Below are 56,020 nucleotides of genomic sequence, written 5' to 3'. Positions count from 1 at the left end.
CACCTTTTTCATTGCTTTATGGGCTGTATTCGCCTTCTACTATTTTAGAGTTTCTCAGGATAAAAAGAGGCCTGCTTCTTTGGCATTTTTAGGAGATGAGACCCATGCCGTACGTGATTTTAAATTTCTGAATCAGGATGGAGATACCATTACTTTGGCTTCTGTAAAAGGCAAGATTTTGGTCGTAGAGTATTTTTTTACAACGTGTAAAGGGATCTGTCCTACTATGAACGAAAATATGGCTGAAGTGTATAACACCTTTAAAAATGATGATGAGGTGATTATCTTATCACATACTGTAGATCCTAAAAGAGATACGGTAGGTGCCATGAAAGAATATGCACAACGCTTCAATGCAGATAGCAAAAAATGGATGTTCCTCACCGGCGATAAAAAAGCCCTGTACGATCAGGCAAGGTACAGTTACCTCGTGACAGCTGCAGACTCCTCAAAGACAGATATAGAATCCGATTTTATCCATACTGAAAACTTTGTATTGGTCGATCGTAATGGAAGGGTAAGGGCACATCAGACAAAAGATGGCAGCAACGTTTCTCCTTATGATGGCACTAAAAAAGAATCTGTAAAACAAATGATGGATGACATCAGGGTGTTAAAAGCCGAACAATAAAACAATATGCCTTCGNNCGAAGGCATATTGTTTTATTGTGGAATGATTAGAAGATTGATTCCATTTGAGGTTATAATTATATAAATAGTTCCGGCTCAAAAGCAACAATCAACACCACAACAAAAAGAGAAAATAAACCGATCACAAAACTATAATCGGCAATACGCTCTAGTGTATTGACACTTCTTTCTTTCTCACTTCTCATTGACAAAAACGACAGAAGGCAGCTACTCATAAACAGTACCGAAGAAACCAGTAAGGTCTCATCTATAATAGTCTGGGCGCTCTTACCGCTTAGCTTCAGAGAGGTAATGATGATAAAACAAAATCCTAAAAGATTGGAAGAGGTATTGAGAATATGTTGGGTGTTCTTTTGACGTTCGGGCATGATCCCTTTCTTAAAAGATAAAAAATGATAAAAGAATAGCCAGAAAATGGGTATCAATGAGACCGTTCCTGGCTAAATCTAATCTTCTAGTAACATTCTACTCTAAAGGTGAAATTGTTATTTCCAGCACTAATAACTCTTAAAAGACAGGGAGTGCCAGCGGTAAGCGGCCTGCCTATAGAAGTATTAGGTGCTGAATTTAAGCTTTGAATTTCACTTGCATTAAGGTATACCGTATGTGTACCTGAGCCAATATTAATATTAAAAGTCAGATCAGTTAAGACTGAGTTGAAATAAAGATTGTTAATGGATTGAGTGGAAAGAGTAGTGGGAAAGTAAAACGATTGTAAGCTGGCAGTAGGAAGGCCAAAAGGAGGATAATTGCTGACTATTGCCTGTACATTCATCGTTATACTATTTGTTGCTCCTAAAGGGGCATGGGTCAACGACTGTGCTTTGCCAGTGGTTGAAAGTAATCCGAAGGACAATAAAATGAATGAAAATCTAAATACTTTTTTCATAAATTAATGATTAAAATGCTTAAAAAGAAAGTTGAATATACCCGGGTATAGTTCTATTTTAATACTATCTTAAAACGAGGTTGTGCTCTTCAATAATTTTTCTCAGGTTAGACAGGCCATAACGCATGCGGCCCAAAGCGGTATTGATGCCTACATTGGTCACTTGAGCAATCTCTTTAAAACTAAGATCGGCATATACGCGCAGCAGGATTACATCCCTTTGTTCCTCGGGAAGGCGGTCTAAAAGGTGTTGTACCTGGTTAGACATCTGTGTATATTCCATTTGTGATTCCGCATTGTTGTAATCAACGCTCAGGTATTCAAACCATTCAAAACTATCTTTAGAGATAACCTTAGTGGCCGACTTATTCTTTCGGAAATAATCGATACAAAGATTGTTGGCGATACGCACCGCCCAGGGTAAAAATTTCCCTTGGTCTGCATATTTCCCCGCAAGAATCGTATTGACGATCTTAATAAAGGTCTCCTGAAAAAGATCTTCGGCAATAAACCGGTCTTTTACTTTGAGTACGATCGTAGTAAAAATGTTTTTTTTGTAGCGGCTGATTAATTCAGCAATGGCTACTTCGGACTTGTTTTCCTGGAAAGCGACAATCAACTCCTGATCCGAGGAAGTTCTTAATTGTTTAGTCATAAATTCTACAAATGCGACAGGCCAAAAACCGTGTCCGTTTTCATGTGGGTGATAAAAATGTAGAAGTATGATCTATACGCAAGAGTTTAATTGATATAGCAAATATATAGTATTTTTCTAATTCAGTTAAAGTGTTTTTATAATTTTGGTAAATTTTTTTTAAAAATCATGTTAATTGGCCATAATCATATCGTTATAAGCGCATATACCGTTATCATAGAATGCCTTTATAGCTTACCATGATATTATTATAACTACATTCAGGTGATTTAACTATTTTTGTACTCCCAAATTACGCGAAACATTATGGAAACAATGACGATACAAGCGCCGGTAACCTTTACTTCCGGTGCCCTTAGAGAACTGAAAAGATTAATGGATGCCCCTGACTTTGATGCCACGAATTTTATAAGAGTAGGTGTTAAGGGTGGAGGATGCTCCGGTTTGAGCTATGTATTGGGTTTTGATAAACAAGAAGCAGACGACGACCTGTTTGAATTTGAAGGCATTCAGGCCATCATGAAGAAAGCACATGGACTATACCTTGCCGGAATGGAAATTGATTTTTCCGAAGGGCTTAATGCCCGTGGCTTCGTGTTTAACAACCCAAATGCGAGCAGCAGCTGTGGTTGCGGTACTTCTTTTGCCGTTTAATATTTTCATTAAGATTATTTGTATAAAATGCTCAATGGGAATTGAGCATTTTCTTTTATATATACCTTAAGGTAAAATCGTTTACAATAACTTATTTTTGCAAAGCATTTTTTAATATTACTATATGTCCGAACTATATATCTATAATTCATACACCAGACAAAAAGAAAAGTTTGAACCCATAACGCCAGGCCATGTAGGCCTATATGTATGTGGACCTACGGTATCGGGAGAGTCTCATCTGGGGCATGCCCGGCCTTATGTAACCTTCGATGTGGCCAACCGCTATTTACAGCATTTGGGTTATAAAGTGCGTTATGTTCGTAATATTACGGATGCCGGTCACTTTGAAGAAGAAGGCCGTGAAGCAGAAGATAAAGTGGGCAAAAAAGCCTTATTGGAAAAACTGGAGCCAATGGAATTGGTACATAAATATACCAGTTTGTTTCATTGGGCTATGAACCGGTTCAACTGTTTGGAACCTTCTATAGAACCTACAGCCACAGGTCATATTATCGAACAGATCTCTATGATCGAAGATATCATTGCCAAAGGCTATGCCTATGAAGTAAATGGTTCCGTATATTTTGATGTGAAAAAATATGCAGAAAGCTATGATTATGGTAAATTATCAGGAAGAGTATTAGACGATCTTTTAGAAACCACACGCCAGCTGGACGGGCAAGAAGAAAAAAGAGACAAGGCTGATTTTGCCCTATGGAAAAAAGCGGCTCCGGAGCATATTATGCGTTGGAAAAGCCCCTGGAGTATTGGTTTCCCGGGATGGCATATCGAATGTTCTGCGATGAGTAGTAAATACCTTGGAGAGCGTTTTGATATACATGGCGGAGGAATGGACCTGCAATTTCCACACCATGAAAGTGAGATCGCACAATCGACCATTGCCCACGGATGTGCCCCGGTAAACTACTGGATGCACAACAATATGATTACCATCAACGGAAAGAAGATGGGTAAAAGCTATAATAACGTCATTAAACTTACCGAGTTGTTTAGTGGTGATCATCCTATATTGGAACAAGCGTACCATCCGATGGTGATTCGCTTTAATATCCTGCAATCACATTACAGAAGCACCTTAGACTTCTCCAACGAAAGTTTACAGGCCTCCGAAAAAGCCCTGAAACGCTTATGGGAAGCCTATGAAGTGTTACAAACGTTACCGGCACAAACGAATCAAGTAGCCGGAGATGCAGATGTGGATACCAAAGTGCAACAATGGATTGTTGAGTGTGCTGAGTTTATGAATGATGATTTAAATACCGCAAAAGTATTGGCCAATTTGTTTGAAATGGCGCCGATCATCAATAGTATCAAGGGAGGTATTATCTCTGCCGATGCATTGAGCGCTGAAACACTGACACAATTAAAAACCACATTTAAAGTCTATCTGGAAGATATTATGGGCCTACAGCCTTTAAAAATAGTCAACGATGATAAGCTGGATGCGGTTATGACCCTTGTTATCGAAATGCGTAAAGAAGCGCGCACCAGAAAAGATTTTGAAACATCCGATAAGATCCGGAACATGCTCGCTTCTGCCGGCATCATGCTCAAAGATGAGAAGGGTGGGGAAATGAGTTATACTATTCAATAAATAACGATACGTGAAGAATATTCCTAAATTATGGCGGTACATCCGTAACGATAAAGGCAAGCTGCTAGTCTATTTTATCTGCAGCTTATTATCTACGGTTTTCGCCCTGTTTTCGTTTACAATGATTGCACCGGTATTGCAAACCATATTTACCGGAAAGCAAACATTACCGGACACCAAAGGCAACATCATTACTACAATAACCTCATTCTTCAATGATGTTATTACAACAGATGGTAAAATGACCGCCTTGACCTATTCGGTGGTATTGGTCGTGTTAGCGACAGTGCTGAAAAATGCTTTCCTATACTTGTCTCTGAGAATACTGAATCCGGTTAAGAATAATGTATTGCGCCGCCTGAGAGAAGACATGTTTAATAAATCGCTTTCCTTACCGATCGGGTATTTTACAGAAGAAAAGAAAGGTGATCTGATTTCTAAAATGACCAATGATATAGGAGAAGTGGAAACGTCTATCATTGGGGTAATCGAAACGATTTTAAGAGAACCGATTACCATCATAGCCGTATTGGTCTATATGTTTACCATGAGTGTTCCGCTCACATTGTTCATGTTCCTGTTTCTTCCGGTTGCCGGGCTCATTATCGGGCGTGTAGGAAAATCATTAAAAAAACCTTCTAATCAGGCGCAAGAGCAATTGGGCGATATGTTAGGAACAATCGACGAGACCCTGGTGGGTATGCGCGTGGTAAAAGCATTTAATGCAGAGACACACCAACGGTCTAAATTCGTACGGTTAAACAATGATTTATTCCGGATCAAAAATAAGATTGCCCTGAGAAGAGATGCGGGCTCGCCCATGTCCGAGACCCTTGGTATTATCGTTGTTTGTATTATTCTTTGGTTTGGGGGCAGGCTTATTTTTAGTGGAGAAGGCAGCCTGACGGGGCCATTCTTTATTGTATATATCGGCCTGTTTTATCAAATCATTAATCCCCTTAAAAATTTATCCAGCGTATTTTACAATATGCAAAAAGGCGCTGCTGCTTTGGATAGGGTAGAATCCTTCTTGTCTACAGAAAATAATATTCTGGAACGTAAAAATCCGGTTCCGGTTAATGGATTCGAAGAGGCCATTGTTTTTGAAAACGTCAGTTTCAGTTATGGGAATAAAGAGATCCTGAAAAACATTAACCTGACCATTCAAAAAGGGAAAACCGTGGCGTTGGTCGGTTCTTCTGGAGCAGGAAAGTCGACTTTGGTAGATCTTATTCCAAGATTTCATGATGTGCAATCAGGAAAGATCACTATTGACGGAGTCGATGTCAGAGACTGTAAGATATTTGATTTGCGGAAGCAAATCGGGGTTGTCTCTCAAGAACCAATTTTATTTAATGATACCATATACAACAATATCACACTAGGTACCGGCGGTGCGCAGCAGGCTGATGTCACGGCAGCAGCCAGGATCGCCAATGCGCAGAAGTTTATAGAACAGAAAACAAATACCTATCAGTCCAATGTAGGAGAACGGGGATCCAAATTAAGCGGGGGAGAGCGCCAACGCGTGACCATTGCAAGAGCGATCTTAAAAAATCCGCCTATTCTGATTTTGGACGAAGCCACCTCAGCCTTAGATACCGAATCAGAAAAAGTAGTGCAGGATGCCATTAACGAATTGATGAAAAACCGGACCAGCATTGTCATCGCACACCGGCTATCCACCATTTATAATGCCGATGAGATCATCGTCATGGAAAAGGGAGAGATTGTCGAGCGGGGTACCCATCAGGAGTTAATTGCCCGATCGGGCACCTACCATAAGCTGGTTTCCATGCAACAATTTAAATAGCCTCTGCAAGGCTATTTTTTTTGCTTTTTTTCGCCAGATTTTACACCTAAAATAATTCCCTATTTGGTTATATATTATTTAAACGAACATTTGTTAAGCATTATAATTCAGATTATAATGATGCAACTGTAATATTTCGGTAATTTTTTTTCTTTATGTGTTAAAATTTTATTAAGTTTGGTATAGACAATAAAAGAATTAATATGAAAAAACTATTACTACCCATCGCGTTAATAGCAATGACCAGTGTGTCTGCTTTTGCGCAAAGTCGCGTGGTTAAGGGGCGCGTATTAGATGAGTCGGGGGAAGCAGTATTAGGGGCTAGTGTAATTATCAAAGGCACACAATCCGGTACCGTTACAGACGATGAAGGAAATTTTACCATTACCGTTCCGGAAGGCAGTAACACCCTGGTGGTTTCTTCCTTAGGTTTAGGTTCGCAGGAAGTAGCGGCAGGTAATGGTACACAAGCAGTAACCGTTTCGTTTAAAAATCAGGGTGGCAAAGAATTACAAGGTGTAATAGTTACCGCCTTAGGTATTAAAAGAAGTGAGAAATCATTAGGATACGCAACACAACAAGTAAGTAAAGAACAATTAGAAAACGCCAGAGCCAATAATGTGGTCGACGCCCTTGCCGGTAAAGTAGCCGGGGTACGGGTAAACGGCCAGTCCGGTGGTGTAGGAGGATCTTCTAAGATTATCATCAGGGGAGCTTCTTCTTTTTCGGGCAGTAGCCAACCTTTATTCGTCATAGATGGGGTGCCTATTAGCAACTCCGGTCAAGGTGGCACCGGAAATGCAGAAGGTGTTGGGGTCGATTACGGTAACAGAGCAAGTGATATTAATCCGGATGATATTGAAACCATGACGGTGTTAAAAGGGCCTGCTGCAACTGCACAATACGGTTCTTTGGCTAAGGATGGTGCCATCATCATCACGACAAAAAGAGGTTCTAAAAACGCAGGCTTGTCGATCAGTGTCAACTCCTCTTATCGTGTAGAGAAAGTGCTGATCAAACCGGAATTGCAAACAGACTATGCACAGGGTAACTATGGTGTATATAATTTAAGGTTTGCCAATGGTTGGGGGCCTAAAATTTCGGATATGGCCAATACGCCGGTTACCGATTATTTAGGCAGAACGGTCACCTTACAGGCACATCCTGATAATATCGATAATTTCTTCCAGACCGGAAGCACAGCAATCAATGATATTGCGGTGTCCGGTGGTAATGATAAAAGTGATTACAGAATCGGTTTTGGTGCTTTGAATAGTAAGGGTATTGTTTTAAACCAAGAATTAAACCGGTATAACCTTAGTGCCAATGTTGGACATAAGTTTAACGATAAATTCTCTTCTCGTTTTACCCTGATGTATACCAACTCTAATTCTAACGGCCGTCCGGTACAAAGTTCCAACAATCCGAATGTACTGGGATCGTCCATATATAGCATTCCGATAACGGTTGATGTAAATGATCTGAAACAAAACTATCAGAATGAATTTGGGGTACAGAATAACCTGACTACAGATAAGACGGGTAATAACCCATTCTGGATCTTAAATAAAAATAAAAACGGGAATAAGTTGAACCGCTTTATGGGTAGTGCCAATCTGGAATATAAGGCTACCGATTGGTTGACCATTGCGAATACCTTTGGTTTTGATGCTTATGAAGAAAATCGTTTAGGCTACGTAAGAGCAGGTACTGCAGGAGATATAAAAGGAAGTTACCTGACTTCTGATATCTTTAATAAGCGCTTTAATAATGACTTTATTGTGACTGCGCAAAAGCAGATCAACAAAGATTGGAATTTGAGAGCAATGGCAGGTGTCAACTTACTGGATCGTAGAATTGATCAAAGTTTTGTGACCGGCTCTAACTTTCTTTTAGATGAAGGAGAAGGCGTATTCAGACCGGGGAATGTAGAAACAGCAATTGCAGATAGAGCATATTCTGGATCGCGATTAATTGGTTTATACGGAGAATTGAGTGCTTCTTACAAAGATTACTTATACTTATCAGTTACCGGTAGAAATGACTGGTCTTCTGCCTTAGTATATACAGGGAACTACTCTTATTTCTACCCATCAGTTTCGGGTTCCTTTGTGTTTAGTGAGTTGATGAATTCTAATAAAGTATTGTCTTATGGTAAATTAAGAGCCAGTTGGGCAAAAGTAGGTTCCGATACTGATCCATATTCAACTTTGTTGACTTATAGTCCTTTAACGACCTTCTTTACGCAATTCTCATTACCGGCTAGTTTTCCTTTCTTAGGTAGAGGAGCCTTCGCATTACCACGTATTTTGCCAAACGAGACCTTGAAGCCGCAATTAGCGACTTCCCGTGAAATTGGTGCGGATTTGAGATTCTTTGGTAATCTTATCGGTTTAGATGTTACCTATTATAATACAGAAACAAAGAACCAGATTATGGATATCACCGTACCGGCATCAACGGGATATTTTGTAAAACAAATTAATGCCGGATCCATTACCAATAAGGGTTTAGAAGCCATGTTGCGTGTGAGTCCTTTTAGTAATAATAGAAATGGATTCCAATGGGATTTCGTAGCGAACTTCTCTCATAACAAACAAGTGGTAAATGAGTTAGATGGTATCCTGCAGGAATACGCGGTACAGTCCGGTTGGAGTGGCTTACAAGTAAAAGCGCCGGTTGGTGGTAGCTTCGCTATCTATGGTTCTAAATGGAAACGTTCTCCGGATGGAGCAATTGTAATCAATAAAAATACCGGCTTAAGAGAAGTGGTGCAAAACCAGTTTATCGGTAAAGTAAATCCTGACTTTATGCTGGGTATCAGCAATAAATTTTCTTATAAAGGGGTGTCTTTAGGCTTCCTGGTGGATATCAGACAAGGTGGCGTGTTTTATTCTGGAACAGTAGCGGCACTAAGAAGCTCTGGTATGGCTAAGGAAACAATGGCCAACAGAGATGCTACGTTTACAGATAAAGGGGTGAATGATAATGGAGATGGTACTTATTCTCCTAATACCACACCGGTACAAAGTATGCAGGATTTCTGGGGCACCTATTCAAGCACGTCTAATACAGAAGGTAATGTGTTTGATGCTTCTTTCGTCAAATTAAGAGAGGTGACGCTTTCCTATGCTTTCCCGGAAAGTTTCAGACCCTTTAAAAAAGCGGTGAAAGGCCTGGAAATAGGGTTTGAAGGAAGAAATTTATGGTTGATCAAATCTTTTGTACCCCATGTAGATCCGGAAATGAGTTATTTCGGTTCAGGCAGTGCAGGAGATGGCGTGGAGTTTAACAGCTTCCCGGCTACAGCAACCTATGGTATTAACTTAAAAGTAAAATTCTAAATTTATGAAGAAGATAATAATAATAGCATTAGGGGTTATTTCACTAGGATCATGTAAGAAATCATTTGAAAAAATAAACATTAATCCAAATGAGCCGAGTTCCGCAACACCGGAACTTTTATTCAGCGGAGCAGCGGTTAACTTAGCCAATACCAGAGTTGGTGGAGATCAGTATGTTTCCTTGGTTTTAGCGGTACAGACCCTTGCCTCCGGAGGAAATTCCGGTTGGGGTGCCGGAGATGTTTACGATGTGAGCCCTTATTCTACCGGTAATATCTGGAGAACAAACTATGTAAGCTCCGGGGCAAATTTAAAGCAAGCGATCAAGTTTGCTGAAGAGTCCAGCCCGGTAAAATACGGTACAATAGGACAATGTCAGGTACTCCTGGCAGAAACCATGTACGAAACAACCATGATGTTTGGTGATATCCCTTATTCCGAAGCATGGAGAAAGGACATTACCTATCCACATTTTGATGGCCAGGAAGCTGTAATGAATGGCTTATTGACGCTTTTAGATGAAGCAATTGGTAATCTGAAGAATACGAATGCATCACAAACAACCATCAAATATGAAGACTTCTTCTATGCAGGAGACGCGGCTAAATGGCTCGCATTAGCCAACTCATTGAAATTTAAAATTTTAATGACGATGGTAGATAAAGATCCTTCTAAAGCAACTGCTCTGGCTACGCTTATGACGGAAGATGCCATGATGAAATCCGCAACAGGTAATATGACCTTCAAGTTTGGAACGGCTACAGGAAATCAAAACCTGAAATTCGCAATATTGAATAAATATGCGGGTGGTACCAATGCGTTTTTCTTTGCCAATAAAACGGTAATAGACCCGATGTTGGCGCAAAACGATCCGAGAATTCCTAAGTATTTCGAAAAAGGCACCGCGGCGACTAATTTTGTTGGTGTGGCTACAGAAGCAACGGGAGACTTTGAGCAGGATGCTATCGTGAGCATGCAGTTATTTGCTGCAGATGCTCCGGAATACCTGATGACCTACCAGGAATTATTATTCTTACAGGCAGAAGCGGCTGCGCGTAACCTGATTCCGGGTGGATTAGCTACTGCAGAAGCGAAATATCAGGAAGCATTAAAAGAAGCTTGTTTATTGTACAAGGTATCTGCTACCGATGCGGCAACATTTGCGAGTTCTAAAACCCTGAGTGCGGCTACTGCAGTTAAGGAAATTCATTTGCAACAATGGATCGATTTAATGGATCGCCCTCTGGAAGCATTTAATAACTGGAGAAGATCCGGTACCAAAGGAAATGAAACGCCTACGTTGACCATACCACCGGGTGCACCGGCAGGAAATCTTATTTACAGGTTATTATGGCCTACTGATAATGAGATTTTGCCTAACGTTAATGCTCCTAAAGGCGTATTCCATTATTACGATCAATTATGGTTTGACCTATAAACTCTGAATTATTATGAAAAATATAAATAAAATTGCATTGCTTGGGTTCGGATCTGTATTATTATTTGCCTCTTGTAAAAAGTATGACGGAGATAGTTATGATTTCTCCAATACGGCAAAAAAATACATTAAACTGCAAGCAGGCCAGACTATTGAAATCAATAGTGAAATGGTCGATTCTACAGAAATAGTCGGTACAGATACAACCGAATACTATTACTATGTCCCAACTCCAGCCGTTCTGAAAACAGAAACCAGAGAAGGGATGCCTAAAGCGGTTAATTATGTAGTAGAATATAAAACGGATAACAAGACTGCAGATTTAAATGGCGTCTTAAATGCCTTTACCGTTTTAAGTAATTTATCGGTATCTACAGATGATAGCGAGTTTGGTACTAATGAAACGATAACAGGTACCCTGACCCTGAAGAGCGCGACAGGTATGGATTTACGCCTTGGCTATCCACAGGCTGGGAACGGACTGAAAGTGAATTTTGTAGCCAATAAACCATATATATTACACGAGAAATAAATGCTCAATTTGTAATATGCAATAAATGCAAAAAGCCTGTATCAAATACGATACAGGCTTTTTGTTGTCATCATAAATATTTTTTGTTTTATAAGACTTCCATCGGATTCAGTACAACTCTTTCTACACAAGCTTGTATACTCAGCTGTGCTGTCTGCCAGATGATATCTGCGACATCTGAGGCCTTCATTAATTTAGTCTCGTCTATACCACTACCTTCCCAACTATGGCTCATGGTAGGGCCGGGACAAATAGCCGTGACCTTTATGCCATGTGGCCTACAAGTAGTACGAATATTGTCCGAAAATCCCAGTAATGCATATTTACTGACACTGTAACTCGTGCCACCGCCATAGGAATGCAAACTCGCGACAGAACAAATATTAATAATATGACCCGATTGCTGTGCTTTCAATCGAGGGAATAAGGCCTTCGTCAGATAATATGCACTCATCAGATTTACATCCATCATCGCTTTCAGCTGATGGTCCTCCTCCTCCAGCATATTGCCCGGCAAAAAAATGCCGGCATTGTTGACCAATACATCAATGGTGGTTAACTGCGTCAGGATATAAGTGGCAAAGTCTTTGACCTCTTGTTCTTTCGAAAAATCGGCCGCAAAAATATAAATGTTTTGTTGCGGGTATTGTTGTGTCCATGCTTGTTGTAAGGTTTCCAGATCCGTTTGACTCCGGGCGCAAATCACAACATCATAGTGTGCAGATAAAAATTTTTCAGCGATGGCTTTACCAATGCCTTTGGTGGCGCCGGTCACCACGATTGTTTTGTTCATGATATTTGGCTTAAACACTTACATTTTTGCGATTAAATAATGCAGTGATTCATCTTTTTCTAATTTGGCTTTTACAAAGGGACAAAGAGGATTGATCTTTAATTCCTTATTTTTTACAAAATCAATTAGGGCGTTAAAAAGAGTAGCGCCCACACCTTTTCCCTCAAAGCCACTTTGGGTTTCAGTGTGTAGGGCACTTAATACTTCGCTGGTTAAAATTTCGTATTCCAGTACCCCAGCCAAAACTTCTCCATCATAAAGCTTAAAAGCTCCTTTGTCATTTCTTTGAATGTGTTTTACTTCCATAAATAAGTTTTGCTTTTGTACAAATCTATAATAAATATGCTAAAAACAAAAGCCTGTATGATCATTACATACAGGCCTTTTGTGAAAATTAAATAAAAGATATTTTTAGTACGCTCTGGCAAACAATACTCTCTGTGTACTTGGATTGCCGGTGAGGATACATTTTCCTTCTTCCTGAGGATTGTCCAAAGGAATACAACGAATCGTCGCTTTGGATAATTCTTTGATTTTTTCCTCGGTTTCCGGTGTGCCATCCCAGTGTGCCGAAATGAAACCCGATTGTTCTTCCAGGGTTTTCATAAAGTCTTCCCAGGTATCGGCCTGACGGATATTACTTTCACGGAAAGCATGTGCCCGGTCAAACATATTTTGTTGGATATCGGCCAACAGATCAATCACTTTTTTCGATAGACCGTCTAATGAATAGTTCTCTTTAGTTTTATTATCTCTGCGCGCGACTTCAACCTGGTTGTTTTCCAGATCCCGTGCACCCATGGTAATTCTTACCGGAACACCTTTCTTCTCATATTCGGCAAACTTCCAACCCGGACGGGCATTGTCGCTGTCATCATATTTTATGCGAATCCCTTTTGCTTTCAGTTCCTGCATTAAAGTATCCACTTTAGCATCAATCATTGCTTTTTGCTCTTCTCCCTTATAGATCGGTACAATCACCACTTGCAAAGGAGCAATGCGTGGGGGTAAAATCAGCCCTTCATCATCACTATGTGCCATCACCAAAGCGCCAATCAGACGGGTAGAAACGCCCCAGCTGGTAGCCCAAACATAATCCAGGGTATTGTTCTTATCGCTGAATTTTACATCAAATGCTTTGGCAAAATTCTGACCTAAGAAATGCGAGGTTCCAGCCTGTAAAGCTTTCCCGTCTTGCATCATCGCTTCAATACAATAAGTGTCTTCTGCACCGGCAAAACGTTCGTTGGCCGATTTGACGCCTTTAATTACGGGTAAGGCCATATAGTTTTCTACAAAATCGGCATATACATGTAACATTTTTACCGCTTCTTCAACCGCTTCATCCTTAGTAGCATGTGCCGTATGCCCTTCCTGCCATAAAAATTCGGCGGTACGTAAAAACAGGCGTGTACGCATTTCCCAGCGAACCACATTGGCCCATTGGTTGATCAAAAGCGGCAAATCACGATAAGACTGGATCCAGCCCTTGTAGGTATTCCAGATAATGGCTTCTGAAGTAGGCCGTACGACCAGTTCTTCTTCCAGTTTCGCCTCAGGGTCTACAATCAACTTCCCTTTATTATCCGGATCTGTTTTCAAACGATAGTGGGTGACCACAGCACATTCTTTCGCAAAACCTTCCGCATTTTTTTCTTCTGCTTCAAATAGACTTTTGGGTACAAACAACGGGAAGTAAGCATTTACGTGTCCGGTATCTTTAAACATCTTGTCCAAAACATCCCTCATATTCTCCCATAAAGCATAGCCATAGGGCTTAATCACCATGCAACCCCTAACCGCAGAATAATCAGCTAATTCACCTTTTATAATCAGATCATTATACCACTGCGAATAATCTTCTGCCCGAGCCGTAATTTCTTTACTCATTGTTTAAACCTTTTTAATTAGTTAAAGTCTATATAATATATTAAAATAATTAACGCAAAAGTAGTATTTTTGAGTGGCATCTAAGTAAGGTTTGATGCATATTTTTGAATAGGGCTTTTGTTTATCAAACAAAATAAATTTTAATGGCCATGAAAAAGTTTTTAGTTACGGGATTAGCTGTAATATTCAGTGGTGGGGCCTTAATGGCTCAATACAATGACGATGCTTATTCGTCAAATAATAACAGAAATAATAATACAGCACCGCAGGGAAATTACCAGCAAAACGGTAATGAAGCGCAATACAGCGATTACGAAAATAGCGACGGGTACATCGATTATGATGATGATTCTTATACCTCCCGTTTTCGCCGGTTTAACAATGTATATACCGGTTACAACTATTGGAGCCCAATGTATAGTCCATATTGGTCAAATCCTTATTATTTAGATCCTTTTTGCTATAGCCCTTATCGTCCCGGGTTCAGCCTTAGTTTTGGTTTCGGCCCTTATTGGTCTTCTTCCTGGGGTATGAGCAATTGGTGGGGATATAATAATTTTGGATATTGGAATAATCCATATGCTTACGGCGGTGGATGGGGCGGTTACCCATACTATGGTGGTGGCGGTTATGGATTTGGCTACGGTGGCGGATATTGGAATAATTATTACAATGGAGACCGTTTCGGCAACCGTTATGGCGGTGGTCGTACCGTAAATTATGGTCCTAGAACAGGATTCGGCAATAGCCGCTCTTCTGGATTAGGTGTTCGGCCTAACCCTGGAGGTGCAAATCCAGGCAATTATGTTAGAAGAGACGGCGTTCCGGGCACAGGCCAGGGAATGGGTCCCGGTCGAAACGTAAATAATGGAATCCGCGTGATGGATAATGGTTCTCGCCAAAGAGTCAGAGATAATGTGCCTAATAGATATGTGCAGCAAGACCGTAACAACAATACTAGAGAAACAATGCCTTCAAGAAATGCGGAAAGGGTAAACAATTCGCGTTCTTATGATGTGCAGCCAAGCCGTTCCGTACAGCAACCAAGCCGTAGTTTTGATGGCGGTGGTAGCAGAGGCGGTGGCGGATTCAATAGTGGTGGCGGCAGTCGCGGTGGCGGCGGTGGATACAGACGCTAAGTAACATCTAAACATAATATTAAAAAGATCGGAGGCTCAATATCTTGAGGCTCCGATCTTTTTTTAAATAAAGTGTAAAAAAAGACAGAAGTCCTTAAAAATTAGCGATGATTCAGTAAATTCGCGTATCTTTTTAATCAATCAAATTATTTTCAATTATGGCAGAAAAAATTTCAATGGGTTCCAATGGAAAATTGCAAGTACCCGACAATCCTATTATTCCCTTTATTGAAGGGGACGGTATTGGACCGGAAATATGGAAAGTTGCACAAGAGGTATTTGATGCTGCCGTAGAAAAAGCCTATGATGGAACAAGAAAGATTGAATGGAAAGAAATGCTGGCTGGTGAAAAAGCATTCAAACAAACGGGCGAATGGCTTCCAAAAGAAACCTTAGAGACTGCTAAAGAATATATTGTATCGATTAAAGGCCCTTTGACTACTCCGATTGGTGGCGGTATTCGCTCCTTAAACGTGGCTATGCGTCAGGATCTTGACCTGTATGTATGTCTGCGCCCCGTACAGTGGTTTAAAGGTGTACCTTCTCCTGTAGTACATCCGGAATACGTAGACATGACTATCTTCCGTGAAAATACAGAAGATATTTATGCCGGTATTGAGTGGAAAGCAGGTACTCCTGAAGCGCAGAAATTTGAAAAATTCCTGATTGAGGAAATGGGCGTTACTAATGTACGTTTTCCGGGTTCCTCTTCATACGGTGTGAAACCGGTATCCGAAGAAGGATCGAAACGTTTGGTGCGTGCTGCGATTGTATACGCTTTGGAAAATAATTTACCTTCTGTTTCCTTAGTACATAAGGGTAACATTATGAAATTTACCGAGGGTGGATTTAAAACTTGGGGTTATGAAGTAGCGCGTCAGGAATTTGGTGATAAAACATTTACCTGGGATGAATGGGATCAATTGAAAAAAGACCATGGTGAAGAGGCGGCTAATGAAGCACAACGCAAAGCTTTATCTGAAGGTAAACTATTGATTAAAGATGTGATTGCCGATAACTTCTTACAACAAATCTTACTGGCACCACGTGATTACTCGGTTGTGGCTACCTTAAACCTGAACGGAGATTATATTTCAGATGCTTTAGCTGCTGCAGTAGGTGGTATTGGTATTGCGCCGGGTGCAAATATTAACTACAAGACCGGTTATGCCGTATTTGAAGCGACACATGGTACGGCTCCGAAATTTGCCGGAACCAACTCAATGAACCCTTCCTCTGTAATCCTGAGCGGTTGTATGATGTTGGATTATATGGGTTGGAAAGAAGCTGCAGAAATGATTACTTCTGCCTTACAGGCTACCATCATGCGGAAGCAGGTAACCATCGACTTCTATAACCTGATGAGTGGTGCTACTTTGCTGAAAACAGATGAGTTTGGCGCCGAAATTATTAATAATATGGGTATTGTTACCGGCGACGGACAATTGAAAAAATCAAGCAGTCTGTAAATTATACCGCAAAATATTGATTGAATAGCGTATGGCCATAAAAGAGCCATACGCTATTTGGATTTAATAAGGTTCTGTGCTGGTATGGGACAGTCAAGCGCACAAGCTATAGATATGGCATCGAAACAACTTATTTACTTAGATGTGTTGGCCGAAAAAAAGAATCATAAATCGCGGTTTGTCAGGAGCTCGGCAAGGCAATATAGTTGTCGCTGTGAAGAAAACAGAAACAAGTTTTCTATATAAGCCTTATCGGTCACGATTAAGCTAAATAAAAAGGTGGAATCAAATATGATTCCACCTTTTTTATAAGTTCCTTTATACTTAGTCTAGTAAATAGCCGTATAAACTGTATTGAATTCATTAAAGCTTACTTTATCCCAAGAGAATCCGCTATCATCGCTGCGATAAATTCCTTTACTGGTGGCAATATATAGGAAATTGATCTTATTGCCATTCTTATAGATATTGTATTTTGAAGTAATGCCATATATTTTGGTGCCAATATCTAAACCGGTATTTGCTTTTACAAATGCATTATTGGTTGTTGCAAAATAAACATCATTTTCCGTCGCTACTGCAAGTGTGCCTGAAGCACCGGAAGCAGAACCTACAAATTTCTCCAATCCTAAAACCGGTAACGCACCATTGCCAAATTTACCCCAGTTAACACCTTCATTTAAACTATACCAGGCACCGCCTAGACCTTTATAATCTACAATAAACAGGTCCGTCGTATTCGCTGTTAAGAAATAAGCCGAGGCAGAAGGGAAAACACCTTCCACAACTACTGCATTCCAGGCCGCATCTACAGCATCTCTTCTGTATAGTACATTATAATCATCATTAAAGGCAAACACAGCATTGCTGCCTAATTGTGCAAAACTGGTGATCTTTACATTAGGAGAGGTATTTGCCTGCCATTTAGTATCTTCTTTCCATGTCTTACCGCCATCTTCAGAATACGCAACACCGTTACCTACAGTGGATGCCATGTACGTACGGTTATGTGCCGGACAGTCCAACACCCAGTAGCGCCAAGGCTTTGTATTAAAGGTTGTAAAAGAAGAAGGATTGAAGTTTTTACCATTGTTATCACTGTAAAAAATCTTTGATTTTTGCATGATAACATTAGTCCCGGCAGCCGATACCATAGATACCGCATAGCCGTCAGGAGGAAAAATACTATTAAAAGTGCGGCCATCGTTCGTTTTCACCAACCAACCCTCATCAGAAGCACCTAAAACCGTGTGCGGCGTCAGGATAGCCGTATTATTATCTTTACCAATATCACTCACCTTTTTGCAGCTCTGTAACGCAGCTATTGCAAACAAACCCAACACAATTTTGGATTTTAAAAACCTCATTGGCATATTATAAAATTTTGCTCAAGATTGTAAAAAAAAATGTTAATAGCAAGCAAGATAATGAAAAAAATATATACTTACTACAATTTTACTGACTAATTAAAAGGAATACAGGATTATTAAATACCCATTAATTCCATGATCTTCTCCAGTTCCTCATCACTATAGAACGCGATTGTAATACTTCCCTTACCGGTTTTCTTACGGTCTAAAGATACCTGAGCCGAAAAATGACTAGCCATATTATCTTCAATGCGCTTATAAGCAGGTGGCAATTTTGCTACTTCCTTTTGTGGATTGCTTTGCTTACGTTCTTGCTGCATGGCCTTAACCATCGCCTCTACTTGTCTTACCGAAAGCCCTTTGATCATCGTCTCGCGATACACATATAATTGCTCATCTACCTTGTCTAAGGCAATGATCGAACGGGCATGGCCCATACTTAAAGAACCATCGCGCACTGCTTTCTGAATATCGGGAGGAAGTTTCAGTAAACGCAGATAATTGGCTACCGTACTGCGCTCCTTTTTCATGCGCTCTGCCACTTGTTCCTGGGTCAGGGTACACTCATCCATCAGGCGCTTATAGCTCAAGGCGATCTCTATCGCATTCAGGTTTTCCCTTTGCAGGTTTTCCAGCAAAGCCATTTCCAGTAATTCCTGGTCATTCGCTTCCCTGATATAAGCCGGAATATCCTTTAAGCCCGCTATTTTAGAGGCTCTCCATCTACGCTCTCCGGAGATCAGCTGATAATCGCCGCCGGCCAGTTTTACCACTGTTACCGGTTGAATAATATCGTGTAGCTTGATGCTTTCCGCAAGTTCCTGTAAAGCCGTTTCGTCAAAATCGTATCTTGGTTGCTTAGGATTTACCTTAATTTGGTCTACGGGTATTCTTCCGATATTGACAGTGGGCTTCTTCGTATTGTTATTGTCTGCCAATCCTGGCTCGTTTGACTTTAGTTCTTCGTCAATATTATTAAGCAATGCCCTGATGCCTTTGCCTAATGCCTGTTTTTTATTGTTGTTGCTTGGGGGCATACCTATGCGTTTATATTACTTTCTGAATTTTTGATCTTGGTTAAGTTGTTTTTTTGCAAAATTTCCTTAGCCAGATTCAAATAATTGATGGCACCTGTACTTTCTGTATCATACATCAATGCCGGCTTGCCAAAACTAGGTGCTTCACCCAGCTTGGTATTGCGATGAATAATGGTTTTGAATACCAGTTCTTCAAAGTGGTTTTTAATTTCCTCAACCACCTGATTGCTTAAGCGCAAGCGGCCATCATACATCGTCATCAGAATACCTTCGATCTGTAAACCAGTATTGAGCCTTGCTTGTACGATTTTTATCGTATTCAACAATTTTCCTAAGCCTTCCAGGGCAAAGAATTCACATTGCACCGGTATAATCACAGCATCAGCAGCGCTCAGCGCATTGACCGTGATTAAACCCAGGGAAGGAGAACAGTCGATGATGATGAAATCAAATTCCTCATCCAGTGCTGCAATAGCCTGTTTTAAGATATGTTCCCGGTTAGGGTGGTTAATTAATTCAATCTCGGCACCCACCAGATCAAGATGAGAAGGTAACACAAACAAATTTGGTGTTTCCGTTTCCAGTATTATCTGCTTTATGGGCATATCATTCACCAGGCAGTCATACAGGCTCACCTGGATATTCTTTAAGTCAAATCCGTTTCCAGAAGTGCTATTCGCCTGCGGATCGGCATCTATGAGCAGTGTTTTGTATTCCAAAACAGCAAGACTGGCCGCAAGGTTAATCGCAGTCGTGGTTTTTCCTACTCCGCCTTTTTGGTTGGCAATAGCTAATACTTTAGTCATACGTTGTAAAATTTCTTTTATATACTCAATTCGGTTTCTGCACCATCATTTTACTATAATTCAATCGTTTCCCCGATTTTGGGCAATAGCAATTGCTTGCCTGCCTGTTCAAAATCTCGAAGAGCCTTTTCTTTATCAATAACGATATATCCAAAGGTGTCATAATGAACGCCAACAATCTTATTGCACTGTATCATATCACTCGCAATAAGCGCATCATCTGTATCCATGGTAAAATTGCCGCCGATAGGCATAATGGCAACATCCAATGGTCCATAATAAGGGATCATGTTAAACTCGGCGGTAAGGCTGGTATCTCCCGTATAATAGAAGTTTCCTTCATCTGTTTTGATCACAAACCCACCCGGATTACCCCCGTAGCTTCCATCCGGTAAACCACTGCTATGCGCCGCGGGTACAAAGTGAACTTTACCGAAGGCAAATTGCTTACGGCCAAAGTTCATCGGATGTACTTTTTCATAACCTTGTTTGGTTACCCAATCTATAATTTCAAAATTGGACACTACCGTGGCTTGTGTTTGTTTTGCCAGCGCAATTAAATCGGCTACATGATCGCCATGTCCATGAGAAACAAAGATGTAATCTGCTTTGATTGCCTCGATATCCACATCCTTCGCCAATGCATTGGGCGTAATAAAGGGGTCAAATAGTATCGTTGTATCGCCAAAGGCTACCGTAAAACAAGCATGTCCGAAAAAAGTGAGCGTCATGATAATCCTGAATTTTTGAATGTCTGTAACCTACAAAAATAACATCTTAATGTCAATTTTAGATGAATTGTTTTTGAACCACTCATTATTCCTTAACAGGGCTATAATTCCTTCAATGATTTGAGTAAGCGAGAGGTTACAACATATTGATTATAATTATTTTGTATCAGTTTGTGTGCCTGAAGGCCCATGTCTTCTACCTTTTTTCGGTCTTGCAACAGGCTGATGCAGGCCTGAGCAAATGCTTCGGGTGTATCGGCCACTAAAACGTCTTGATTATTTTGGGCTTCTTCGATGCCCTGCAAGCCGATAGAAGTGGTAATGACAGCCTTGCCCTTCGCCATAGATTGTAGTATCTTGACCCTGATGCCACCGCCGGAATGCAGGGGTACGACCAAAATGCTTTTGTCCTGTTCAAAGACCGCGGCATCCGGAACTTCTCCGGCCACAATCACCCCGGGCCATTTGCCCGTATGAAAACGGTCGGGCATATTTCTTCCCGCCAAATAGAATTTCTGCTCCGGTCTTGCCGCTAATACCCGGGGCCAGACATGCTCGAGAAACCAAAGTAAACCTTCCACATTGGGTTGCCAGTCCATGGCGCCTATATGATAGAGGTTTAACTCTTCCCTTGGAAGCGACTGCAAGTCCCTTGGAAGCGACTGCAAGGTAATTTGTTGCGGCGGCAGGGAAAAAGGAATGCTTATGATGGGTATCGTACAGCCTAAGGCTTTGTAATGGGCTACATCTACAGGAGAGATAGCCGCAATAAGGTCGTAATCGTTAAGATGGGCTATTTCAAAACGTTTGAGGGCACGTGCTAATTGTCGCAGGTACCATTTTTTGATAGGATTAGCGGCTCTGACAGCCATGCGCTCCCATATTTGAAACTCCACATTATGTTGCCGGTAGGCAATTTTAGCCTTACTGTATTGCCGGATGATGGGTAGATAACTGCACACAAAAAGACCCTCCAGCAGCACCACATCAAAAGTGTTTTCGGTTAGCAAGGTTTTTAGCCTTGCGGCAAATGCGGCATTGTTAAAGCGGGCAATGTTATAGGAAGTGCCTTGCAGGAGGCTTTTAAGCGCACCTAAAGGTTTTATATGATTGTCGACAGCTACTGTTGCCACCTGCTCCAATTGCGTAAATAAGGCCGGAAAATTGGATTGATCTACCCAATGCCGGGAAGTGTTCATCGATAGCAGCGTTATTGCTGCGCCTTGTGCCCGTAGGCCTTCCAGCATATTATTAACGGCAAGGTTGCCTCCGTCATTGAGAGGGTAGGGCACCCGGTTGGTTAAGACGAGTATCCTCATTGCGGCAGTTCCGGTTTGGGTAAACTGATGGTAAAGGAAGCCCCTTTTCCTGATTCACTTTCACAAATAATTTTCCCTTCATGCAGGTCAATAATGGCTTTTACATAATTTAACCCGATACCGAATCCTTTCACATTATGCACATTACCCGTAGAGACCCTGTAGAAACGCTCAAATATATGTTTCATACTATTGCGCTCAATACCGATACCGTTATCTGATATCGTCAGGCTGATTGATTTGGCCTGCTCTTTTAAAACGACCGTAATCTGCGGATTGACTTCTTCCGGAGTATATTTGATCGCATTATCAATAAGGTTACTTAAGGCAATGCTTAAATGCTCCACATCTACATTTAGTATTAATTCTTTATTACCCAGATCGATCGTGATCATGCCATTACGATTTTCCAGTTTGGTCTGGTAGGTCGCAATTACATCTGTGATGACCGGCCTGATATCGACCAGCCGCTTATTGAGTTCTAATTCTCTTTTTTGCCCTAAAGACATTTGTAGTACCCGTTCTACCTGCATTTCCAGGCGTTTTGCTTCCGATTCTATAATCGTAGCATAGTTGAGGAGCCTGGAGGGGTTTTCGATAATGGTCGGTTTTTTCAGGACAGAAGAGGCTAGTTGTATACTCGCCAAGGGGGTCTTGAACTCATGAGTCATATTTTTTACAAAGTCCTTCTGCATCTGGCTCAGTCGCTTCTGATTTAAGATCACATAGACGATATAAGCCATAAATAATAATACCCCTACCAGAAATACCGAGGAGATCATCCAGAATGTCAGCTGTGAGGCCAGGTAGTCTTTGCGCGTGGGGAAATAAACGACAAAATAGTAGTTCTCGATATTTGTTTTCGGAATATCCACGAAACCCGTAGGGTGTGCTGTACGGTTGCTCAGATTGATGAACTTTTTGTACTCCATGTCATTGTTCATACAATCATGCAGACCGTATACAAAATCGGTATACAGGTCATTGGCGGTAAATGATTCCTTTAAGAAATGCTCCAGAATCTCCTGTTCTACATGTTCGTTGATCTTTACAAAATAATAATCAGAAGAGACCCTTGTTACCACATTGTACATGGCCGCCTGAGATTGCTTGTACTCCCATACTTTAAGTGCAACATCCCGTAGTGCGATGTTTACATTCAGGTCAAATTTTTTGTTCTCAAATACATAAGCCCTGCGTACCCAGTATACCTGAGTGATTACGATGCCTACGGTACATAGAGAGGCTAGGATAAATATTAATCTTAGATTTTTCATTTTTTCACTTTTTTTATCCTTTCGGGATTACTGGCCACGAAGTCGGCCCAGCCTTTTACTGCTTTTTTCTGTGTACTGATCCGCGTGGTTGTTTCTATACCTTTTGATTGATAATAATGACACAGTGCCACGGCCACTGCATCTGTTGCATCCAAGTATTCCGGATTGTCCTCAAATTTCAGGATATGCTGCAACATTTTCCATACCTGCTCCTTAGTGGCATTACCGTTGCCCGTTACGGATTGTTTAATTTTCTTTGGGGCATACTCTATCGTACGGCTGCCATGCGCCATGGCAGCCGCAATCGCGACCCCTTGTGCCCGACCCAGTTTGAGCATACTTTGTACATTCTTGCCATAGAAAGGAGCTTCCAATGCAACCGCTACCGGTTCGTGGCGTTGTACTAATGCGCTCACCCTTTCGAAAATAAAATTTAATCGTTCCCCATGGTCTTTATGCTTGGCTAAATGCAAGACACCCATTTCCAAAAGAGAAATTGTATTTTTGTCAATTGATATAACACCATAACCCATCACGAGCGTCCCGGGATCTATTCCTATAATTATCAAGCTTGTGGTTTTTAAATTTTCAGATTGGCTTTTGCCAAAGCTGTGTGCTCCTTATATGAACAAAATTACCAAAAAAATATGGCTCAACTATATATTCGCTCCGGCACTTTTGGTTTTGCTCTTGTTTTTGATCTATAAGCAGGTGATGGCTAAAGGGGATATGGCCGCACAATGGCAGGCCCTGAAGGCACACCTGAACCCTGAGACCTTAAAATGGTTTGTGCTGGTCTTGCTTTTAGCACCGCTTAACTGGACACTTGAGGCCCTGAAATGGCAGCGCTTGCTTTCCAGAATTACTCCCGTTAGATTTACCAAGGCTTTTGCTTCCATGCTTACGGGAATGGCTTTTTCTTTGGTTACGCCTAACCGTGTGGGGGATTTTGCCGGGCGTATCCTCCATGTTCAAAACCGGTATAAACTTAAGGCGGCTATTGCCAGTATGATCGGGAGTATTGCACAAATGTGTATTACCGCCAGCTTTGGTATTGCCGGACTCATCTATTATAATCTGTATTTTGGCAATACACTCAGTCTGGTGCTATTAGGTCTTGCGGTTTTATTGGCTTTTGCCATCATTTGGTTTTACCTGAGGATAGATATGCTTTCCCGCCTTGCCACAAAGTATCGCTGGTTGAGAAGGGTCAATATTGCCCTTAGGGTATTGAGAAATTACCGAAAAGCTGATCTGGGCTATATATTACTGTTGGCTTTTGGTCGTTTCCTGATCTACAACGGGCAGTTTTTATTACTGGTTAATATCTTAGGAGCAGCTGTTCCTTGGGGACCCGGATTCCTAATGTCTGCCTTAATGTTTTGGACCCTTGCCGTGGTCCCTTCTATCGCGATGCTGGAATTGGGCGTAAGGGGTTATGCCGGCATGTCTTTATTTGTGACCACCGGGCTTACGGCAGCGAGTTTGCCCATTCTTAGCGGATCCTATATGCTATGGGTTATTAACCTCGTGCTGCCCGCTTTATTGGGCAGTGTGCTGATCCTTGGCCTGCGTCTGGGTAAGCGTGTAGAGTAATTTGGGTTTGCGCTTAAAATTGCGTACCTTTGCAGACTTATTTTTCACAAAATCCAAAAACAAACATATCCTGTAAGATATGAAACTATCCCAGTTTAAATTTGACATGCCGATCGAATTGATCGCGCAGAACCCTGCAAAGGAAAGAGACGAAAGTCGTTTAATGGTTATTCACCGTGATACCGGCAAAATCGAACACAAAATTTTCAAAGACGTTTTAAACTATTTCGAGGACAAAGATGTAATGGTTGTGAACAACACTAAGGTGTTCCCCGCGCGTCTTTATGGAAAGAAAGAAAAAACGGGTGCCAAGATCGAAGTATTTCTTTTAAGAGAATTGCATAAAGCAAATCGTCTTTGGGATGTAATTGTTGATCCTGCCCGTAAGATTCGTGTAGGTAATAAGCTTTACTTTGGCGATAATGATGAATTAGTAGCAGAAGTAATCGACAATACCACGTCCCGTGGCCGTACGATCCGTTTTTTATTCGATGGTGATGATGCCGCATTCAAACAAGTATTGGACAGTATGGGTGAAACCCCTTTGCCGAAATTGTTTAAACGCAAGCCTGAAGAGGAAGATAAAGAACGTTACCAAACTGTATATGCCAAGTATGAAGGGGCTGTTGCTGCGCCTACAGCAGGTTTGCACTTTAGCCGCGAGCTGATCAAGCGTTTGGAAATTGAAGGCGTGAAATTTGCAGAGATTACCTTACATACCGGTTTGGGTACTTTCAGACCAATTGAAGTAGAGGATCTGAGCAAGCATAAAATGGATGCAGAATATTTCCGTGTTGATGAGTATGCTTGTGGGATTGTAAATAAAGCACTGGAACAAAAGAAACGTATTTGTGCGATTGGTACAACAACCATGCGTGCATTGGAAAGCTCTGTTACGGCTCAAGGTTTATTAAAGCCGGAAGAAGGTTGGACGAATTTGTTCATCCACCCACCACATGAGTTTTCAATTGCCAATTCTTTGATCACGAATTTTCATCTGCCTAAAACAAGTCTGTTGATTATGGCTTGTGCATTTGGCGGTTATGATTTAGCGATGGAAGCCTATAATACTGCGATTAAAGAAAAGTATAACTTCTTTAGTTATGGTGATGCCATGCTGATCTTATAAAACGATTATTGTATATAAAAAAGCGATCCGGAACATCCGGATCGCTTTTTTATGAGATCATTTCAAAGTATATAAGCTTTTTATTATATTTTTTGTATCTTTGCAGCCATTTTTCACATAAAAGGAGGTATTAAGCATGCTAATTATCGATTCTAAAGATTGCGAGAATATTGACAAAGCACTCAAAAAGTATAAAAAGAAATTTGAGAAGTCCCGTACATTGAATCAGCTACGTAAACGCCAAGCGTTCATCAAGCCATCTATTACTAATAGAGAACAAGTATTGAAAGCCGCGTATCGTCAGCAAATTCTTGCTGGAAAAGTGGAGTTATAATCTTCTTTTTCTCGAAAAAAGCATCCCATCGGGCAAGCCATCGGCTTGCCCGATTTTGTTATAAAATAGCTAAAAGAATCTTTTGCATCTTTCTGTTTTGTATATTTACGGTACAAAAGAATAGCAGATACGCTGTTAATAATAGTGCTTATGATGGTCTTGCTCTTAGATACGTTTGTAAGGTACCTTAGGTTCGAAAAAAGAATGTCGGATCATACTATTATTGCTTACAAAACCGACTTATCACAGTTTATTCATTATATGAAGGCGACTTATGATATTGAAATGGCCAATGAGGTTAAATCGATACATATCCGCTCTTGGTTGGTTGATTTAAAAGAATTGAAACAAAAAGAGCGTTCCCTGCAAAGAAAAATTTCTTCACTTAAATCCTGGTTTAAATTTTTACTGAATCGGACGGAGGTCACAGAGAACCCAACCGTGCAGATTACCGGTCCTAAAGCGCCCAAAAGATTACCCGCTTTTTTAGAGCAACAGCAGAGTGAGGCGCTGTTTGCCACACCGGACTATGCCGCTGGCTTTGAAGGCCTGACGGAGGAACTCATTATGGAATTACTGTACCAAACCGGGATTAGAAGAGCCGAGCTGATCGGACTGTTGGAACAGGATGTAGATCCTTACCGGAAACAGATTGTTGTCTTAGGAAAACGCAACAAAGAACGGGCGATTCCGATCGGAGCGGGTCTGCTTGTTTTAATCAAAAACTATATAGCAGAAAAAAAAGCGAAGGTTTCTACAGAACATAATTTTTTATTAACTTTAGAATCAGGAAAGCCATTGTATGATCAGTATGTGTATCGGGTGGTGAAAAAATACTTACAAGAGGTCACCACTTTATCGAAGAAAAGCCCGCATGTGTTGCGGCATACTTTCGCTACCCATCTGACCAATAATGGTGCCAATATCAGTGCAATCAAAGAATTACTGGGGCATAGTAGTCTGGCTGCCACCCAAATCTATACCCATAATAATATAGAACATTTAAAGAAAATCTATCAACAGGCACATCCCAAAGCAGTAAAAGACGAATAGATCAACAGAAAGATTGATCACCAAGACTTAAAGATTTAGTTAACCCTTTCTAAAATTTAAAATTTATGAACGTTCAGATTCAAACCGTCCATTTTGACGCAGATCAAAAACTTATTGACCATATCGAAAAAAAAGTAGAAAAGCTTAAAACGTTTCATGACCGGATTGTGAGCGTGGAAGTATCGCTGATCTTGGAACATGTAAGTGAAAAAGTGAAGGATAAGGTCGTACATATAAAAGTGAATATTCCTAAAACGGCCTTGTTTGCAAAACATGAGTCCAAAATATTTGAAGAATCTTTTGAACACGCTTTCGATTCTGTCGTAAGCCAGATCAAAAAACATAAAGAAAAACTAACGGCATAGATACCGCTGTCTTAATATATTTTAATCTACACGGGGTTTGCAAACGCAAGCTCCGTGTTTTTTTGACCATAACACAAACGCCTACCTGTTGAAACAGATAGGCGTTGCATTTCACCTAAAAACAAAAAAACAATACTCTTAAAAAACTAATACTAGTCCTCAAGAATCATTGATTATAATAATAACTCTTAATGGTTCCGAAATGTTGCCCTTATTATTATAAAAAATAGTTAATGCTCATGCTGCCCTAAGAATCTTGCAGAAATACTGAAACAAATGCAGGCATAAATCTGTATTTTGTTTAGGTTTGCAGCATTAAAACGATCATAGCGTTATGCGTATACTTTTTGCTTTTTTTCTGTTATGTTTAAGTTTTTGTGCCCGTGCACAGCAAGATACCAGCCGTATCAGGATCAGTGTACTGACTTGTGGTACCGGAGAAGAGTTGTACACCACTTTCGGGCATTCGGGGGTTCGTGTGGTGGATAGCAATGCGCAAACAGATCTCGTGTATAATTATGGATTATTTAATTTCAGTGATCCTGATTTCTACAGCAAGTTTACCAGGGGTAAATTATTGTATTTTGTAGGGACAGAATCTTTTCCTGATTTTATGAGTACCTATCAATACGAAAAACGCAATGTCGCCGAAGAAGTCATGAATGTTGGTATGGCGGACAAACAACGGATTATTCAATACCTGAAGGAGAATTTAAAACCCGAAAACCGATCGTATCAATATGATTTCCTATTTGACAACTGTGCCACCCGAATTAGGGACATCTTTCCAAACACCCTCGACACCAGCTTTCGGTATGGCGCTGTATTGAATGCAAAAAAGGTGACTTTCAGGGCCATCCTGAATGAATATTTAAGGGCTAATCACTGGTCACGCCTGGGCATCAATATCCTGCTGGCCAGCAAAATAGACCGGGAAATGACGGATGAGGAGGCAATGTTCCTCCCTGATATGTTGTATACCGGATTAAGGACGGCAACATATCATCAAAAAGTCTTAATGTCTGAAATAACGACGATTTATAAGGGCGCTGATAAGCCCAAACTGGGTCCGAATAAGCCTTTGTGGATGATGATGGCGCTATTACTTTTGGTTTTACTCGTCTTTTTTGTAAGGCCTTTGCGTAGGCTGAAAAATATTCTTTCCTTTACCCTGCTTTTGTTATCGGGCGCTTTAGGTTGTTTCATTTTGTTTATGTGGTTTGGAACGGATCATAAATCCTGTGACAATAATTATAATATCCTTTGGGCCTTTCCGCTGAACCTGATTGTTGCCTTCACTATGTTTAAGCCCCGGAAATGGCATATAAAATACAGCCTGTTTGCGATCGGCTTGCTGATGGTGGCTTTACTCATTCATAGTGCCGGTATCCAGGTAATGCCGCTGATCGAATTGTTGCCCTTTTTCGTAAGCCTGCTCTATATCTATATGTATATGTACAAACGCGCTTTGGCAGCCTATGCCGCACAGGCCAAACCCCGCTAGATTTTATTTTACAATTCCCTTACATTTCGAATTGTACTTTTGTATGATATATAGTAATTTACCGTTTATGAAAGTAGAAAAGAGAGCCTCTTTATTGATTGTAGAAGACGAGGAGAGTTTACGGGAAGCCTTAAAGCTAAACCTGGAGTTGGAAGATTATGAAGTGACCACAGTGGTTTCCGGAACTGGAGCCATTAAAGCGGTAAAGCAAGAATATTTCGATTTGATTATTTTAGATATCATGCTTCCTGAAATGGATGGCATTACGGTATGTGAAAATATACGGATACAGAATAATGATGTGCCTATTTTATTTTTATCGGCCCGCAACAGTAGTAACGACCGTATCGAAGGGCTGAAAAAAGGCGGAGATGATTATATGACGAAACCTTTTGATCTGGAAGAATTACTGATCAGGGTGGAGAAGCTGATTACTAAAAATAAGAAATTAAAAGAGCGGAATTATATCCCCGATACCTATAGTTTTGGGAAATGTAAGATCGATTTTACGGCGCAGGTAGGCAAGGATAAGGACGGAAAGAATATTGAGCTGAGTAAAAAAGAGATCGCCTTATTAAAACTATTGATCGAGCATAAAAATGAGGTAGTGAGCCGTGAGCATATCCTGCAGGCGGTTTGGGGCTATAATGTTTATCCGACTACCCGTACGATTGATAACTTTATCCTTAATTTCAGAAAGTATTTTGAAAAGGATAGCCGCAACCCGAAGCACTTCCATTCGGTAAGGGGTGTAGGCTATAAATTCACAGAATAAGATTTTTTACCTAAATGTTTGTAATCCTTTTGAATTGTGTTATTTTTAGGCATTCAAACGATATAGTATAATGAAAAAAATAGTACTTGCATTCGGTATTTTAGGTTTAAGTCTGGCATCTTGTCACTCCGATAAGAATTTAGTAGAAGCAGAGGTGGTTGATACCGGCGATATTAGTTCAGATGGTTGCGGTTATTTATTAAGACTGAATGATAGTGCTTTGTTAAAACCATTAGACCTGCCTTCGGCATACCATCACAACGGTTTAGCGGTGAAAATCGAGTATTCTTATTCCGGTAAGAAAGATACCTGTAACTATGGACCGAAAGTATATGAAATGGTGAATATTACGAAGATCAAAAAAGATATATAAGCGTGTATTACACGTTATTTATAAGAAAAGCGGTTCCGGATTCGGAACCGCTTTTCTTATAATGCTTTCTTCCTGAGCAGGATCACATCCTTTGTTTCCTGTACCGTTTCCCAATGAATATCTTTTTTATAGGCATCTATTTGTTCAAAATAGGCCTTTGCGTCCAGTGGCCAAATGTCTTTTTCACTTTTGAGTAAGACAATATAAGCCGCATCTTTCACTACCGGAAAATGATATAATTTCATTCTGTTGGCAATATGAGGTGCTAATCGGGAAGAGGTGGAAACGGGGACCTGTGCCGGAAGCAGTGATAAGGTTTGATACACCTCCTGGTTATTGACAAAAGAACGGTAGTGTGCCGCCTGGTATAAGCGCGTGTTTTCCGGCAGATACCATTTAGCCACCCGGGTATCTAAAAGCCGGATGGTTGTAACGATCGTAGCGAAAAGGGAGACATACAAAATGGTATTTTTACGCGCTTTTCGGGTGCTGAAAAAAGAGATTGTTGCGGCGCAGGCCAAGGGGATATACTCAATAGAATATTGAACATTAGTACCCCAAAAGGCATAATTATTAGACAACATTTTTTGCGCCAGCAGGGGGATAAGCATAATCAGGAAGGCCGGTCTTAAACATAAGAATATGCCTCCCGAAAGGAGCAGGGCTATATAAAACTCCGTTTTGATAAAATCGTAAGCCCGGTCATCAAGGATGTTCGTAAACAGTAGTTTTATCGTGTCTGCAGGATGAACGATGATATGCTGCACAATATCAGCTGCAGTAGCCCCCAAATGGCTGTAGCGGGTGAGCTGCAGGTTTTGTTGTTGTTCCTGAAGCATGGGCATTACATAAATAATGATGAACAGGGCATAAGCTATACTGCCTATAATAATGGGTAGATATAAGAATAGCAATTGCTTCCTTGTCCATATCGATTTGAAATTTAGCAGTAAGCCGCAAAAGATAAACGGTACCCATAAGGCCATCGTTTCCTGTGTCATTAATAAGAGCAGGGTAACGAGTAATAAGGGACGGGTACTCCCTTTAACGAAATAATACATTAACCAGGGTACGAGCATAGCACCCACCACATTATTATGAAAGTCGAAGGCCAAAGCAGAAAAGATACCCCAGGTCATCAAAAATTGCATTAAAATCAGCAACGAGGCCTTATGGTTATCGCGGGTCAGTTGCATAGACAATTTGTAGGTCCCATAGGCGCCCGATAAAATGCTGCAGATCTGTACCAATAAGAGGGTATACGATCCGAATAAATAATAGAAGGGAGTATATAATATCGTAATCGGGGAAAAATGAGTTGCCAGAAAGGGACTTATAATACCGCTGGGATCTAAAGTATAAGGCGCGGCCAGGCCTCTGCTGTAGGCATACAGTGCCTGATTAAACATGCCCAGGTCGAGGGCAAAGGTTCTGAAATTATAATGGTTGACCAATGAAATCGAGCTATACACGATAAAAAAAGCGGCAATGATGTATAAGACTTGTTTGCGCTGTTTTAAAGTATAGAGACCAGATTGTTGCATTGATGTGGCTAAGAATTTTGACAAAAATAGGATTCCATTTACAAAATGCCTAGTATAAGTATAAAAGGCTACCCTTCCGGTAGCCTTTTATACTTATACGGTTCCAAGATACTTGCCTGCTTAAGATAAGCAGTGTACATCCAAACCTTTATAGTTATCACTGGTATCTTTTAATTATAAACGGGCTCTTGAATCCAGGAGCCCGTTTATAATCTGTTTTTTTATTGAATGCCTAACAATTCTACTTCAAAAATGAGTGTTGAATTTGGCCCGATATCGCTTCCTACCTGACGATCACCATAAGCTAAATGTGGCGGGATGAAAAAGCGGTATTTGCTACCTGTTTTCATTAATTGAACCCCTTCTGTCCAGCCGCTGATCACGCGATTCAAAGGAAAGGTTGCCGGTTGGCCTCTTTGTACGGAACTGTCAAAGATATTGCCATTTAATAAAGTACCATGATAATGACAAGTGACGCTTTGTGCAGCGGTAGGTTGTGCCCCTTCGCCTTCTTTAAGCACCTCATACTGTAAGCCGCTTTCTAAAGCCACTACATTAGGGTTACTTTTGTTGTTTGCGAGGAAGTCCATACCTTCTTTCAGGTTGGCTTCTGCTTTGTCTTTATTTTTTTGAAATAAAATATCGGAAATGCCCATATTGATGATTTATTTGAATGTTGATTAAATTATTGTGCTACAATAGTAGAAATATGCACACATACTTCTACGGCTTTGGCCATATCCTGCACGCTGCAATATTCTTCTTTTGAGTGGATGCCCATTTCGCCGGTAAAGATATTCGGACAGGGCAAACCCATAAAGGACAGGCGGGAACCGTCGGTACCACCGCGAATGCTGATGCGTTGTGTATCTAATCCTGCTTGTTGGTATGCTTTTTCAGCAATATCCATTACCTCGGGTCTGTGGTCCAGGATTTCTTTCATATTGCGGTATTGTTCCGTTGCAATGAAATCATATCGGGATCCGGGCCATTGTGCAATGGTTTCTTTCAGTATATTTTCCAGGCGCTCCTCGTATACTTTGAGCAGCTCTGTTTTATGGTCTCTGATGATGAATTGAAGTGTGGTTACCTCTGCCGCACCGGTAATGTGGATCGGGTGTACAAATCCTTCGCTGCCTTCTGTTGTTTCCGGGCTCCAGTTGTCTTTAGGTAAAGCATCCAGAAATGCACCGGCAATTTTCATTGCATTGATCAGTTTGCCCTTAGCATAACCCGGGTGTGCACTCACACCGTGAATGCGAATCGTCACGCCATCAGCAGAAAAACTTTCTCCTTCCAAGTGGCCACGTTCACCTCCGTCTAAAGTATAGCCAAAATCAGCGCCGAGTTTCTTCATATTTACCGCATTTACCCCACGGCCAATTTCTTCGTCTGGTGTAAATAAAATACGGATTTTGCCATGTTTTACCTCCGGATGCTGGATAAGATACGCCGCCAGATCCATAATTACAGCCACACCAGCCTTATCATCTGCTCCTAATAAGGTAAGACCGGATGCGGTAATGATATCATCTCCAATACGCTCTTTCAGGTAAGGGTGCTTCTCTGTTGTGATCACAATACTGTTATCATCAGGCAGTACGATGTCTTTTCCGTTCCAATTGCGATGCAATATCGGTTTTACATTCGTACCGCTACAATCAGGAGCTGTATCTACATGCGCGCAAAAACATAATACGGGCACTTCTTTTTCAATATTGGAAGGAATCGTAGCGTACACATAGCCATATTCATCCAGTTCGGCATCTGTAATGCCTAAACCCTGCAGTTCTTCAACCAAAAGCCGGCTAAGGTCTTTTTGGTTTTCGCTGGAAGGCTGTGTTTCGGAGAAAGGGTTACTTTGTGTTTCTACCTGTACATAACGCATCAGTCGTTCTGCAACAGTATGCTGATAATTGTTGATCATGATCGTTTATTTTATCCAAAGAATTATTTTGCAGTAATGGTTCCTTTCATCATACCAAAATGACCCGGAAAGCTACATAAAAATGGGTATTCACCCGCTTCTGTAACTTTAAATTTAATTTCCGTAGCCTCACCCGCTCCGATTAATTTTGTGTGTGCGATGACTTTATCGGCCATTGCTTTCGGAACATAATCTTCCTGTTTCGCATTTACCGCACCATTTCCATAATCAGATACCGATGATCCGGGTTTTAAAATAACCACATTATGTCCCATAGTCTCTTTGCCTGACTGCCCTGTATGTTTTAAGGTTAAGGTAATCTCCTGGCCCACCGGAATGGTAAATGCTTTTTGGTTGAATTGCATATCATCTCCACCCGTTAAGGCGATCGTGGTCACTACTTCGTCTGCTACCATAGAAGAGGCTTGTTCCTGTGTTTGCGTGGCATGATCGTGTCCTTCGTGATTGTCTTGATTATCTCCGCAAGAAGCAAAAAAGATACTGCTTGCAGCCGTAAAAATAAGGGCTATTTTTTTCATATAAAATTGAGAATTTTTTATCCGGCAAAAGTAAATCATTATAAGTAAGGGCAACGTTAAAAAAACAGGAGAAAAGACCAGATATTTTGGGGAACTTCTATATTTGCAGGAATGAAATTTTCGTCCTGGAGCCACTTTGTACAGCAGCTGGAGCTGCGCTTATCTCAAACCTTGCCCGGCTTTGCTGCTCATCTTAAAATGATTCCGGAATCGAGGCGGGGGCAGCAGATGCTGGCCGGAGATGATGCCCGGCAAAGTGGGGTATTAATCTTACTGTATCCCGTAGGGGATCAGGTGCATATTGTATTGATCGAAAGAACCAATGACGGCGGCGCGCATAGCGGACAGATCGCCTTGCCTGGGGGCAAAAGGGAATCGTTTGATGAAACAATTGTGGCTACGGCGCTCAGAGAAGCAGCAGAGGAGGTTAACCTTGATGCCGGAGCACTCCGCATTTTGGGCATATTATCCCCTTTATACATTCCCGTCAGCAATTTTGAGGTGCATCCGGTAGTGGCGGTTATGCCACATCAACCGGTTCTGGAAGGTTCTGCATTTGAGGTTGCCCGCATATTAGAACCGAGCTTAGCCGAGGTCTTTGCAATACATAAAGAAGCTAAGGTTTATACCAATGCAAAACCCGGACAGTTTTGGAAGGCACCGGTATACCAGCTGCCCGATGAAACCATCATTTGGGGTGCTACTGCGATGATTCTATCTGAATTGTCCGATATTTTAGACAGTCTGACTTAATTTTTTTTAATATTTTACTAATAGAATATGTCTTAAAAGTGTTTTAAAAATATGTTCAATTGTATTGTAATTTAAATTGTTACATATTAATATATTTATTGTTATTATGTTAATGATACTTCTTTACATATTTTTTAGCAAAATTTTTATATTAATTTTTACTTTAATTGATTTATATTTGCGAACAATTTACAAAACACTACACTTCAGCCGTGAAAGAGGAAATACTACGCCATTGTACTATTAAACTACAATTAAATTAAATATACAACATGGAACAATTAATTGCCAATCCATTGGTAAATCGTAAAGAAGAAATCGCTGAAGAACAGACAAAGTTAGACTACATTGCCGTGAAGAGCGCTGCAATGACTTTAAGGGCTATCAATCACAAGTTGCGTCAACAAATCATCAAGTTGTTAGAAGAGCACAAGCGTATGAATGTTACAGACATTTATGTGAAGTTAAGGTTAGAGCAGTCTGTGGCTTCCCAGCATTTAGCAATTTTGCGTAGAGCAAATGTTGTAATTACAGAGCGTGATGGTAAATTTATTCACTATGTTTTGAATCCGACCAGAATTGCAGCCGTTGCAAAATTTGTACAGGATTTAGTAGCTACAGACGAAAAGTCTAAATAAGATCGAAATAAGATTTTAAAGCAAATATCAAAAGGCTAAACCATTATTGGTTTAGCCTTTTGTTTTAGCCCGGCCCCGGACGGGCGCCTGCAATGTCGGGATAACCACCTTATCTGCATGTAGCATCATTAAAATAAATCATCCTGCTATAACGTTAGTAAGGGAAAGCAATTTGGAGGCCGCAAAGTGGGTTTAGTTTTATATAATGCGTACCTTTAGCGCCACATTTGCCCCGGTGGGAATTATGAAAAAAATACAAATCATTTTATTGTGTCTTAGTGGTGTCATTGGTATGATCTTCATTGCCTGTAAGAAGTATGTGGATCCGACCAAACCTGATATCACGCTTACCAACCATTATTGTAATGACCCGATTGCGGCCAATTACAACCATGGGTTTCCGGGCATTCCCGATAACAGTGTTTGTCGATACCCGACCGATTTCTTTAAAGGAAACTGGCAATTTGTAGATTCTATCTTTTACCCGGATATGCGTTTTTACCGTACCCAAACCCTTTCTCTTAGTTTTACGCCTATGGATCAGGCCCTGGATACCTTCCGTACGCGATTAACGGTATTGGGCTTATGTCCTAATAATACAATACTCAAAGTAACGGCCAATAAATATGCCCTGGCCTTAACCGATACCTTATTGCCCAATGTCAATGGAGGGCAATTATTTTGCAGTGTCTCCGATACGGTAAGCGGCTTTTTTAAACGCACAAATGATACACTGAGGACTTCTATGAATATCAACCTCACTGAATTGAGTGCTGCTGATACCTTTTATCATCGCGGATTGGCTATAAAACAATAAATTTTACATGTTTACAGGAATTATCAAACATATTGGCGAGGTGCGTGCCATCGAAGCCGAAGGAAGTAATATTCACTATACGATTGCTACAGAGTTGAGCAGCGACTTAAATATAGATCAGTCTGTTGCTCATGATGGGGTTTGCCTGACCGTAGTCGCCTTAAATGAAGGTAGCTATGTCGTGACAGCTATCGAGGAAACCTTGCAAAAAACAAATCTTAAAGACTGGACGATTGGCCGAAAAGTAAATCTGGAATTGGCGCTGCAGTTGGGCACAAGGCTGGATGGCCATTTTGTACAAGGCCATGTCGATACTACAGGTGTTTGTGTGGGTAAAGAAGAAAGTGGAGGTAGTCACTTATTTACCTTTGAATTTCCGGCAGCTTTTGCGCCTTTGATGATCGAAAAGGGATCTATCTGCATCAATGGGGTGAGCTTAACCTCTTTCCAGGTTACAGAATTGACCTTTCAGGTGGCGATTATTCCTTATACCTATGAGCATACCGGATTTCATGATATTGCTGTAGGGGATCGCGTAAACCTGGAGTTTGATATTTTAGGAAAATATTTTCTCCGTAAGGCACAGCTGGACGCGGCTAATGTGTCGCACCAATAAACAGGCTACTGGCAATAATACATAAGACAACTAAGGAGATAATAATATATAACCGATTTCCTTCCAACCAATATCCATATAAGGCAAAAACAATTCTTAATATAGGGGTGATCAATAAAACGAGTACCCCTAATTGTATAATGCTGAGCGCCTCTCCATGAAGGATACCCTGTACTAATTCCGAAAAGGAAAATTTAAGGGGCGCTGCAACCAGCATGCCCGTATCAAAATTCTTTGTGCTGTTTTGAAATAAAAACAAAATAATCCCGATCAGGGTGATGCCCATAGACACCCAGACGCCAATACGAAGGGTATTGCCGACCAGCAGTTGCACATCTCTTTTGCTAAATTGTGACATAAATTTCTTTAAAAAGCGTTGAATTAATGTGTTTTATGGCTGAAATTGCCTGCGTATCCATTATAGATCATATATACGGCCAGTATGGCAACGACTATGGAGAAAATCCGTTTAAGCAGTTGTACATTGATATGGATTAACAGTTTGGAGCCGGCTAAAGAGCCTACGATAACGCCGATTACTACCGGTGCCGCAATAGAAGGTACTACATAACCGCCCGCGAAGTAAATAATACTACTTGCTGCGGCTGTTACCCCAATCATAAAATTGCTGGTTGTGGTAGATACTTTGAACGGCAGCCGCATCACATTATCCATAGCCAATACTTTGAATACGCCCCCACCGACACCTAAAAGCCCTGATAAGAAGCCGGCCAGTGCCATAATGGAAAATCCTCCGAATACATTTTTGGAACTATAGGCCACTTCTTTACCCTCATAGGGGAACGTGCCATGTAATTGGAGCTTATCGGCATAAGAGCCGGGTACAAAAGGCTCCCGGTGGTCTGGTTTTTTCTGAGCACTTAATACGGCTGTAATGATTAATACCGCCCCAAAGATCATCCCGATAACATCTACCGGCAAATCTATCATAATCACGATCACGGCACCCAATATAGCACCCAAGGTGGTGGCGATTTCCAAAAACATACCGATGCGCATATTGGTAATCCCTTCTTTTACAAAAGCAGAGGCTGCACCACTCGAGGTTCCAATCACGGAAATGAGGGAGGCCGCTACTGCATATTTCATGGGTACACCCAGTCCTAAAGTAAGCAGGGGAACAATAACGATACCCCCTCCTAAACCGGTAAGGGCACCTATAAAGCCGGCGAAAATCGCGCCGAATAAGAGTATCAGGGAAAATGACAGTTCATTCATCCTTGCAAATGTAGGATGTTTTTTATTGAAATAAACCGTTAAGTTATGAGGTGAATTAAGCGATAAGGGCCTGTAAACGTTGCCTATAAAGGATTTAGTATCCTGGGATACGAAAGGAAGATAGGCTCTTTTCGGTATGTGGGATGATTATTTTACCGGATCATAACCACTACCGCCCCAGGGATGACAGCGGCCGATTCTTTTCATGGCCATCCATCCGCCTTTAAAGGCACCATATTTTTTTATGGCTTCTAATCCATATTGAGAGCAGGTTGGGGTATACCGGCAATTGGCACCCAGCCAGGGAGAGATCATTTTTTGATACACCCTGATTACAACCATCATCAATTTAGCTAGTAGGGACATCTTGTGGCGATAATTTAGTTTGCAGGAGCGCTATGGCCTTCTTCATACATTTTTGTGTGGTCGGAAAATCGGGGATCTCCTTGCCGGTAAAGATAAAGAAAACATGCAATTGTATTTCTTTATTCTCCAACAGGGATTGCAGCAGGTGCTTTTGCAGGCGCCAGGCTTCCCGTATCAGGCGTTTGATGCGGTTACGCTGTACGGCAAGTTTCATTTTCTTTTTGGGCACACTAAAACCGGCGCGATAAAGACTGGCATCTTTGTCGCGTGGACTGGTGGTGTACATTACCCGGACAGGAAAAACAGAAAACGCCTCTCCTTGCCGGAAAAGCGTTTCAATTTGTTTACGTAATTTTAAACGTTCTGTTGCAGGTAAGGTAAAGCGCATTTGATCAGAGCTTTCCATTAATTGCAGTAGAACTAGCTTATTTCAAACGGCTTTCGTCAGAAACAGATAATTTTTTACGACCTTTTTTACGACGTGCAGCTAATACTTTGCGGCCATTGGCAGTCTCCATACGCTTACGGAAACCATGCACATTTTTACGGCGACGACGAGATGGTTGGAAAGTACGTTTCATATTATAATTTTTACTTTTTTATGAATAGTTTACCTGTAAAAAGATTTCAGTCTTTTTTATGGGACTGCAAAGGTAATTGCATTTTTTATAATATCAAAATATTTTTTATCGACCCTTTTTCAGGGGCAAAGATAAGGCTTTAGGATCAGGCATAAGCCACAATAGCTGCAGGGTAGTGCTAAGCCTTTCGGGAATTTACCCTGTTGCCTGCGACATTTGCAAAATACTCCCTGTATATTTGCATGATGCAATGGAGTACTATATACGGTCAGGACAAAGCAAAGCAAGGCTTATTGAATTACCATCAATCGGAGCATCTGCCACATGCCATTCTTATACTGGGTAAAGAAGGTTCCGGCGGCTTAGCATTGGCATTGGCCTTTGCACGCTATTTATTGTGCGAGCAAAAACATGCAGATGGTACTATTTGTGGTATATGTGCGGCTTGTCTCAAAACGAAAAACCTGGTACACCCCGATTTGCACCTTACCTTTCCCTCTGTGCCAATGAAGCCCGGAGAAAAGGCCATGAGTAAAAATAACCTGGCCGATTTTCGAAAGTTTGTTCAGGAGCATCCCTATGGAAGCGTATTTGACTGGTTGCAATTTGTAGGCGCTACCAGCAATCAGAAAGGTAATATTTCTGCGGAAGAATGCCGGCAAATGATTGAGACTCTGGGTCTGAAAGCCTCCGAAGGTGCTTATAAAATTCAGATTATTTGGCGACCCGAATATTTAGGCAAGGAAGGTAATATTCTATTAAAGTTGATAGAGGAGCCACCCGATAATACCGTATTCTTACTGGTTGCGGAAAGTACCGATGCGGTGCTGGATACCATTCTGTCCCGTACACAGCAGATTCGTCTGCAGCCTTTAAGTATTGAGGCGGTACAGTCTATTCTGACAATCAATTATAAGGTATCGGACCGGGAAGCGGCGCAGGTTGCCCAGATTGCAGAGGGCAATGTATCTCATGCCCTAACTGCTTTACACCAAAATGAAAGCGATCTTTTAGAAACGCTGAAGCAATGGTTCAACGGTGTATTTACCTATAACGGTTTATTGATCGGGAAGTGGGTAGAGCAAATGGATAAAACGAGTAAGGTGCAGCAAAAAAACTTCTTAATGTTTGCCCAGCAATTGCTGTCGCAGGCAATGCGCATACAGTTTATCCCCAATTATCAGGCACCCTTGCCGCAAGATGAATTGCAGTTTGTACAAAGGTTAAGTACCCGCAATTTTAGCGCAGAAACCGTACGCCGTATGGATGAGGAAATGAGTAAAGCCATTTATCATTTAGAGCGTAATGCCAATGCGAAGATCGTGTTACTGCATCTTTCTGTCGCCCTGCAATATATACTGAAAGGTACCGAACTAAAAGCCCTGTAAATGAGCGCCGGCATTATCTGCCGGCGATGTAAGGTTTGCTTATAGCAGGCCCACGATCCGTTCCAGGTATTCCTGATCGATCAGGTCAAAAGTGGCCAGGGTTTCGCTGTCGATATCCAATACGGCCCATACCGTATCATCCTTCTTTAAAGGAACCACAATTTCTGACTGTGACAGGCTACTGCAGGCAATATGTCCTTCGAATTGGTGTACGTCCTTTACAATGATTGTTTCGGCTTTGGCCCATGCCGTACCGCAAACCCCTTTTCCATGTGGAATCCGGGTACAGGCAATTGGTCCCTGAAAAGGTCCCAGTACTAAAGTGTTATTAGTTTGGTCTACCGAATAAAAGCCAATCCAAAACCAATTAAACTGCTCTTTTAAGATCGCACAAATATTAGCCATATTTGCTATGGTATTGGTCTCTTGTGCCAGCAAGGCTTCTGCCTGTGCCAATACATATTCGTACTGTTCTTGTTTACTACCTGAAAAAGGAATGAAGTCTTCTGCCACTTTTAATTACATTTATTGAGGGTAAAAATTGATAACTTTGCAAATCTAAATAAAATAGTAGCAATGGCTCAAGTTCCTTCTTTGTTAGGCAGTATTATCGGTATGAAATGTCCCAATTGCCGAAAGGGTAAAATGTATACCAATCCTTCCATTTTTCCACTTAAGAAAATGATGGATATGCCTGAAAGATGTACCGAATGCGGGCAAAAGATGGAAATAGAACCGGGATTTTATTATGGAACGGGCTATGTGAGTTATGGTCTGTCTATTGCGCTTACGGTGTTTAACCTGATCTGGTACCTTATTTTCTTCGGGATTAGTTTTAAGGATAATAGTTTGTTTTGGTTTATTGGGATCAATGTTGGGATTGTATTGATATTCCAGCCCTTGTTAATGCGCTATTCCAGGGTGATTTACCTCAATATGTTTGTAAAATACGGTTCGCATGATCAGCAGGAAGAAGCTCCTGTTGTCCCGGAGCCTGATTCCGGAACGCAGCACTAAATAATTCGTATAAAAAGAAGATGGAGGCACGCTAAGCGGTCTCCATCTTCTTTTTATACGGCAGGAGCCCACATTTACCATTGCTATAACGCAAAACTTGTTTTTATCCTTTACATAATACCTACCTTTGTTCCGTATTTTTAGAAAGCAATGCAACAATTCAATATAGAAAAAGTAAGACAGGATTTCCCCATATTAACCGAAAAAGTTTATGGGAAACCTTTGGTCTATTTAGATAATGGTGCCACGACACAAAAGCCTCAGGCTGTGATTGATGCCCTGACGCAGTATTATGCCACTTATAACAGTAATGTACACCGCGGGGTGCACTTCTTAAGCCAAAAAGCAACCGATGCTGAAGAAGCTGCCCGCAGGGGAGTGCAGGCTTTTATTCATGCCGCACATGAATATGAAATAATTTTTACCAAAGGCACTACAGACAGCATCAATCTGGTCGCTTATTCCTTTGCCAAAAAGTATGTCCGTCCGGGCGATGAAATTATTGTTTCAGAAATGGAACATCATTCCAATATTGTACCCTGGCAAATGGCTTGTGAAGACAGGGGAGCGACCTTGAAGGTATGGCGCATGAATGAAAAAGGGGTTTTAGACCTGGCCGATTTGGATACCCTAATTACGGATAAAACCAAAATGCTTGCGGTGACCTGGGTGAGTAATACCTTGGGTACCGTAAATCCTATTGCTGATATTGTTGCGAAAGCGCACCAACATGATGTTCCTGTGCTGGTAGATGCTGCACAAGCCATACAACATTTACCGATCGATGTACAGGCATTGGATATTGATTTTCTTGTGTTTTCCGGCCATAAAATATACGGACCAACCGGTATCGGTGTGTTATATGGTAAAGAAAAATGGTTGCAGGAAATGCCTCCTTACCAGGGTGGTGGTTCTATGATTAAGTCCGTGCAATTTTCCGGTACGACTTATACCGATCTTCCGTTCCGCTTTGAAGCCGGTACGCCCAATATTGCCGGTGCCATTGGTCTGCATGCCGCTTTGAACTATGTTCAGGATATAGGATTAACGGCGATTGCGGCTTATGAGCATGAGCTATTGGTTTATGCTCAAACACAACTGGCTGCGATACCCGGTCTGCGTTTTATCGGGGAGGCTCCGGAAAAATCCGCTACGATTTCCTTTTTAATCGGCGACCTGCATCCTTTTGATGTAGGGGAGCTTTTGGATAAGCAAGGTATTGCAGTGCGTACGGGTCATCATTGTTGTCAACCCATTATGGATAAATTCGGGATACCGGGAACAATCCGCGCTTCCTTGTCTTTTTACAATACAAAAGGGGAGATTGATGCCTTAATATCCGGCTTGCAGAAAGCGGTGAGCATGCTATCGTAAAATTATTTCATTGTTTTTTTGGTAAAATAAAAAAACTTATTACTTTTGCATCCCAATTGGCGGGGTAGCTCAGATGGTTAGAGCGCAGGATTCATAACCCTGAGGTCACGGGTTCAACTCCCGTCTCCGCTACAAAAAATAAGGTATTGGGTTCAATGGATTAAATACCTTACTTTGCACTCGGAATAATATTGATAGGGAAGTAGCGCAGTCCGGTAGCGCACCTGGTTTGGGACCAGGGGGTCGCAGGTTCGAACCCTGTCTTCCCTACAAGAAACAGTAAAGCCCCGCTCTTTTGAGTGGGGCTTTTTGTATCGGTTATTTTATACCAGCTATGTTAATTGCAAATTAATTTCTAATGCTTTTGCTATTCAAAACAGAAAAGGCATTTTGTACTTTTTCCTGATTTGGGCAGTTCTGCCTCGCTTTGTATTAATGGCAGTGCTTTAATCACTATTCTTGTCAATAAGGTGTACCATATTTTTATTGAAGGAAGAAAGTTTGTCGTTCAATGGAGCAAAAAAATCTAAATCAACATTTTCGACTTCGATGAGGGCTTTTTGTAAAACGGCTTCGCCATGGGCCGTGAGTCTAATTGTTTTTGCTCTGGTGTCGATTTCGTGTTCTTGTCGTGTAATGAAGCCTTTATCTGCTAATGTTCGCAACACTTTTGACACCATCATTCTGTCCGCATTACTTTGATTGGCAATGTCCGTTTGGGTTACAGATGTATTTTTCTTTGAAAGCCACCCTAAGGCGGCCAGTAATACAAACTGTGTTTGTGTCAGATCCAAAGGGTCTAATACTTTTTTTTGTTTACGCTGCCATAACATAGTCAATTGTCCTAGCAAATAACCAGGGCTATCGTTTGGACTTTTAAAATGATATTCAATTTCTTTAGGCATAATTATGTCAAAGTATTTGGGATGAGATTTGTGTTTGCTTATTGTACCTGAACAGTTTGTTAGCCGGCTTCCGTTTACCTGTATTCAGGCGTTCTTTTATAAAAAGGTACTTTAATTTGTCTCCAAAAAAGTAAGTTTATATCCGTCTAAGTCTTTTACATGGAACGCTCTGCCAAAAGGGGTTTCTATAATCGGGCCTACTGTCGTAACGCCATTAGCAATGAATTTTTCACTTAGTTCATTTACTTTTTCATTAACGGCAAACCAAATAGCCACGCCAATACCCAGCTCTCTTCCCTCGATAGGTTCAAGAGGTGTACGAATAGCAAAACTTGCTTGTCCTTGCTCGTACTTAAAAACGCAGGCTTGAGGATTAGTGTCGCTAATTTCAAATCCCAATTTTTTTTCATAGAAGTCTTTTGAGGCCTCCAGATCTTTCACTTGTAGTGATGCAAATGTCAATTGTTTCATTATTTTAAATTTATTGTTGTCGCAAATATAATATACATGACAACAATTTGCAAATAATTTTTATTTTTCGACTTTTATTGTGCTTATGAGCCGAGATGGGTTATTAATTCTCAAAAGAGTATCTACACATAAATGCGTATTATTTTTTTTATTTTTTATAAAAAACACTATCTTCGGAATAAATATAGCGGAATCCGAAAAGCTTAAAGAGTAGGAGTAAATTAAAAAAATATCTGCCATGGAAAGTCAAAAAAAAATGGACGCTTTCAAGTCTTCAGAATTAACGAGCATTGAAACAAAATCAATTATTGGTGGAGATGGTACCGATGGACAAAAACCACCGGTAGATCCAACTTGTCCGGCTTGCAGATCAGGGTTTCCTGCTCCGACTTGCCCAGCCTGCAGATCGGGTTTCACAGGAGGCAAAATTACCGATTATGTAGATACCTTTACAGAGGTAATCTAACGCAAACTTCTTTATAAGATAGACACAGCAGGCTTATGGCTTTTGTTGTGTCTATTTTAATTTCTAACCTGTAATGCAGCACACAGTATGAATCAATTTTTGGGTGTTGGGATTTTGTATAATCCCTCATTAGAGACCTATTTTAACCTATACCCCGACTCCATAAACTACATAGAAATCATACCGGATATCTGGTTTACCGATAATGGGGTTGGTCAAAAGGACCGGTTTACCATGTCTCCCGGGTATGCCTCAAAGATCCACAAACTGGGAGAACAATGGCCCTTGGTAGCCCATCATGTGGGTTTCTCCCTGGGTACGGCGGGTTATTTCGACAATGAATATCTGGAGAATGTAATGAAGCTGCAGGAGACGTATAATTTTGCATGGAATAGCGATCATTTGTCGTATTCTAAAGTACATGATGATGAAGTGACCGAATACAGTACCTGTTTGTCGCTCCCGCTACCTTTTGATGATGAGGTAATCGATATGCTCTCCAGCAAAATCAAACAAATCAAACAAACGATCCAGACGCCTTTTCTGATGGAAAACAATGTTTATTTTGTCGAGATTAAGAAGGAGCAATATGCAGAGGGCGCTTTTCTTAAAAAGCTAACGGAAAAAAGCGGTTGTGGCATCTTGCTGGATCTGCATAATGTGCATGCCAATGCCACCAATTTTAAATTTGACCGTAAGGCCTTTGTGGACAGCATTGATTTAAGTACAGTAGAAGAGATGCATATTGCCGGGGGTAATGTGGTCGGAGAAATGTATTTGGATTCCCATTCGGGTAGGTGCAATGATGAGGTATGGGAACTGCTGGACTATGTCGTACCTAAATGTCCCAATCTCAGAGGTGTGACGTTTGAGTTCCATGAATCCTACTTTGAAACGATGGGCAATGAAGGTATTTATGAGCAGTTGGAAATGGCGAGAAGCATTTGTTCAAAATATAAAGAGATAGTATGCCTTTAGTAGATTTTCAGCAGGCCTTTGCTGATTTGGTTGCAGATCCTGCCTTGTGCAGGGCCATAAAGAAAACACCCGAATTAATGAATGAAAGGTATGCGCTTACTGATATTGAACAGGAGCGGCTTCTTGACATTCTAAACCAAAGGGGGATGGTGACCAATTGTATGTTGTATCAGATCAACCGGTTTACACCTTTATTTGACCTGATGCCCTACAGTTGCAAAATGTTGAGTAAAGAGATTAAGCAACATACACGTGCATTTTGGGATGATTATATAAAAACCAATTTTCAATTTAGAGATGAGGTATTGCTCTTCGCGAGTTTCTTATTGCAGAAAGTTAAAGAAGGCAAATTGGATCATTTACCCCATTTGCATGATGTGCTTAATTTTGAAATGACCTACAACAGCATTCGTTTTGATGTGTTTGAAAGTACGGAGCAAAATGTGGCGATTTACCATCCGGTACTTGACGAAAAAACAAGACTCTTGTATGCAAACTATGAACTGAGGGATTTGATAGATGAAGTAATCCAAAATGAACCCGGACATGTTATTGAGGCCGATAAGATCCGTAAGGTAAATAGTTTTTACCTGATACAATATATAGATAGAATAGATATGGTTATGATACCCGAAACCCTAGTGCAAGATATTCTTGCCGGCCGGGTTTCTGAAGAAGATAAGGCTTATCACGCCGGATACTTTAAGCGGCCATAATAAAGCGCCACCACTGCACCTGATAGCCTCTTATTGCTTTGTTTTTTCGGTCAGTTTTTTGAAAAAATGTTCTGCTAAACTAAGGTCGCTTAATAACACTATTGGTGTATTTATTCCGTCGGCCAAAGCTAAAGGAGGCTTATTATTGTTTGTATTTATCCTTAACTCGACGGTCATAAATTCGCCGGAATCTTTGGAAGAGATTACATTGTGCACAATCACTTGTTCTACGGGATAGGTGGGGGCTTTCTGCCCCGGTAGGGTAAGCCCTAAGGCCTCCTTTTGCAAAAGATGTGTATCTGTACGCCCTGGTATCCGTACGATCAAAGTATAGGTATTCTGATTTGGGTGAGATTGGCTTTCTATCGCCTTACCCTTTATCGACATTGGATAAGGTATACAAAAGGCCAGGCTGCATACCAGCAGCAAAAAGGCCAGGGCAATCAGTAGTCCATACCGGGCTAAAAAATTAGGTTTCATTTTTAATCGTATTATTAAGTCCCCAATTCAAGTTGGTTTTTGACCAACTGATAATATTTACCTTTAAGTGCCGTAAGCACTTCATGATTGCCTTCTTCTACAATACGGCCTTTTTCGAGTACGACGATTTTATCTGCATTCTTTACGGTACTCAGGCGGTGCGCCACCACCACTACGGTTTTGCCTTTAAAAAAGCTTTCTAAATTTTCCAGTATCACTTTTTCATTGTTTGCATCAAGTGCATTTGTGGCTTCGTCAAAAAGAAGTATTTCCGGATTTTTATATACAGCCCTGGCAATAAGTATTCTTTGCTTTTGTCCCTGACTGATTCCGTTACCCTCCATACCAATCTTTGTGTCATAACCAAGCGGCAGGTTGTCTATAAACGATTTCAGGTTAGCAATATGTACCGCATACTCCAGTTGCTGCATATCAACCTTATCCATACCCAGCGCAATATTATCCCTTATCGGGAGGTTAAAGATATGTCCATCCTGCATTACGCTACCTACTTGCTGCCGCCAGTAAGCAGGAACAATAGATCTTAGTTCCGTGGCCTCCGGGCCAGATGTAGTTTGCATTGCTGTCTCTTCCCGTACCGTTATCGATCCTGTGTAGCTGTGATCATAAAACTGCTGCAAAATCTTCAATAGGGTTGTTTTACCGCTACCGCTCATGCCAACGATTGCCGTTACTTTTCCGGCAGGAATCTCCAGATCAATATTGTTCAGCACGCGGTTTTCTTCGCCGGAGAGGTAGCCGAATGCCAGGTTATGTACAGAGATACTTAAATGTTGTTTTGGATGAGCGACATCAGTACGGTCGGTTAGCAAAGGCTCTGCTTTTTCTTCATGTATTTCGTTAAGCCTTTCAAGAGATATTTTGGCATCCTGAAATTCTTGTATAAAGCCGGTGAATTGCTGTATCGGATTGTTTAGTGCGCCCAAAATATATTGTATGGCCAGCATCGCGCCTAAGGTGAGTTCCCCTTTGATAACTGCGGCCGCTACGAGGCCTGTTACCAGTAGATTTTTTCCTTCATTGATAAATAAAGCGCCTACCTGTTGTACCTGACTAAGGGAAAGGTTCTTGAAACTGATTGTAAATAGGGACCGCTGCAACTCTTCCCAGCTGGTCCGGAAATGCTTTTCTGCATTATGCATTTTGATCTCTTGCATGCCATGCACCAATTCCAGTGTAGCACTGTTTTCCTTAGCTGCAACTGCAAACTGCATATAGTTCAATTGCCTTCTCTTTTTCAGGAAGAGCGATACCCATAAAAGATATAAAATGCTGCCAATGGCAAATATGATGAATACGGGGATACTGTACAGCAGCATCACAACAGAGTACACAATCAGGTTAATAATAGAAAATAAGATGTTTACACTGCCTCCCGTTAAAAAACGCTCTATCCGGTGCTGATCGCCTATACGTTGTATGATATCGCCGGTCTGTTTGGTATCGAAATAGGCAATGGGCAGGTGCATAAGTTTTTTCCAGAAATCGGTTAACAGGGAAAGGTTAACAGCAGTACTGATATACAATAATAAAGCTTGTCTGGAAAAGTCGATTAGTGTACGGGCTAAGAGCAGCATCAGCTGCGCGATCAAAATAAGATATACGAAGTTGACATCTTTAAGATGTACCCCTTTGTCTACGATCGCTTCGGTCAGAAAAGGGATCAGTAGTTGAAAAAGGCTGGCGACCAACAGGCCGAATATGACCTGGATAAAATATCCTTTGTGCTGCATCAGGTATGCCCATAGCATGTGCCAGTTCACTTTTCTGTTTTGCGTGTCCGATGTGTCGGCCTCCTGATGTATCGCATCAAAATTTTCTTCTTTTTCTAATAATATAGCAACGCCTTTATCGCTATACTCGCCTTGCCAAAGCTCCTTAAACGTGTCTTCATCTATATTCATGAGACCCTCCGATGCCGGATTGGCGATCGTATAAGTAGTTTTATGCCCCGATTGTTTCGTAGCGATTTTGTGGAGTACTACGAAATGACTATTCTCCCAATGAAGGATACAGGGCAATGGTGCTTGTTTCAGCTCCTGCAGACTGACCTTTACGCCTAAGGTGCTAAATCCTATTTGTTTTGCCGCATTGGTAATAGACTGCATACTTACGCCTTGTTTGGTGGTCTCGCAGATCCTTCTCAGTTTTACAATACTATATTCTTTGCCATATTGTTTCGCTACTATTCTCAAGCAAGTAGCCCCACAATCCATCATATCAAGCTGTTTGTAAAATGCGTATCTCAATTTTTATTGGGTATGTAGTGAACAATCGGTATGCTTATTAGTCAAAAAGGATACAGCATCGCTTTTTATCCCTGGCGAAAGGGAATGCCTTTTGTGCTGTAACCCGAAAATAAAACATTACAGGCAACTTATTCACTAAAATTTCCCCTGTTTGTAAAATAATGGAATATATGATGCTTCGTTTTATTCCGCATCCTTGCATATAAAATCGGGCAGCACTATGTTGCGTGCTGCCCGATAAATAAGTGATATTTTTTGAGATAAATTATTCCTATAAAAAACGGGGAACAATATCCGTTCTACGAACCCTTCTTAATCCTGACTGGGTTCTATATGGATTAAAATATGTCCCAGTTGCGGCATTTGTTGTTGCAAGGAATCTTTAAGCTGATGAGCCAGCATATGGCCTTCTTTTACAGAAATAGTACTGTCCACAATAGCGTGTAAATCTACATGGTATTTTGTGCCGGATTTCCGGATAAAGCACTTCTCTGTGCCGATAATACCGGCCACGGTTAACGATTTTTGTTTGATTTCCTCAATTAAGTCACCATATACATTCTCATCCATAATTTCGCCCAATGCCGGTCTGAATATGTGATAACAATTATATAGGATAAAGGCCGAGGCAAAGAGCGCCGCAAAATCATCTGCACTTTCATATCCTTTCCCCAAAATCAAGGCAATAGAGATGCCGATAAATGCGGCTACCGAAGTAATGGCATCGCTCCGGTGGTGCCAAGCATCGGCTTTTAAAGAGGAACTTCCCGTTTCCTTACTTTTTTTCATCACAATCCGGAACGAAAGTTCTTTCCAGATAATGATTCCGGCTAACACAAACAAAGTCCAGGGTTTGGGGAGTTCGTGAGGTGTGCCAATATTCTGAACACTTTCGTAAGCGATTATGGTGGCAGAAATAATCAAAAAACCGACAACAATAAAGGTGATCAGCGGTTCTACCCGTCCGTGGCCATAAGGGTGATTCTCATCTGCCGGTCTCTTGGCATATTTGAGCCCGAGGAGTACCAGGAAAGAAGAAAGGATATCTACCGTAGATTCTATGGCATCGGCAATCAAAGCATATGAATTGCCAAAAAAGCCAGCCAGCCATTTTAATATAGATAAGCCGGTATTTCCAATGATACTAAAATAGGTGGCCTTAATGGCTTTGTCTTCGTTGGACATTTTGCTTATTTTATGAATATTCAGGCTTATATTTTCTTGCGGTCAACAGACAAAATCATATACTTCGGATCGCTCAGTATGCCTTGAGCAATCCGGGTCTTTACGAGGAGTATTACTGTTGCTTCCTTTTTATTTTCAGGTACAGGGCCTCGACTTTTTCGCGTGCCCAGGGTGTTTTTCTTAAAAAGGTAAGGGAAGACTTAATACTAGGATTTTCATTAAAGCAATTTATGCGTATGCGGCTGCCTAGTCCTTCCCAGCCTCCATAATAATCCAGAAGATATTCGATAATTGTATCTAATCTTACTCCATGTAAAGGATTGTTAGCTTGTTCGTGCATGGCGTAAAAGTAGCAAAAAATTATATTTTATCGGGGATGACTTTCTAATTGAGGAGATGTGAGCCGTACAGGTAAAGCAAAGCCCGAAAATTGATTGCCTTAACCCTACGGAAATCAACGGATACAGTACTAAATTCCATTGGACAATTCTTATAATAATCATTGTCCAAAAAAGGGTTATAATAAATGATATGTAAAATTATTTATTGTTTAAATTGTTTATTTATAGCTATATGGGGAAAATAAATAAGCTATTTTGGGATTATTAAAATCGTTTTTAGTATGTTGTGTTTATAAATAAATGCTGCCATATTATTATGAAATACATTGTACTGATTATCCTATTATTTTCTTTTTCGGCGTCGAATGGACAAAAAGCGCTTGAAACGGTTAAGTTACGTTCAAGGGGGAGTGTAGCCCCAGGGGCAAAACCGGTTATCCCATTTTTTGAAAACTATTTTTATAGCTATAATGCCACCGCTTCAGATGTCTATGGCGACACTACCTTTGCTTTGGCCATAGACACATTTTTAAAAGCAATACAAGATAACCCGGAGCATGAACATGGGACGACCATTGGAGACCGGAACACGTACCATTTGGCACTCCTAAAACTGGACACGCTTATTACGGTAAGCTACAAGAAGATCTACAAAAAACTGAAAAACCCGAGAGATAAGGAGCTATTCAAAAGAAGCCAGGACAATTGGAAATTATATTTTGCCAGTGAAATGACCTTCCTGGATCAAGTGTATCATGTAAATGGACCGAATTACGGACTTGGACGGGAACATGCTATTACACAAGTTCAGTGGGCTTTCCAAGTAGCCCGGCAAAGATTAATCCTTTTGAAAAATATGGGAGACCAGCTTGCTGATAAAGACGAGTAAGCCCAAAGGACTCCGCATAAGGGATGTGTATTTTATACGTTCGTTCCACTTTTGAATGCTGTTGTATTAATCTGCCATTAATGCCCATGAGCGGGTAGTGTTATGAAGGTTCTGTGCCGGGTACGAAAACCAATCAACATAATAGAAATAGAAAGGGTTGTAAGTTAAAGCTTACAACCCTTTCTGTATTATTTCGATACCTAATCAAAGCTTATTGAAAAATGAGCCTATCTGATCTTAATGATTCTGCACAGATGTAATAATCTCATCGCTTGAAACCCCATATCCCATTCAAACCATTTTGATGCATTGTTTGGTTTGGTAGGATGCTTGTGGTGGTTATTGTGATAAGCCTCACCCCAAAATACCAGATCAATAGGAAGGATGTTTTTAGAAGTATTGGCCATCGCGAAGTTCTCATACCCGAATTTATGTGCCCACCAGTTCACAATCACTCCCTGGAAAGAGCCCATTGTAATGGTTACCGGCAATAAAATCCACTGCCACCAGGCGGTGACAAGTAATGCGTAAATGAATACATAGATTCCGATCCAGAATAACCGGGCGAAGCCACTATGTGCGATTTTGTCGAAGGCTTTCCAATCGGGTAAGTTCTTCTTATATTTTTCCTCTACTACTTTTTTGCCAATATAAATATTAAAATAGCTATTCCTGGTCAGCCACATCATTGCAAACGGATTAGGCTCATTATGTGGAGAGTGTGGATCTTCGGGCTTGTCGGTATGGGCGTGGTGTAACCTATGCATCAGTCCGTACGTGTAAGCACTGATGTAGGAAGAACCCTGAGTAATGAAACAGCCTATGTAAAAGAGCCGTTCCCAGGTCTTTGTCATCGTAAACGTATTATGGGCAGCGTAACGATGATGAAAAACGGATTGGAAAAATAAAGAGGTATACCAATGAATGATAAAAAAAGCCAATATTGCCATGCAGAATGTTGTTTGTGTAGATTAAGAAAACAACATCAGGTTTGAACATTGCATTAATATATCTAAATTAGAAAATCTTATACCATAATAACGTAGATATATACAAAAATAGTATTTGCTACGATCGCTTTTGCGCCTATAAGCCTAAACGATAGCCGCAAGATACTGTTTATTATTTATCATCACAGGTATGTATACGCATAAGGTGCGCTGTGTCACTATTTTAAAAGATACTGCTCCGGTTTTCAGTAAATTTTTCGTCCAAGTATATTTTTCAAGAAACGGCAATTTTGAATCGCTATCAATCGGAAATATCCCTTATGTATCATACTTCGGTGTCTTAGGAATATGCGATCAGATAGGACTTAAGCTTAGTCAGCATAATCGGCTCAGCAGTGAGCGGGTGATGTCCTCTTTTTGCATGTTAAGCCATAAATAATATTTCCTAAAAAAAATTGTGAAAAGCTTTTTTATGTACGTCTATTATTTGAAGGATACAGAAAATCCCAATCAGGAATGTTGACTTTAGGTTGTCCGCACTTAGATGAAGCACATTTACGATATTCAAATATTAATTAACTATGGGAAAGGAATACCCGTTATTACTGTCCCCTCAAAAAACAGAGCTATGGCTGAAATGCAAATAAAAGCGGGCAAAGCTACTCCCCGGGTAGACCTCACCCCAATGGTGGACTTAGGATTCTTGTTGATCACCTTCTTTATGTTTACCACAACCATGACTAAACCTAATGCGATGGAGCTTCAGATGCCGTATAAAGAGGATCATATGGGGCCTAAGACGATTAGTCTTGTCAAAGAAAGTACAGCAATGACCATTCTTCTAAGTAAAGATCATCGTATCTATTATTACTATGGTATCGGCTCTGATCCTGTACGTCCGCCAGTGTTACAGGTATCCGGTTTTAAAGAGCTGGATGGTATCAGGGATGCAATCATTGCAAAGAAGAAAATGGTACAGGATTTAATTGCTCGAGGTAGTGATAACCTTGATGCAACAGATAAATTGACGATAATAGTTAAGCCGGCAGCAAATTCCAGTACTGATGACCTGATCAATATATTGGATGAAATGACGATCAATTCAGTACCTATTTATGCGGTAGTAGACATTAGCCCGGTAGATTTGGCCTTTATCGCGGCAACAGAAAAAGAAAATGGCATCCAATAAGTAAACATCCGGCTTATCTGAGCACTATTTTTTGGGAAGCCTGCAATTAAAGGGGATGTTTTGAATCGCGTTTATATACCATTTGCCATTTTTGTTGGAAAGGAGGTAATGGTATGTAATATTACAATAAGGGAAATGCATACGCACATCGGCAGTGTTGTGGTCAAGCAGCTTTTCGTTGATTGCAATTTTGTCAATATTTTTTATATCCTTCAAGAAATCCTCTTGCGTTAAAAAGAAACGATCGTATTGAAAGCCTTCCGGTGGCCCGTCGTTTTGGGGATTTTCTTTAAAATTATGATCTGCATCTTTAAACCAGTTTCGGAGCGTCTCGAAATATTTTTCGGAAAAGAAACCGGTTTCGGACAGTGCGCCGATATATGCTTCCACTCCTTTGAAATTGATAGAATAGGGCGGATTTTCTTCCTTTTCTTTGAGCGCTAAAACACCCATATTGATGGTATTCGTTTCCAGAGAGGAACACTTTTCCCAATGTGTGCCGTACCATTTTACAAAGGCCCGAACGGTTTCCGCAGGTCTTGCTTGCTTATGGTTTTGAGGCGTTGCCTGAGGATTAAGTACGATCAAACATAAAAGCAACAGGAGCATGTTTTTCATGTGCTAATTTTTTTTGTTTTTTCAAGCTGTTAGAGACAAGCGTATGCGTATATCGTTTCGGGGCTTTGCGATGGTGGGGCAATCTAAGCACGAATCTTCAATTTTGTACAAAAGTTCAATCGAATAACGAACCTTGAACTTTGCAATCAGCCCGACTGACGCAAAACCCTTGTTAGCAGTAGTGTTTTCTTCGGAGTCCGCTTGTTTATGTCCTACTTTTTTCTTTACATTTGTAGTATTAAAATCTCTTTATAAAATATTGATTTTCATTTTAATAAAAGTCTAATGGCTTTTGTTAGTTCGTATTTTTCCTTTGGAAATTTACGAACAGTAATTCTATTTTCAAATTTTATAAAGAACAAAAATGAATAATAAATTCAAAATCGCTGTGATTGGCGGTACAGGTAAGTCAGGGAAATATCTTGTCAAACAATTAATAAAACAAGGTTTTCAGTTCAAAATGCTTCTTAGAAATCCTGATAATTTTCAAATAAATAATTCACTTGTCGAGATTGTAAAAGGTGATGTAACAAATGCCAATGCTATCAGCACCTTAATAGATGGTTGTCAAGCGGTAATTAGTACGTTAGGTTTGGGTATTCCTGCGAGTGAACCAACAATTTTTAGTCAAGCAACTACCAATATTATACAAGCAATGAATGAACACAAAGTTCATCGGTATATAGTAACTACCGGGTTAAATGTTGATACGCCTTTAGATAATAAAAGTCCTAAAACATTGTTCGGAACTGATTGGATGAGAAAAAATTTCCCAATTTCAACAGCAAATAAACAATCTGAATTCGATATTTTGTCAAACAGTGAAGTTGATTGGACTTTGGTAAGGCTTCCTTTAATTGAGCAAACTGACGAAAGCGGTGAAATAATAGTCAGTTTAGAAGATTGTCCTGGCGATAAAATAAGTGCAACTGATTTAGCGAATTTTCTAATTAAACAATTGTCCACCGACACATTTGTTAGAAAGTCGCCATTTATTGCAAGTGTCTAAATTTGTCAATAGTGAGTCTGAAAATGGCTCACTATTTTATTTTCGTGGGTTCGTCATAACATTACTGCCAACTTACTATCAATTGTAATAGAAACCGTAATTATAAATATAAAGGAAATAGGTAAAGTCTTACATGTAAATAATAAAACAGCGGCTACCTTATTCATAATTCTATCAGCTTCATTCGGGACTACTTAATA

61 protein-coding genes and 2 tRNA genes (1 of these 63 running past the window's edge) are annotated in these 56,020 nt (G+C 40.7%); 32 read left to right on the top strand and 31 right to left on the bottom strand.

The annotated features are described in order from the left end of the window. On the top strand, nt 1–631 hold the 3' portion of the coding sequence (locus DBR32_RS04215; protein ID WP_124635052.1) for an SCO family protein. It extends 35 nt beyond the left edge of the window; only the last 631 of its 666 coding nucleotides appear in the window; its start codon lies beyond the left edge, outside the window; it ends in the stop codon at nt 629–631. Between the two features lie 76 nt (nt 632–707). Here DBR32_RS04215 and DBR32_RS04210 read toward each other — a convergent pair whose 3' ends face one another. The 3 genes from DBR32_RS04210 to DBR32_RS04200 form a co-directional block, all read right to left on the bottom strand. Beyond that, nucleotides 708–1,019 (bottom strand): hypothetical protein, encoded by a 312-nt coding sequence (locus tag DBR32_RS04210; protein WP_124635051.1) that lies wholly within the window; start codon nt 1,017–1,019, stop codon nt 708–710. Nucleotides 1,020–1,105: 86 nt separating this feature from the next. After that, nucleotides 1,106–1,540, bottom strand: a complete 435-nt coding sequence (locus DBR32_RS04205; protein ID WP_124635050.1) for a hypothetical protein — start codon at nt 1,538–1,540, stop codon at nt 1,106–1,108. A 64-nt stretch (nt 1,541–1,604) separates the two neighbouring features. Further along, complete coding sequence (locus DBR32_RS04200; RefSeq protein WP_124635049.1) at nt 1,605–2,195, bottom strand: RNA polymerase sigma factor; 591 nt, start codon at nt 2,193–2,195, stop codon at nt 1,605–1,607. A 306-nt stretch (nt 2,196–2,501) separates the two neighbouring features. Between DBR32_RS04200 and DBR32_RS04195 the strand changes: the two genes are divergently transcribed. The 6 genes from DBR32_RS04195 (at nt 2,502) to DBR32_RS04170 (ending at nt 11,594) form a co-directional block, all read left to right on the top strand. Further along, a complete protein-coding gene (locus tag DBR32_RS04195; protein ID WP_124635048.1) occupies nt 2,502–2,849 on the top strand; it encodes an iron-sulfur cluster assembly accessory protein in 348 nt (115 codons plus the stop codon). A 124-nt stretch (nt 2,850–2,973) separates the two neighbouring features. After that, nucleotides 2,974–4,467: a cysteine--tRNA ligase gene (cysS, locus tag DBR32_RS04190; protein WP_124635047.1), complete on the top strand. Its 1,494-nt coding sequence runs from the start codon at nt 2,974–2,976 to the stop codon at nt 4,465–4,467. 10 nt (nt 4,468–4,477) lie between these two features. After that, a complete protein-coding gene (locus DBR32_RS04185; protein ID WP_124635046.1) occupies nt 4,478–6,280 on the top strand; it encodes an ABC transporter ATP-binding protein in 1,803 nt (600 codons plus the stop codon). A 203-nt stretch (nt 6,281–6,483) separates the two neighbouring features. Next, nucleotides 6,484–9,624, top strand: coding sequence for a SusC/RagA family TonB-linked outer membrane protein (locus tag DBR32_RS04180; protein WP_124635045.1), 3,141 nt, complete (start codon nt 6,484–6,486; stop codon nt 9,622–9,624). Nucleotides 9,625–9,628: 4 nt separating this feature from the next. After that, nucleotides 9,629–11,062, top strand: a complete 1,434-nt coding sequence (locus DBR32_RS04175) for a SusD/RagB family nutrient-binding outer membrane lipoprotein (RefSeq protein WP_124635044.1) — start codon at nt 9,629–9,631, stop codon at nt 11,060–11,062. A 13-nt stretch (nt 11,063–11,075) separates the two neighbouring features. After that, nucleotides 11,076–11,594, top strand: coding sequence for a hypothetical protein (locus tag DBR32_RS04170; RefSeq protein WP_124635043.1), 519 nt, complete (start codon nt 11,076–11,078; stop codon nt 11,592–11,594). Nucleotides 11,595–11,682: 88 nt separating this feature from the next. Here the strand turns inward: DBR32_RS04170 and DBR32_RS04165 are convergent, their stop codons facing one another. From DBR32_RS04165 to proS, 3 genes are all read right to left on the bottom strand, one after another. Beyond that, the gene (locus DBR32_RS04165; protein WP_124635042.1) at nt 11,683–12,387 is read right to left on the bottom strand and encodes an SDR family oxidoreductase; all 705 of its coding nucleotides are present in this window, start codon (nt 12,385–12,387) and stop codon (nt 11,683–11,685) included. Nucleotides 12,388–12,405: 18 nt separating this feature from the next. Then, on the bottom strand, nt 12,406–12,693 hold the full coding sequence (locus DBR32_RS04160) for a GNAT family N-acetyltransferase (RefSeq protein ID WP_124635041.1): 288 nt from the start codon (nt 12,691–12,693) through the stop codon (nt 12,406–12,408). Nucleotides 12,694–12,798: 105 nt separating this feature from the next. Continuing rightward, on the bottom strand, nt 12,799–14,277 hold the full coding sequence (gene proS / locus DBR32_RS04155) for a proline--tRNA ligase (RefSeq protein WP_124635040.1): 1,479 nt from the start codon (nt 14,275–14,277) through the stop codon (nt 12,799–12,801). A gap of 149 nt (nt 14,278–14,426) precedes the next feature. Here proS and DBR32_RS04150 point away from each other — a divergent pair, with 149 nt between their 5' ends. Continuing rightward, nucleotides 14,427–15,416 carry a hypothetical protein gene (locus DBR32_RS04150; RefSeq protein WP_124635039.1) on the top strand — a complete coding sequence of 330 codons (990 nt, stop codon included), beginning with the start codon at nt 14,427–14,429 and terminating at the stop codon, nt 15,414–15,416. 158 nt (nt 15,417–15,574) lie between these two features. Further along, on the top strand, nt 15,575–16,885 hold the full coding sequence (gene icd, locus DBR32_RS04145; RefSeq protein WP_124635038.1) for an NADP-dependent isocitrate dehydrogenase: 1,311 nt from the start codon (nt 15,575–15,577) through the stop codon (nt 16,883–16,885). Between the two features lie 329 nt (nt 16,886–17,214). Here icd and DBR32_RS04140 read toward each other — a convergent pair whose 3' ends face one another. From DBR32_RS04140 to ruvC, 7 genes are all read right to left on the bottom strand, one after another. Next, complete coding sequence (locus DBR32_RS04140; RefSeq protein WP_124635037.1) at nt 17,215–18,252, bottom strand: sialidase family protein; 1,038 nt, start codon at nt 18,250–18,252, stop codon at nt 17,215–17,217. Nucleotides 18,253–18,371: 119 nt separating this feature from the next. Continuing rightward, nucleotides 18,372–19,292: a ParB/RepB/Spo0J family partition protein gene (locus tag DBR32_RS04135; RefSeq protein ID WP_124635036.1), complete on the bottom strand. Its 921-nt coding sequence runs from the start codon at nt 19,290–19,292 to the stop codon at nt 18,372–18,374. 2 nt (nt 19,293–19,294) lie between these two features. Beyond that, the gene (locus tag DBR32_RS04130) at nt 19,295–20,098 is read right to left on the bottom strand and encodes a ParA family protein (protein ID WP_124635035.1); all 804 of its coding nucleotides are present in this window, start codon (nt 20,096–20,098) and stop codon (nt 19,295–19,297) included. A 53-nt stretch (nt 20,099–20,151) separates the two neighbouring features. Further along, nucleotides 20,152–20,829, bottom strand: coding sequence for a metal-dependent hydrolase (locus DBR32_RS04125; protein WP_124635034.1), 678 nt, complete (start codon nt 20,827–20,829; stop codon nt 20,152–20,154). Between the two features lie 101 nt (nt 20,830–20,930). Next, nucleotides 20,931–22,148 (bottom strand): glycosyltransferase family 4 protein, encoded by a 1,218-nt coding sequence (locus DBR32_RS04120; protein ID WP_124635033.1) that lies wholly within the window; start codon nt 22,146–22,148, stop codon nt 20,931–20,933. After that, nucleotides 22,145–23,425, bottom strand: a complete 1,281-nt coding sequence (locus DBR32_RS04115; RefSeq protein ID WP_124635032.1) for a sensor histidine kinase KdpD — start codon at nt 23,423–23,425, stop codon at nt 22,145–22,147. Before DBR32_RS04115 ends, DBR32_RS04120 begins: the two co-directional genes overlap by 4 nt. Next, nucleotides 23,422–23,994: a crossover junction endodeoxyribonuclease RuvC gene (gene ruvC, locus DBR32_RS04110; protein ID WP_233559655.1), complete on the bottom strand. Its 573-nt coding sequence runs from the start codon at nt 23,992–23,994 to the stop codon at nt 23,422–23,424. Before ruvC ends, DBR32_RS04115 begins: the two co-directional genes overlap by 4 nt. 55 nt (nt 23,995–24,049) lie before the next feature. Between ruvC and DBR32_RS04105 the strand changes: the two genes are divergently transcribed. From DBR32_RS04105 to DBR32_RS04070, 8 genes are all read left to right on the top strand, one after another. After that, nucleotides 24,050–25,021, top strand: a complete 972-nt coding sequence (locus DBR32_RS04105; protein WP_124635031.1) for a lysylphosphatidylglycerol synthase domain-containing protein — start codon at nt 24,050–24,052, stop codon at nt 25,019–25,021. A 79-nt stretch (nt 25,022–25,100) separates the two neighbouring features. Beyond that, on the top strand, nt 25,101–26,150 hold the full coding sequence (gene queA / locus DBR32_RS04100; protein ID WP_124635030.1) for a tRNA preQ1(34) S-adenosylmethionine ribosyltransferase-isomerase QueA: 1,050 nt from the start codon (nt 25,101–25,103) through the stop codon (nt 26,148–26,150). A gap of 136 nt (nt 26,151–26,286) precedes the next feature. After that, nucleotides 26,287–26,484 (top strand): 30S ribosomal protein S21, encoded by a 198-nt coding sequence (gene rpsU, locus DBR32_RS04095; protein ID WP_124635029.1) that lies wholly within the window; start codon nt 26,287–26,289, stop codon nt 26,482–26,484. A 150-nt stretch (nt 26,485–26,634) separates the two neighbouring features. Then, nucleotides 26,635–27,537, top strand: coding sequence for a tyrosine-type recombinase/integrase (locus DBR32_RS04090; RefSeq protein WP_199724346.1), 903 nt, complete (start codon nt 26,635–26,637; stop codon nt 27,535–27,537). A 65-nt stretch (nt 27,538–27,602) separates the two neighbouring features. Further along, nucleotides 27,603–27,902: a ribosome hibernation-promoting factor, HPF/YfiA family gene (gene hpf, locus DBR32_RS04085; RefSeq protein WP_124635028.1), complete on the top strand. Its 300-nt coding sequence runs from the start codon at nt 27,603–27,605 to the stop codon at nt 27,900–27,902. A gap of 334 nt (nt 27,903–28,236) precedes the next feature. After that, nucleotides 28,237–29,406, top strand: coding sequence for a DUF4105 domain-containing protein (locus DBR32_RS04080; protein WP_124635027.1), 1,170 nt, complete (start codon nt 28,237–28,239; stop codon nt 29,404–29,406). Nucleotides 29,407–29,473: 67 nt separating this feature from the next. Further along, on the top strand, nt 29,474–30,181 hold the full coding sequence (locus DBR32_RS04075) for a response regulator transcription factor (protein WP_124635026.1): 708 nt from the start codon (nt 29,474–29,476) through the stop codon (nt 30,179–30,181). 70 nt (nt 30,182–30,251) lie between these two features. Continuing rightward, on the top strand, nt 30,252–30,554 hold the full coding sequence (locus DBR32_RS04070; RefSeq protein WP_124635025.1) for a hypothetical protein: 303 nt from the start codon (nt 30,252–30,254) through the stop codon (nt 30,552–30,554). A gap of 56 nt (nt 30,555–30,610) precedes the next feature. Here DBR32_RS04070 and DBR32_RS04065 read toward each other — a convergent pair whose 3' ends face one another. The 4 genes from DBR32_RS04065 to azu form a co-directional block, all read right to left on the bottom strand. Next, the gene (locus DBR32_RS04065; RefSeq protein ID WP_124635024.1) at nt 30,611–32,098 is read right to left on the bottom strand and encodes a DUF2079 domain-containing protein; all 1,488 of its coding nucleotides are present in this window, start codon (nt 32,096–32,098) and stop codon (nt 30,611–30,613) included. Nucleotides 32,099–32,319: 221 nt separating this feature from the next. Then, nucleotides 32,320–32,754, bottom strand: a complete 435-nt coding sequence (locus tag DBR32_RS04060) for an FKBP-type peptidyl-prolyl cis-trans isomerase (protein WP_124635023.1) — start codon at nt 32,752–32,754, stop codon at nt 32,320–32,322. A gap of 29 nt (nt 32,755–32,783) precedes the next feature. Continuing rightward, entirely contained in the window at nt 32,784–34,025 is a 1,242-nt protein-coding gene (gene pepT / locus DBR32_RS04055; RefSeq protein WP_124635022.1) for a peptidase T, read from the bottom strand. Nucleotides 34,026–34,048: 23 nt separating this feature from the next. Next, nucleotides 34,049–34,564: an azurin gene (gene azu / locus DBR32_RS04050; protein WP_158605902.1), complete on the bottom strand. Its 516-nt coding sequence runs from the start codon at nt 34,562–34,564 to the stop codon at nt 34,049–34,051. 111 nt (nt 34,565–34,675) lie between these two features. On the opposite strand from azu, the gene DBR32_RS04045 reads away from it, so the two are divergent. The 4 genes from DBR32_RS04045 to DBR32_RS04030 all read left to right on the top strand — a co-directional run bounded on the left by DBR32_RS04045 (nt 34,676) and on the right by DBR32_RS04030 (nt 37,388). Next, nucleotides 34,676–35,317 (top strand): CoA pyrophosphatase, encoded by a 642-nt coding sequence (locus DBR32_RS04045; protein WP_124635020.1) that lies wholly within the window; start codon nt 34,676–34,678, stop codon nt 35,315–35,317. Between the two features lie 272 nt (nt 35,318–35,589). Continuing rightward, entirely contained in the window at nt 35,590–35,955 is a 366-nt protein-coding gene (locus tag DBR32_RS04040; RefSeq protein ID WP_124635019.1) for a helix-turn-helix transcriptional regulator, read from the top strand. Between the two features lie 244 nt (nt 35,956–36,199). Next, the gene (locus DBR32_RS04035; RefSeq protein ID WP_124635018.1) at nt 36,200–36,772 is read left to right on the top strand and encodes a hypothetical protein; all 573 of its coding nucleotides are present in this window, start codon (nt 36,200–36,202) and stop codon (nt 36,770–36,772) included. Nucleotides 36,773–36,779: 7 nt separating this feature from the next. Further along, complete coding sequence (locus tag DBR32_RS04030) at nt 36,780–37,388, top strand: riboflavin synthase (RefSeq protein WP_124635017.1); 609 nt, start codon at nt 36,780–36,782, stop codon at nt 37,386–37,388. Here DBR32_RS04030 and DBR32_RS04025 read toward each other — a convergent pair. From DBR32_RS04025 to rpmH, 5 genes are all read right to left on the bottom strand, one after another. Continuing rightward, nucleotides 37,369–37,746, bottom strand: a complete 378-nt coding sequence (locus tag DBR32_RS04025) for a DUF1634 domain-containing protein (protein WP_124635016.1) — start codon at nt 37,744–37,746, stop codon at nt 37,369–37,371. The two genes, DBR32_RS04030 and DBR32_RS04025, sit on opposite strands and share 20 nt — an antisense overlap. Nucleotides 37,747–37,769: 23 nt before the next feature. Continuing rightward, nucleotides 37,770–38,627, bottom strand: coding sequence for a sulfite exporter TauE/SafE family protein (locus DBR32_RS04020; protein ID WP_124635015.1), 858 nt, complete (start codon nt 38,625–38,627; stop codon nt 37,770–37,772). A 147-nt stretch (nt 38,628–38,774) separates the two neighbouring features. Further along, nucleotides 38,775–38,972: a membrane protein insertion efficiency factor YidD gene (yidD, locus tag DBR32_RS04015; protein WP_370453695.1), complete on the bottom strand. Its 198-nt coding sequence runs from the start codon at nt 38,970–38,972 to the stop codon at nt 38,775–38,777. A gap of 4 nt (nt 38,973–38,976) precedes the next feature. Then, nucleotides 38,977–39,399 (bottom strand): ribonuclease P protein component, encoded by a 423-nt coding sequence (gene rnpA, locus DBR32_RS04010; RefSeq protein WP_233559653.1) that lies wholly within the window; start codon nt 39,397–39,399, stop codon nt 38,977–38,979. A 19-nt stretch (nt 39,400–39,418) separates the two neighbouring features. Further along, complete coding sequence (gene rpmH, locus DBR32_RS04005) at nt 39,419–39,574, bottom strand: 50S ribosomal protein L34 (protein ID WP_124635013.1); 156 nt, start codon at nt 39,572–39,574, stop codon at nt 39,419–39,421. A gap of 242 nt (nt 39,575–39,816) precedes the next feature. On the opposite strand from rpmH, the gene DBR32_RS04000 reads away from it, so the two are divergent. Continuing rightward, nucleotides 39,817–40,962, top strand: a complete 1,146-nt coding sequence (locus tag DBR32_RS04000) for a DNA polymerase III subunit delta' (RefSeq protein WP_124635012.1) — start codon at nt 39,817–39,819, stop codon at nt 40,960–40,962. 39 nt (nt 40,963–41,001) lie between these two features. On the opposite strand, the gene DBR32_RS03995 is transcribed toward DBR32_RS04000, so the two are convergent. Further along, complete coding sequence (locus DBR32_RS03995; protein ID WP_124635011.1) at nt 41,002–41,475, bottom strand: GAF domain-containing protein; 474 nt, start codon at nt 41,473–41,475, stop codon at nt 41,002–41,004. A 63-nt stretch (nt 41,476–41,538) separates the two neighbouring features. Between DBR32_RS03995 and DBR32_RS03990 the strand changes: the two genes are divergently transcribed. The 4 genes from DBR32_RS03990 to DBR32_RS03975 all read left to right on the top strand — a co-directional run bounded on the left by DBR32_RS03990 (nt 41,539) and on the right by DBR32_RS03975 (nt 43,623). After that, nucleotides 41,539–41,979 (top strand): DUF983 domain-containing protein, encoded by a 441-nt coding sequence (locus DBR32_RS03990; protein WP_199724345.1) that lies wholly within the window; start codon nt 41,539–41,541, stop codon nt 41,977–41,979. A 150-nt stretch (nt 41,980–42,129) separates the two neighbouring features. Continuing rightward, nucleotides 42,130–43,353, top strand: a complete 1,224-nt coding sequence (locus tag DBR32_RS03985) for an aminotransferase class V-fold PLP-dependent enzyme (RefSeq protein ID WP_124635010.1) — start codon at nt 42,130–42,132, stop codon at nt 43,351–43,353. 58 nt (nt 43,354–43,411) lie between these two features. Beyond that, nucleotides 43,412–43,485, top strand: a tRNA-Met gene (locus DBR32_RS03980). Between the two features lie 64 nt (nt 43,486–43,549). Next, nucleotides 43,550–43,623: transfer RNA gene (locus DBR32_RS03975), tRNA-Pro, on the top strand. Nucleotides 43,624–43,799: 176 nt separating this feature from the next. On the opposite strand, the gene DBR32_RS03970 is transcribed toward DBR32_RS03975, so the two are convergent. Both DBR32_RS03970 and DBR32_RS03965 read right to left on the bottom strand, forming a co-directional pair. Then, entirely contained in the window at nt 43,800–44,258 is a 459-nt protein-coding gene (locus tag DBR32_RS03970; protein ID WP_124635009.1) for a MarR family winged helix-turn-helix transcriptional regulator, read from the bottom strand. 111 nt (nt 44,259–44,369) lie between these two features. Next, nucleotides 44,370–44,729 (bottom strand): VOC family protein, encoded by a 360-nt coding sequence (locus DBR32_RS03965; protein ID WP_124635008.1) that lies wholly within the window; start codon nt 44,727–44,729, stop codon nt 44,370–44,372. Nucleotides 44,730–44,967: 238 nt separating this feature from the next. Between DBR32_RS03965 and DBR32_RS03960 the strand changes: the two genes are divergently transcribed. From DBR32_RS03960 to DBR32_RS03950, 3 genes are all read left to right on the top strand, one after another. Continuing rightward, nucleotides 44,968–45,195, top strand: a complete 228-nt coding sequence (locus DBR32_RS03960) for a hypothetical protein (protein ID WP_124635007.1) — start codon at nt 44,968–44,970, stop codon at nt 45,193–45,195. A gap of 87 nt (nt 45,196–45,282) precedes the next feature. After that, on the top strand, nt 45,283–46,173 hold the full coding sequence (locus DBR32_RS03955) for a DUF692 family multinuclear iron-containing protein (protein WP_124635006.1): 891 nt from the start codon (nt 45,283–45,285) through the stop codon (nt 46,171–46,173). Beyond that, on the top strand, nt 46,164–46,889 hold the full coding sequence (locus DBR32_RS03950; RefSeq protein ID WP_124635005.1) for a hypothetical protein: 726 nt from the start codon (nt 46,164–46,166) through the stop codon (nt 46,887–46,889). Before DBR32_RS03955 ends, DBR32_RS03950 begins: the two co-directional genes overlap by 10 nt. A gap of 30 nt (nt 46,890–46,919) precedes the next feature. Here the strand turns inward: DBR32_RS03950 and DBR32_RS03945 are convergent, their stop codons facing one another. The 4 genes from DBR32_RS03945 to DBR32_RS03930 all read right to left on the bottom strand — a co-directional run bounded on the left by DBR32_RS03945 (nt 46,920) and on the right by DBR32_RS03930 (nt 51,164). Further along, nucleotides 46,920–47,369 (bottom strand): hypothetical protein, encoded by a 450-nt coding sequence (locus DBR32_RS03945; protein WP_124635004.1) that lies wholly within the window; start codon nt 47,367–47,369, stop codon nt 46,920–46,922. Nucleotides 47,370–47,383: 14 nt separating this feature from the next. After that, nucleotides 47,384–49,639 carry a peptidase domain-containing ABC transporter gene (locus tag DBR32_RS03940; protein ID WP_124635003.1) on the bottom strand — a complete coding sequence of 752 codons (2,256 nt, stop codon included), beginning with the start codon at nt 49,637–49,639 and terminating at the stop codon, nt 47,384–47,386. A 312-nt stretch (nt 49,640–49,951) separates the two neighbouring features. Then, complete coding sequence (locus DBR32_RS03935; RefSeq protein WP_124635002.1) at nt 49,952–50,824, bottom strand: cation diffusion facilitator family transporter; 873 nt, start codon at nt 50,822–50,824, stop codon at nt 49,952–49,954. 112 nt (nt 50,825–50,936) lie between these two features. Next, nucleotides 50,937–51,164, bottom strand: coding sequence for a VF530 family DNA-binding protein (locus DBR32_RS03930; RefSeq protein ID WP_124635001.1), 228 nt, complete (start codon nt 51,162–51,164; stop codon nt 50,937–50,939). A 317-nt stretch (nt 51,165–51,481) separates the two neighbouring features. Here DBR32_RS03930 and DBR32_RS03925 point away from each other — a divergent pair, with 317 nt between their 5' ends. Continuing rightward, nucleotides 51,482–52,054 (top strand): hypothetical protein, encoded by a 573-nt coding sequence (locus tag DBR32_RS03925; protein ID WP_124635000.1) that lies wholly within the window; start codon nt 51,482–51,484, stop codon nt 52,052–52,054. Nucleotides 52,055–52,281: 227 nt separating this feature from the next. On the opposite strand, the gene DBR32_RS03920 is transcribed toward DBR32_RS03925, so the two are convergent. After that, nucleotides 52,282–53,004 (bottom strand): fatty acid desaturase, encoded by a 723-nt coding sequence (locus tag DBR32_RS03920; protein ID WP_124634999.1) that lies wholly within the window; start codon nt 53,002–53,004, stop codon nt 52,282–52,284. Nucleotides 53,005–53,632: 628 nt separating this feature from the next. On the opposite strand from DBR32_RS03920, the gene DBR32_RS03915 reads away from it, so the two are divergent. Beyond that, a complete protein-coding gene (locus DBR32_RS03915; protein ID WP_124634998.1) occupies nt 53,633–54,193 on the top strand; it encodes a biopolymer transporter ExbD in 561 nt (186 codons plus the stop codon). A gap of 24 nt (nt 54,194–54,217) precedes the next feature. On the opposite strand, the gene DBR32_RS03910 is transcribed toward DBR32_RS03915, so the two are convergent. Beyond that, nucleotides 54,218–54,811, bottom strand: coding sequence for a hypothetical protein (locus tag DBR32_RS03910; RefSeq protein ID WP_124634997.1), 594 nt, complete (start codon nt 54,809–54,811; stop codon nt 54,218–54,220). Nucleotides 54,812–55,175: 364 nt separating this feature from the next. Here DBR32_RS03910 and DBR32_RS03905 point away from each other — a divergent pair, with 364 nt between their 5' ends. Further along, nucleotides 55,176–55,820 (top strand): NAD(P)-dependent oxidoreductase, encoded by a 645-nt coding sequence (locus DBR32_RS03905; RefSeq protein ID WP_124634996.1) that lies wholly within the window; start codon nt 55,176–55,178, stop codon nt 55,818–55,820. Nucleotides 55,821–56,020: the final 200 nt, after the last annotated feature.

Source organism: Taibaiella sp. KBW10 (assembly GCF_003852495.1).
Taxonomy (GTDB): domain Bacteria; phylum Bacteroidota; class Bacteroidia; order Chitinophagales; family Chitinophagaceae; genus Edaphocola.
This window is presented reverse-complemented; position numbering and strand designations above follow the sequence as displayed.

What these genes read in the sequence shown, in the direction of transcription:
- DBR32_RS03945 (WP_124635004.1), bottom strand. Translation starts at nt 47,369, where the DNA reads ATGAAACCTAATTTTTTAGCCCGGTATGGACTACTGATTGCCCTGGCC.
- hpf (WP_124635028.1), top strand. Translation starts at nt 27,603, where the DNA reads ATGAACGTTCAGATTCAAACCGTCCATTTTGACGCAGATCAAAAACTT.
- DBR32_RS04125 (WP_124635034.1), bottom strand. Translation starts at nt 20,829, where the DNA reads ATGACGCTCACTTTTTTCGGACATGCTTGTTTTACGGTAGCCTTTGGC.
- pepT (WP_124635022.1), bottom strand. Translation starts at nt 34,025, where the DNA reads ATGATCAACAATTATCAGCATACTGTTGCAGAACGACTGATGCGTTAT.
- DBR32_RS03915 (WP_124634998.1), top strand. Translation starts at nt 53,633, where the DNA reads ATGGCTGAAATGCAAATAAAAGCGGGCAAAGCTACTCCCCGGGTAGAC.
- DBR32_RS04195 (WP_124635048.1), top strand. Translation starts at nt 2,502, where the DNA reads ATGGAAACAATGACGATACAAGCGCCGGTAACCTTTACTTCCGGTGCC.
- DBR32_RS03930 (WP_124635001.1), bottom strand. Translation starts at nt 51,164, where the DNA reads ATGCACGAACAAGCTAACAATCCTTTACATGGAGTAAGATTAGATACA.
- DBR32_RS03985 (WP_124635010.1), top strand. Translation starts at nt 42,130, where the DNA reads ATGCAACAATTCAATATAGAAAAAGTAAGACAGGATTTCCCCATATTA.
- DBR32_RS04000 (WP_124635012.1), top strand. Translation starts at nt 39,817, where the DNA reads ATGATGCAATGGAGTACTATATACGGTCAGGACAAAGCAAAGCAAGGC.
- yidD (WP_370453695.1), bottom strand. Translation starts at nt 38,972, where the DNA reads ATGATGGTTGTAATCAGGGTGTATCAAAAAATGATCTCTCCCTGGCTG.
- DBR32_RS04025 (WP_124635016.1), bottom strand. Translation starts at nt 37,746, where the DNA reads ATGTCACAATTTAGCAAAAGAGATGTGCAACTGCTGGTCGGCAATACC.
- DBR32_RS04130 (WP_124635035.1), bottom strand. Translation starts at nt 20,098, where the DNA reads ATGACTAAAGTATTAGCTATTGCCAACCAAAAAGGCGGAGTAGGAAAA.
- DBR32_RS04205 (WP_124635050.1), bottom strand. Translation starts at nt 1,540, where the DNA reads ATGAAAAAAGTATTTAGATTTTCATTCATTTTATTGTCCTTCGGATTA.
- DBR32_RS04070 (WP_124635025.1), top strand. Translation starts at nt 30,252, where the DNA reads ATGAAAAAAATAGTACTTGCATTCGGTATTTTAGGTTTAAGTCTGGCA.
- DBR32_RS04175 (WP_124635044.1), top strand. Translation starts at nt 9,629, where the DNA reads ATGAAGAAGATAATAATAATAGCATTAGGGGTTATTTCACTAGGATCA.
- DBR32_RS04200 (WP_124635049.1), bottom strand. Translation starts at nt 2,195, where the DNA reads ATGACTAAACAATTAAGAACTTCCTCGGATCAGGAGTTGATTGTCGCT.
- DBR32_RS04210 (WP_124635051.1), bottom strand. Translation starts at nt 1,019, where the DNA reads ATGCCCGAACGTCAAAAGAACACCCAACATATTCTCAATACCTCTTCC.
- DBR32_RS04045 (WP_124635020.1), top strand. Translation starts at nt 34,676, where the DNA reads ATGAAATTTTCGTCCTGGAGCCACTTTGTACAGCAGCTGGAGCTGCGC.
- DBR32_RS03960 (WP_124635007.1), top strand. Translation starts at nt 44,968, where the DNA reads ATGGAAAGTCAAAAAAAAATGGACGCTTTCAAGTCTTCAGAATTAACG.
- DBR32_RS04060 (WP_124635023.1), bottom strand. Translation starts at nt 32,754, where the DNA reads ATGGGCATTTCCGATATTTTATTTCAAAAAAATAAAGACAAAGCAGAA.
- DBR32_RS03965 (WP_124635008.1), bottom strand. Translation starts at nt 44,729, where the DNA reads ATGAAACAATTGACATTTGCATCACTACAAGTGAAAGATCTGGAGGCC.
- DBR32_RS04165 (WP_124635042.1), bottom strand. Translation starts at nt 12,387, where the DNA reads ATGAACAAAACAATCGTGGTGACCGGCGCCACCAAAGGCATTGGTAAA.
- DBR32_RS04120 (WP_124635033.1), bottom strand. Translation starts at nt 22,148, where the DNA reads ATGAGGATACTCGTCTTAACCAACCGGGTGCCCTACCCTCTCAATGAC.
- DBR32_RS04090 (WP_199724346.1), top strand. Translation starts at nt 26,635, where the DNA reads ATGATGGTCTTGCTCTTAGATACGTTTGTAAGGTACCTTAGGTTCGAA.
- queA (WP_124635030.1), top strand. Translation starts at nt 25,101, where the DNA reads ATGAAACTATCCCAGTTTAAATTTGACATGCCGATCGAATTGATCGCG.
- DBR32_RS04135 (WP_124635036.1), bottom strand. Translation starts at nt 19,292, where the DNA reads ATGCCCCCAAGCAACAACAATAAAAAACAGGCATTAGGCAAAGGCATC.
- DBR32_RS04115 (WP_124635032.1), bottom strand. Translation starts at nt 23,425, where the DNA reads ATGAAAAATCTAAGATTAATATTTATCCTAGCCTCTCTATGTACCGTA.
- rpsU (WP_124635029.1), top strand. Translation starts at nt 26,287, where the DNA reads ATGCTAATTATCGATTCTAAAGATTGCGAGAATATTGACAAAGCACTC.
- icd (WP_124635038.1), top strand. Translation starts at nt 15,575, where the DNA reads ATGGCAGAAAAAATTTCAATGGGTTCCAATGGAAAATTGCAAGTACCC.
- DBR32_RS04030 (WP_124635017.1), top strand. Translation starts at nt 36,780, where the DNA reads ATGTTTACAGGAATTATCAAACATATTGGCGAGGTGCGTGCCATCGAA.
- DBR32_RS03920 (WP_124634999.1), bottom strand. Translation starts at nt 53,004, where the DNA reads ATGGCAATATTGGCTTTTTTTATCATTCATTGGTATACCTCTTTATTT.
- azu (WP_158605902.1), bottom strand. Translation starts at nt 34,564, where the DNA reads ATGAAAAAAATAGCCCTTATTTTTACGGCTGCAAGCAGTATCTTTTTT.
- DBR32_RS04180 (WP_124635045.1), top strand. Translation starts at nt 6,484, where the DNA reads ATGAAAAAACTATTACTACCCATCGCGTTAATAGCAATGACCAGTGTG.
- DBR32_RS04170 (WP_124635043.1), top strand. Translation starts at nt 11,076, where the DNA reads ATGAAAAATATAAATAAAATTGCATTGCTTGGGTTCGGATCTGTATTA.
- rnpA (WP_233559653.1), bottom strand. Translation starts at nt 39,399, where the DNA reads ATGGAAAGCTCTGATCAAATGCGCTTTACCTTACCTGCAACAGAACGT.
- cysS (WP_124635047.1), top strand. Translation starts at nt 2,974, where the DNA reads ATGTCCGAACTATATATCTATAATTCATACACCAGACAAAAAGAAAAG.
- DBR32_RS03970 (WP_124635009.1), bottom strand. Translation starts at nt 44,258, where the DNA reads ATGCCTAAAGAAATTGAATATCATTTTAAAAGTCCAAACGATAGCCCT.
- DBR32_RS04065 (WP_124635024.1), bottom strand. Translation starts at nt 32,098, where the DNA reads ATGCAACAATCTGGTCTCTATACTTTAAAACAGCGCAAACAAGTCTTA.
- proS (WP_124635040.1), bottom strand. Translation starts at nt 14,277, where the DNA reads ATGAGTAAAGAAATTACGGCTCGGGCAGAAGATTATTCGCAGTGGTAT.
- DBR32_RS04075 (WP_124635026.1), top strand. Translation starts at nt 29,474, where the DNA reads ATGAAAGTAGAAAAGAGAGCCTCTTTATTGATTGTAGAAGACGAGGAG.
- DBR32_RS04080 (WP_124635027.1), top strand. Translation starts at nt 28,237, where the DNA reads ATGCGTATACTTTTTGCTTTTTTTCTGTTATGTTTAAGTTTTTGTGCC.
- DBR32_RS03925 (WP_124635000.1), top strand. Translation starts at nt 51,482, where the DNA reads ATGAAATACATTGTACTGATTATCCTATTATTTTCTTTTTCGGCGTCG.
- DBR32_RS04020 (WP_124635015.1), bottom strand. Translation starts at nt 38,627, where the DNA reads ATGAATGAACTGTCATTTTCCCTGATACTCTTATTCGGCGCGATTTTC.
- DBR32_RS04035 (WP_124635018.1), top strand. Translation starts at nt 36,200, where the DNA reads ATGAAAAAAATACAAATCATTTTATTGTGTCTTAGTGGTGTCATTGGT.
- DBR32_RS04150 (WP_124635039.1), top strand. Translation starts at nt 14,427, where the DNA reads ATGAAAAAGTTTTTAGTTACGGGATTAGCTGTAATATTCAGTGGTGGG.
- DBR32_RS03935 (WP_124635002.1), bottom strand. Translation starts at nt 50,824, where the DNA reads ATGTCCAACGAAGACAAAGCCATTAAGGCCACCTATTTTAGTATCATT.
- DBR32_RS04040 (WP_124635019.1), top strand. Translation starts at nt 35,590, where the DNA reads ATGGAACAATTAATTGCCAATCCATTGGTAAATCGTAAAGAAGAAATC.
- DBR32_RS04160 (WP_124635041.1), bottom strand. Translation starts at nt 12,693, where the DNA reads ATGGAAGTAAAACACATTCAAAGAAATGACAAAGGAGCTTTTAAGCTT.
- DBR32_RS03910 (WP_124634997.1), bottom strand. Translation starts at nt 54,811, where the DNA reads ATGAAAAACATGCTCCTGTTGCTTTTATGTTTGATCGTACTTAATCCT.
- rpmH (WP_124635013.1), bottom strand. Translation starts at nt 39,574, where the DNA reads ATGAAACGTACTTTCCAACCATCTCGTCGTCGCCGTAAAAATGTGCAT.
- DBR32_RS03990 (WP_199724345.1), top strand. Translation starts at nt 41,539, where the DNA reads ATGGCTCAAGTTCCTTCTTTGTTAGGCAGTATTATCGGTATGAAATGT.
- DBR32_RS03950 (WP_124635005.1), top strand. Translation starts at nt 46,164, where the DNA reads ATGCCTTTAGTAGATTTTCAGCAGGCCTTTGCTGATTTGGTTGCAGAT.
- DBR32_RS03955 (WP_124635006.1), top strand. Translation starts at nt 45,283, where the DNA reads ATGAATCAATTTTTGGGTGTTGGGATTTTGTATAATCCCTCATTAGAG.
- DBR32_RS04105 (WP_124635031.1), top strand. Translation starts at nt 24,050, where the DNA reads ATGAACAAAATTACCAAAAAAATATGGCTCAACTATATATTCGCTCCG.
- DBR32_RS03905 (WP_124634996.1), top strand. Translation starts at nt 55,176, where the DNA reads ATGAATAATAAATTCAAAATCGCTGTGATTGGCGGTACAGGTAAGTCA.
- DBR32_RS04140 (WP_124635037.1), bottom strand. Translation starts at nt 18,252, where the DNA reads ATGAGGTTTTTAAAATCCAAAATTGTGTTGGGTTTGTTTGCAATAGCT.